Here is a 46,638-nt window from a genome sequence, read left to right as displayed (position 1 = left end):
CGCCATCGGCTCGAGTTCGCTTCAACCCGTCCTGCGGCGGCAAAGCCTCCTCGACGGGTCTCCAGCGCTTGTCGCCGATAGGCAGGCGCCTTGCGCTTTTCTTATTCAACAAGTCATTGAACATTTCGTGAAGCGGTGTGTTATAGATTGACGGTCTTTAATGCTTCCTTTATATTTTAAATTGTTTAGTTTTTAAATAGTTAATAAGGGTAAACTGTTTATGTAAATGGAATAAGAACAGTTTGGAAGAGGAGGCTTTGAATGAAACTAACGAGACTATCCATCCGACGCCCAAAAATGACGATTGTTGGAATGATTTTATTTATTCTACTGGGCGTAGTTTCACTTACAAACTTGCCGCTTCAATTATTCCCGGAGATAGATCCTCCTGTGGGGGCAGTGGTCTCCAGCTATCCTGGAGCCAGTCCGGAAGAAGTAGAAGAAAAAGTGACCAAACCATTGGAAGAGGAATTGTCTACACTTCCCGGGCTTAATCGAATGACGTCTACCTCGGAAGAAGGAATGACTTTAATATTACTGGAATTTTCTTGGGATTCCACGTTAGATGAAGTTGAGCAAGATATAATCACATCCATGAACGTAGCCCAGATAGAGGATGAAGCCAATGACCCTAGTTTTTTAAAGTTTGACCCATCCATGATGGGGATGACTCAAATGGCAATCACCTCAAATAATCAAGAGATTCAAGATTTTCAAGGGGATGTAGAAGATTTTCAGGGAGAGCTGGAACGAATCGATGGCATCGCTAATGTGGATCAAACAGGTGGGGTCACGGAGCGATATGAAGTTAATTTACATCCGGATGAACTTGAAACATATAATTTGAGTCAAGAAGATATTGTGAATGCCATCCAGTCTCATGAAATAGCATTACCAGGCGGTACGGTGGAAACGGACGACCATTCGCTGTCCACACGTGTTCTTCACACTATTAGTAATGAAGAAGAATTAAATGAACTTGTAGTTGGAGCTAATCCTTCAAATGGGAATGACATTTCTCTGTCTGATGTCGCTGAGGTGGAGCTTGCCCCTCCAGAACAAACGGCTATCACTCGTGCAAATCAAAAGCCTGCTTTGCAACTAACAGCTATGAAAGAAACGGATGCGAATGCAGCCTCTGTTTCTTCAACGTTTAATGAAACACTGGATGAACTCTTAAATAAAGAAGAGTACGAAGACTTATCTGTTACTACATTCTATGATGAGGGAGAGTATATTCAGCAATCGATTGACAGTGTTACCATGGCTCTGGTGTTAGGTGGAGTATTTGCTATGGTCGTCCTGTTTTTCTTTCTGAGAAACTTAAAAACTCCTCTCATCATTGGAATCGCTATCCCCTTTTCTGTCATTGTAACTTTCGGATTTTTATATTTTACGGATGTCAGCCTGAATTTGATGACATTGGGCGGATTAGCATTAGGAATTGGAATGCTGGTGGATAACGCTATAGTTGTTATTGAGAATATATATCGACATTTATCCATGGGGTACAAGCCCAAAGAAGCCGCAGCCGAAGGGACGAAAGAAGTAGGCGGCGCTATAACGGCGTCCACCCTTACTACAGTCTCCGTTTTCCTGCCTATTGTATTCATTAGTGGCATAGTAGGTAACATATTTACAGAATTCGCTCTTGCCGTTGCTTTTAGTTTAATTGCTTCCTTGTTTGTTGCGTTAACGGTTGTTCCGATGTTGGCTAGCCGTATTTTAACACTACCTACGGAAAATAAGGAAAAGGACAGACAAAGTTCCACCTTCATGAAAGGGTTGGATCGCTCTATTAAATGGGTGCTTGGCCATCGCGCTGTTACTCTTCTTGTTACCATATCGCTGCTAGCTATTGGAGGAGCTGGTATCGCAGTCACCGGGGTCAACTTTTTGCCGGCTACCGATGAAGGTTTCTTCACGATTGATGTGGAAATGGAAAATGGAACAAAATTGGAAAACACGACCGGCGTTATTGAGGATATTGAAAATATTCTTGATGATGAATCTCTCGTCCAAGATTATATGGCAGTAATTGGATCTTCAGAGGATACAACAGCCATGGGCGGTCCATCTGGATCCAATGAAGCTCAGCTTTTCGTTACTATGATCGATATGGAACAAAGAGATGCGAGTACTTTAGAGTTTGTGGAAGATATAGAAGATGAGATCACAGGAGTAGAGCGAAATGCAGATATTTCTCTCTCCACACAAGCAGCTGTTGGGGGAGGCGAAGCTAACACCGTAGTATTTACAATGAGTGACAGTGACCTTGAGCATTTGAACGAAGCAGTGAAAGAAGTACAGAGTGATTTAGAAGACGAAAATGTAGTCCGGGACGTAGAAACTTCCCGCGAAGAGAACGTTCCTGAAATGCAAGTCAGAATTGACGATGAGGCCGCGAGAAACAACGGTTTAGTTCCAGCTGAAATCGCGCAAACTGTTAACAATGTAACAAGAGGACAAACAGCTACCTCGATTCAAACAGATAATAATGAGACGTATGACGTCGTTGTGAAATATGCAGACGATAGTTTTAGCACAGTTGAAGATTTAAGAAATTTGTCTATCCAAAATGCGAATGGAGAATATATCACGTTAGATGATGTAGCTGTAGTGGAAGAAGGGGAAGGTCCCGCTGTCATTAACCGGTTGGATCAAGAGCCTAGCGTAGAATTTACAGTCTCGTATAGCACGGATACCAATTTAAATGACATGTCTCAGTTGATAGAACAAATAATAGAAGACGCTGATTTAGAAGACAGTACGACCTACTCCTTTACCGGAGAACAGGAACTCCTTCAGGATGCAATCAATAGCCTCGTATTTGCTTTTCTTCTGGCGTTGTTGTTTATATATCTTGTGATGGCTGGTCAATTTGAATCATTCAAATATCCATTTGTGGTTATGTTTAGTGTTCCGTTAGTTGTCATAGGTGTAATGATTGCATTAACAGTGACACAAACACCTCTAAGTGTGACAGTATTCATCGGGTTGATTGTGCTTGCTGGAATTGTGGTAAATAATGCCATCGTACTTGTCGATTATATAAACCAAATGAAAGAGAAAGGAATGCCGTCAAGAGAGGCGATTGTGGAAGGAGTGCGGCAGCGTACACGACCGATTCTCATGACAGCTATCACAACCATACTCGGTGTACTGCCACTTTCACTTGGTATTGGGGAAGGTACAGAAATACAACAACCGATGGGTATCGCGGTAATCGGTGGTTTGATAAGCAGCACATTTTTGACACTATTCGTGGTACCTGTGTTGTATAGTTTCCTGGATAAAGAGACGCGTACAATGAATAAACGATTTGTCACACCGGATGGCCAAGTTATTTATCCTCATGAGATAGAAAAAACTTCAGACAAAGAACTTGAGAAAAAAGAAGAAAAAGTGGAAATTTCAAGAGAGGAGAAAGAGGAAGAGAGAAAAGAAGAAACCAACAAAGAGAGTGATAGAGAAGAAACACAAGACAAAGAAGAAAAACAAGATAAGTCTATCCAGGATTTATCAAAAGATGAGATTATTAGCCTTTTAGAGCGCATAGTCGATCACTCAAAAAGTGGAGAAAATGACAGGGGTAAGCGGGATGATAAGAAATAAAAAAGTCAGCGGCAGGGGTTAGTTGACATTGTTCCATCCCGTCCAGTAATATGAAGGTAACTTAAATAATCACCACTAGGGGCGCCTCAAAGGCTGAGAAGGTATCATCGTACCTGTCCCTCAGAACCTGATATGGTTAGTACCATCGTAGGGAAGTGGGCGTAGACCATACGAAAATATCATTGTTTTTCGCATATATTAGTCGCCGCTCTCTTCTTAGAGAGCGGTATTTTATTGTTTAAATCTTGTTCGCTTGTGGAGAACTTTTGTGAGGGTTAGCTACGTCTAGCCCCAGGCGCCATCGGCTCGAGACGCTTCAACACGCACTTTGTCGGCAAGCCTCTTCGGCGGTCTCCAGCACTTGTCACCGATAAGCGGACGCTTTTCGCTTTCGTTAAGATAGAAAAAGTATAAATGGAGGGGTAGAAGATGAAAGAGGTACCTATGGCATTATCCATTGCGGGAACGGACCCAACAGGAGGGGCTGGGATACACGCAGATTTAAAAACATTTCAAGAGTGTGACACGTATGGAATGGCTGTTGTCACATCGGTTGTTTCACAAAATACAGAAGGAGTGCGCGATGTTTGGCATGTACCTGTGGAGTTGATTAAGAGTCAATTGAATGCAGTGTTTGAAGATACGAGACCGCAAGCAGTGAAAACGGGAATGTTGGCTACTCCAGAAATAATCAATAGTGTCGCCGATAGGATAGAAGCAGAAAAAGTTCCTCTAGTCGTAGATCCTGTCATGGTAGCAACTAGCGGCGATTCACTTATGGAAGAAGAAACCGAGAAGTTAATGAGGACACGATTGCTCCCGTTGGCAACCATTATTACCCCGAATAAAGATGAAGCAGAAAAGTTAATAGGCCAATCCATCTCTAGTTTAACAGAAGCAAAAGAAGCTGCCAGACATCTTGTAGAGGAACTAGGGGCCGGGTCTGCTCTTGTAAAAGGTGGACATTTTTCGGGAGACGCTACCGATATCCTATATGCAGGAAATGAATTTTATTACTTCTCTGCTCCGCGGACAGAGACAAACCATACGCACGGCACTGGCTGTACTTTGTCAGCAGCAATAGCCGCAAAATTAGCAAGAGGATATAACATTGCAGACGCCGTAGATGAGAGTAAACAATTTATCACAGAAGCGATCTCTCAACCGCTAGGAATTGGGAAAGGAAATGGACCGGTGAATCATTTTGCTTCCCGCCTCACGAGAGATGAATTGTTTGTAGAAAGGAGGATGTATCATGGAAAGTAAGGAAGTCAGCGCGTTTTTAGAGGCAGTGAGGGAACGTGCTCCATTGATTCACAATATAACAAACACGGTTGTCTCAAATTTTAACGCTAACGGACTGCTTGCGTTAGGTGCCTCTCCTGTTATGGCAAACGCTGTGGAAGAAGCAGCTGATATGGCTTTAAACAGCGACGCACTTGTTCTTAATATCGGTACGTTAGAAGCATCACAAGTAGAAGCAATGCATCTCGCTGGGAAGGCTGCAAATGAAAAGGGGATTCCCGTTGTCTTGGACCCGGTCGGAGCCGGTGCCACTTCGTATCGCACACAAACAGTGCATGAACTTCTAAAGGATATAAAAATAAGTATTTTACGTGGAAATGCAGCTGAGATAGCAGCTGTAGCAGGCCTCCAAAGCCAAATTAAAGGAGTCGATTCGGCTGTAGATAACAAAGACACAGTCCGAATTGCTTTAGAAGCGTTCCAAGCCTTGCAAGTTCCAGTTGCGGTGACAGGGCCGAAAGATGCGATAACAGATGGCGACACCATTTATACGGTAGAGAACGGTCATTCCATGCTGACCCGAATCACGGGTAGTGGTTGTTTATCGAGTGCTATTATTGCAGCATTCTTGACAGTGTCCCCAAATACGTTAGAAGGGGCAGCAGCGGCCTTAGGTTTTTACGGCGTGTCTGCAGAAAGAGCCGAAGGATATGCTTCGATGCAAGGGCCTGGCACATTCCAGGTGGAATTATTGAATGCTCTCTATCATGTAGGAGAGATGGAGATGAAACAGCAAATTAATATTTATAAAGAAGTGAGAACGGAGGGGGAGTAACATGAAAAGAGAAACCCTGTCTCTTTATTTTATTATGGGAAGTAACAATACAAGTGAAGACCCCCTCATAGTATTGGAACAAGCAATTATGGGAGGGGTGACTTGTTTCCAATACCGTGAAAAAGGAAGCGGCGCTTTGACTGGGATAGAAAAGGAAAAGCTCGGTCGTGAACTTATGTCCGTTTGTCGAAAGTACCAAGTGCCGTTCATTGTAAATGACGACGTGGACCTGGCTATCAAATTGAAAGCAGATGGTGTCCATACCGGCCAGGATGACCAGCCATTAGAAGAAGTGAAAAAAATGATCCCTTCTTCAATGATAACGGGTGTTTCTGCAAAAACGTTAGACGAAGCACGAGAAGCAGAAAAGCAGGGAGCAGACTATATTGGAGTTGGACCTATGTTTGCAACGAAAACAAAAGAAGATGCGGAAGCCCCTGTGGGACCAAGCACTATTCAACAGTTGAGGCGTCAAAAAATAACCCTCCCTATAGTAGGTATTGGAGGAATAGAGGTTGGGAATGCACAGCAAGTGATAGATGCCGGAGCAGATGGAATTTCCCTCATCTCAGCTATTAGTCAAGCAAAGGATCCCGAGCAAGCGGCCCGCTTATTAAGAGAGAGCATATCGTTTTAAGTTTTAAATGAGAGGGTAGATTTTTTGTAGCATTGTTCTTAACCAAAACAGGGCAGTAGGAGAAATATGTATATGTCTACTGGGTTTTCTTACATTGCACAAAAATCTATTGGAGAGATGTGAATGACAGTCGATGCCTTCCTCTTAGTTACTATCTATTTATTAGTACAACTTCTGGCTAACAGGCTCATCTCTTCTTCGAAAATCGGTCGATTTAAATGGCTTTCTTTTTCAGGTGGAGTAGCAGTCTCGTATGTTTTTGTTTACATCCTTCCCTCCATGCACCGAGAACAGGAGGATTTTCCAGGAGATATGGGGTTAACGATGGAATCAGAAATGTATGTTCTCGGTCTTGGTGGGTTACTTATTTTTTACGGGGTTCACAAAGCTGCCGAACGGGCTTCCCGCAATCACTCACAAGGCGAAGGCCAATTTTTTTGGATTCAAATGATTTTTTTCACGATGTACAATATGCTCGTTTCTTATATTGTGTTTGCTTCTAGCATTGAGGGAGCAAGAGCGCTGTTTTATGGTACAGCAGTTGGTTTACACTTTATGGCGGTATCTCATGATCTATGGAGAGAAGATAGTAAAAGGTATGAATCAGTTGGCAGGTTCATGCTGGCCGCCGGGATTTTCGGAGGCTGGCTTATCGGCGTATTTGCGCCCTTACCAGAACAGGTGCTGGCTATTGTTTTTGCTTTTATCTCAGGAGCTATGATTTTAAATGTGTTAAAAAAAGAGCTTCCTTCTGAGGAAAATGCTCATTTTAAAACGTTTCTATTAGGGTCATTAGGATATACATTCTTAACACTTTCGTTAAAATACTTCTTCGATTGGTAAATGTAAGATACGGGTTGCTCCATGAAAGGGGAGTGACCTTTTTTATGTTTACGTCATCCACTTTTTTAGTTAGTTGTTTAAATTACAACAATAGAAGTCTAGTGTTGACAACATTAGTTCCGTAACGAACTAGAGAAAAACTAACCATGATGTTTTAACTATCATTCAAAATATTCCATTTATTAGATATAATGAAATAACAATGAATATAGTAATAGAGGAAGGAGGTTCAAGAGTTATTCAGTGGTAAGAAAAAACAATAGTTGCTGATGAAAGGGAGGGACAGCCGGTGCCTGCTATCGTGTTAGCCATTATAGGACTGGTAGTGTTCGCGCTTGGGTACCGTTATTATTCTAAGTTTATTGCAGAACGAATTTATCGTTTGGATCCTAACTTTCGAACACCCGCTCATCAATTTCGAGACGGAGTAGATTTTGTGCCGACCAATAAGTGGGTATTATGGGGCCATCATTTTACTTCTGTTGCGGGGGCAGCCCCTATTGTAGGGCCGGCTGTCGCTGTTTACTGGGGATGGCTGCCTGCTTTTTTATGGGTGGTACTAGGTACTGTATTTGCTGCCGGTGTTCATGACTTCGGAACGCTTGTTTTATCAGTTCGTAACAAAGGACAGTCCATTGGAACATTGGCCGAAAGAATTATCGGCCGGCGTGCGAAACTGTTATTTTTATTTATTATCCTAATCCTTGTTTTAATGGTAAATGCTGTATTTGCTTGGGTGATATCCAATCTGTTTGTCACCTTTCCGGCTAGTGTATTAGCTGTCTTTATTCAAATTCCATTAGCGATTTGGATTGGTTATTCTGTTAATAAAAAAGGAAAAAGCATGCTGTTTCCTTCGTTGGCTGCTCTCTTCGTTATGTATGCAGCAGCTGTAATTGCCAGTCAAATACCTGCTCTTCAAATTGACTTAGTTACTTATTTTGGAGGAGAAGGGGCAGTGGGGCCTCTTGGGCTAGGTGCTGTTTCCTGGGCTTTTCTTGTGTGGATAGCTATTTTAATGATTTATGTTTATATCGCTTCTATTTTACCAGTATGGAAATTGCTCCAGCCTCGTGATTATATTAACTCTCATCAATTGGTAGTCGGTTTAGCTATTCTTTATCTAGGCCTTCTATTTACTTGGCCTGCGCCAGAAGTGACGGCTCCTGCGACGCGAGACGTTTCTGATGTATCTTGGTTCCCATTACTATTTATCACCATTGCGTGCGGAGCCATTTCTGGCTTTCATGGTCTAGTGTCCTCGGGTACGTCGTCGAAACAATTAAATAAAGAAACAGATGCTCGCTTTGTAGGATATTTCGGGGCAATCGGTGAAGGGACCTTGGCCTTGATTACTATATTAGCGGTGACTACGTTTTTTGCTACACAAAGTGATTTTCTTGCAGCTTATGAGAGCTATACTGTTGCAAACGCAGACGGATTAACTCATTTTATCGGTGGAGCCGGACTGCTTGCCACATCACTTGGGATTCCAGCAGCTACTGCCGAAACTATTGTGGCGGTAATTGTTGTCAGTTTTGCGGCGACTACTTTGGATACTTCGGTGCGCTTAATGAGATATATCATTTCAGAACTTGGTCAAGAATACAAGGCACCGATGTTAACTAAAAAGCATGTGGCTACTTCTATTGCCGTTGGAGCGAGTACTCTCTTAGTGCTCACCCCCGGGGATGATCGTGGCTTTGGCTCGGGAGGCTATTTGCTTTGGCCTTTATTCGGTACATCCAACCAACTGCTCGCTGGCATTAGCTTACTCTTAATCTCTATTTGGCTGCGAAGAAAAGGCCGTGCAATTTTGTACACGTTGATACCAATGATTTTCCTATTGTTTATGACGCTGTGGGCTATGGCAAGTCAGGTGTTCTTTGAATGGTCGGGGTACGGAGAAGGAGATACCCAGCTGCTTCTATTCGTCCTAGGAGCGATTATTTTAGGGTTTACCATTTGGATTCTCTTGGAAGCCATTGCTTTATTCCGAAAAGAATCACCCAACCAAAAACCGTTTGATGAATAGTAAAGGAAATGTATCAAAAGGTATCAATATAGTTGAAAAACATTTCGCTTTCACCACGGGCACAAGTGCGACATCAGTTCAAGCTGCACTATGTTTGCTTTCACTGTGTCTTCTTAGCCGCAGGGCAACGCTTCAGCTTCCTCGTAAGCAAAACCCACTCACTGCGGGATCTTACTGCCACAGGATGTGGTGGCTTCTACGTTGCACATAGGACGTGTGCGATTTTAGTAGAAGCTCCTCTGTTGCTTTTCCCGCAGGAGTCTTCATGTTTTTCAACTCATATCTTAATAAATTAAAAATATCAATATTTTTGATACAGCCCCTTCCGTTCTATTACCCTCTTAGCAGACTTCTTTTCGCCAATTGTGAATAGGAGATGTATAGATATGAAGAAACTTAGCGTTAAAAAATTATTGGAGTTTTATGATGAAGTTCTAAGTCTGCCGCATAAATCTGAAATGAAAAGAGAAATAAGAGATGAGGATGATGTGTTTCTCCTGCTATGTTTTTCGGAGTTGCTCGGCATACCTAATCCGGTTTCCTATTATACACTTGAATTGTATCCAGAAATGATAGAACGGTTTCATGAATGGCATCTCCGTATGGGAATGGAAAAATCTCCATTAACAGGCATTCGCTGTTGTTAAAGAAAGGAGGGAGATTGATGTTTGAACAAAAAATCGTCTTCTTTGGAGGTAAAGGCGGAGTGGGGAAATCAACTATCTCATCTGCTTATTCCCTTGCTGCGGCGGAATGCGGCAAAAAAGTACTGCTTGTTTCTACAGATCCTGCTCATAACCTAGGTGATATTTTTGATATTGCCTTGGGTGATAGAAAGAAAAAAATACACCATAACCTTTGGGCCACTGAGATACAGCCTGAAGAAGAATCGAGCCGTTATATTCAGCAGGTGAAAGATAATTTAAAAGGGCTTGTAAAGTCCCATTTGGCGGAAGAGGTACATCGGCAAATTGATCTTGCAGCCATTTCGCCCGGCGCGGAAGAAGCGGCTTTATTCGATCGCCTTGTCCAGATTGTATTAGAAGAAAAAGAATACGATATGATTGTGTTTGACACCGCTCCGACCGGGCATACCGTTCGTCTGCTCTCACTTCCGGAGATGATGGAGGCATGGGTGGACGGGATGCTGCAGCGCAGGCAGTCGATTAATGAAAATTTTTCCCAATGGTTAAACGATGGAGAACCTGTGGATGATCCTATTTACCGAGTTTTGATGAATAGGAAAGAGCGCTTTTCTCAAGCACGACGTCTTCTTATAGATAAAAAGAAAACAGCCTACATGTATGTCTTAACGCCGGAAAAACTTCCTATTACAGAAACAAAACGTGCACTAACTTTGCTTTCACACGCTGGGTTACAAGTGAGTAACTTATTCATTAATAAATGTCTGCCTGAAGAAGCGGGAGATACATCGTTTCTACAAAAGAGAAGGCGGCAAGAGAAAGTCTACATGGAAGAGATAAACGATACCTTTCCTGAGCAATCTAAGCACTTCATCCCCCTGCTTGAAGAGGATATTTCTTCGTCAGAGGCGCTACATACCGTGAAAGATAGACTTGTGGTTTCCACGTAACATTAAAAAGCTGTCTAAAGAGGTGTGCCACCTTCTTTGGACAGCTTTTGTCTGTGTTAGATGTCAAGAAGTTCACGAATGTCTTCTTCCGAAAGGGAAGTTAGATTCGTCTCACCGGATTGAATCACCTGGTCAAAGAGAGCTTTCTTTTTGTTTTGCAAAGCTTGTATTTTTTCTTCAATCGTCCCTTGAGATATAAGTTTTATCACTTGAACGACTCGCTTTTGACCAATGCGATGAGCACGGTCGGCTGCTTGATGCTCAACGGCTGGATTCCACCACAAATCAAATAAAACGACGGTATCTGCTCCGGTTAGATTGAGCCCAGTACCACCTGCTTTTAATGAAATGAGAAAGGCATCTTTGTCTCCGTTATTAAATTGGTCAGCCATCTTGACTCTTTCTTCAGAAGGAGTACGACCATCAAGATAATAATAGGACCAGCCTTCTCGGTCAAATGCTTGCGCGATCATTGATAGCATCGTTGTGAATTGAGAAAATATGAGAACACGTTGACCATTTGCTTTCGCTTCTTTCATAAAGTGAAGAAGTTCATCCAACTTACCTGAACCGCCTTCATAGTTCTCTAGGAACATACCGGGATGGCAGCAAAGCTGGCGTAGTCGGGTTAGGTTAGCTAAAATATTCATGCGATTCTCTTGGAAAGAACCGCTGTTCAACTGAGCTTTCGTCTCTTGTTTAATACGATTTAAATAGGCAACGTAAGTTTCCCGCTGCTCTTTTGAAAGCTCGCAATGCCGGTTTGTTTCAATTTTATCGGGAAGCTCTTTTAATACTTCTTTTTTCGTGCGACGTAAAATAAAAGGAGACACCCTGTTACGAACCTGATGAGGAGATATGTCTTTAAACGTCTTCACATCAGGGAAAAGCCCAGGCATGATAATAGCAAACAGAGACCACAGTTCATCGATTTTATTTTCAATCGGGGTGCCGCTAATTGCGAACACTCTCCTTGCTTGTATCATCTTCACGGCACGAAACGTTTTTGAAGTAAAATTTTTCAAAGCTTGTGCTTCGTCTAAAATGAGACCATGGAAAGTAAGGTCTTCATATAAATCAGTGTCCCGGCGAAGCAGAGGATAAGAAGTAATGATAATATCAACCTCTTCCAAGTTCTCGAGTTGCTTTCTTCGTTCTGCTTTTGGCCCATAAACGAGACGGATATTTAAGGAAGGAGCGAACATTTCTACTTCCTTTTTCCAATTAAATGTAAGAGAAGAGGGAGCGACAACTAGGAATGGGGACCAAGTTGGGTGTTCTTCTCGCTCTGAACAGATATAACTCAACGTTTGGATTGTTTTACCGAGCCCCATATCATCCGCTAAAATTCCGCCAAACCCGTATAATGAGAGAGCTTTCATCCATTTAAAACCTCTCTCTTGGTAATCACGGAGAATACCGTCTAGATGGGCAGGGACGTTTGCTTTGAGCATCTCTGGGGAATTCACGGCCTGTAACAGCTTGTTTACACTCTCTGCTTTATTCCATTGTCTCCCTTGGTTCAGATAATGATCAGCTTGGAATGTTTTGTAGGAAGGCAAGCGTAAAGAGCCATCCTGCCAGTCCGATGCGTCAGCACCTGATTCTTCCATTAATTGACGTAACCCTGAGAGCATCTCATCGTTTAAGGCAACATAGTTTCCTTCTTGTGTCTTAAAGTAAGTTTTCTTTTCTTTTAAAGAAGCCATCAAGGCTTGTAATTCTTCTTCTTTAATATCATCAGTACGAAAAGAAATGTCTAGCCATCCCTGTGTTTCATCAAGTGTAGATTCTATCGCATAAGCTTCTGGTTGAATAAGCATCTTCTCAACTTCATTACTCATAAAAACATCGGCTTCCTCATGCATAAGGGGTAACACTTCTGTAAGGAAGTAAAATGCCGTATCTGAATCTGCCAAAGTGAGCGAATCCCCGTTCCAATGGAATCCCGCCGTTTCAATAAGGTGAAGAAGTTTTTCTTCTTTTTTCGTATCACGGGCAATAATGGTAGTGTCATCGGAATAATGTCTATCTTCTGTGATAGCATGAAAAGAGTGAGGACCATATACGAAGATAGGGTCAGCGTAAAGGACATTATCTCTTTTATCTAAGTAAACCTTTGCTTCTACAGGGTATTCCGCGATAAGACGATCAACCTGCTCCTCGACGGTTATCCGTCCTTTCGTTTTTAACAGAGACAGCTTAGAGTACACCTGCTCAATCTCGCCTTTATCTAGCTGAATTCGTCCTTTTGGCGTATCCATTAACATCTGATACAGGAGCTTGGTAGAATCATTTTCATCCTCAGGCATTTCGAACAAACGATCATTCCACACATAAAAAGGTGTCAAGCTGATCGGGCGAGGTGGATAATCGTAAGACGAATAGGATAAATAATAATTCTCTCTCTCTTTAGCTAAGTGAAAAGTCCCTGGCCACTGACTTTTTATCATGAGAGGAACTGGTTGATTACCGATCGTTTGTGTAATATAAACATTGGCGCAGTGAGTGAGAGCCCGAATGAGAGGCTCAGCAGCAATGGGAGGAATGGTAATATCAGATGAGGGCATTGAGTCACCCCTCAACAAGAGATTCGTTTGCTTTCCCGCCCATTGTTCGTTGATAAATGCCTGCTCGAGTAAACGGAGTGCCTCTTCATCAGAAGGCGTAAAATAGTGATACGTCGGATCAAAAGTGAACGTCTTAGTTATGGGAAGCATGGAACGTTCCCGTAAGGATTGAAACAAGGCTCCTGCATCTTTCACAATATAACGTTTTCCTGTCCCGATCCTTAACTGAACAGAGAGAAAAAGTTCCTGCAGGTTGTCATAATCTTTATGAAAAGTTATATGATACTCGGCTTGTAAGGCTTCTCCGTCCATGTCATTTGAGTCGTGCATGCGGCCGGTAAAATGGTCCATAAATAATTGCTTCATTTTTTCAGCCTGCACGTTGTCAAGTCTCCTTCGTTTCTTACGACTAGTTGTTCTATTTTCGTGTGAAGGGGGAGTGTCGACAGGCGAGAGTGTTAGCAAAACAGCAGCAATATGTTTACAAATGTCCATTATATCCTGGTGAGCAGGACAACTGCACGTATACTTTTGCATGTCTCCATCTTCATGAAATAAGAGATCAACCTCGTAGAGAGATGTACCGCTGACCATCGCTGTGATTTTTGTATGTGAACCAGCCACATTTTTATTTATGTTCTTCACTCGACCCTCACTCCAATAAGAGAGAGCACGAGAATATATTGTCTTACCTGCTAGCTTGCGTATCTTATCTTTCGTAGGAAAGCGCAAAACCTTCCCTCCTTTGCCTATATGCATAACTTCCATTTTAACATAAAGAGTGACTTATGATCAGAGGGGGCACCTCTTGACAAAGCGCTCGTTTTGTTTTTCTGACTCCCTGAGAAGAATGAAGGGTGTTTCCATTGTTCATACATTATTCAAAAACTCCAATAAGGGTTGAAATCAATAGAAATCAGGAGAATAATAGAGAAAAATAGATATGACGAACGCTTACATAAAGTTTGGTTAAAATGAAAAGGTGTGGTAGAATCCATTTGTTCACAACGGTCGGTTTTCGTAGAAAGACGAAAACCAATATTTGTAAACAAAAGAGCAGGAACTGGACGGTACGTATCCTGTTCACATACTAAACTACTCATTGTTTATTCCTTTAGATGAAATGATACGTTTCATTCACGCCAACAAGAAAGCTTTAGATTTATATCAGCGGCTAATCATTTTCCGAATACCCACACGGTAAAAATGATCTATTGCTGTAAAACGTATCAATTTGTTTGAGAACAAGCCGTACGTCCTGTGCAAGTCACAGCGCTTTGTGCTTTCTTTTTATAAAATGAGTCAGCGGAAGCTCATTGAATGAAATGGGTCTTACTTTCAATACTAATGAGAATAACGGAGGAAATAGAAAGAAGGGGAAAAAAAGAAAGTGAACATCGCAAAATTAAAAAATGAATGGTTTGGTAACGTTCGCGGAGATATATTAGCTGGTATCGTTGTCGCATTGGCACTTATTCCAGAGGCAATTGCTTTCTCCATTATTGCTGGGGTGGATCCTATGGTCGGTCTATACGCTTCTTTTTGTATAGCGGTTGTTATAGCTTTTGTAGGCGGACGTCCCGGGATGATTTCTGCAGCAACCGGTGCAATGGCATTGTTAATGGTGACACTCGTGGCAGAACATGGACTGGAGTATTTATTAGCAGCCACCATTTTGACAGGTATTATACAAATTGTCATTGGGTTTAGTAAATTATCAGTCCTTATGAAATTCATCCCGCGTTCCGTTATGGTTGGTTTTGTTAACGCATTGGCGATACTCATATTTATGGCTCAAATTGAACATTTCCAAGGTGAAAGTTGGATTATGTACGCTCTTGTAGCGTTAACGTTGTTTATTATTTACCTATTTCCTAAAGTATCAAAAGCTGTACCATCGACCCTTGTTGCTATCATTATTGTCAGTGCTCTTGCAATCTTTATGAGTTTTGACGTACGGACAGTAGGAGATATGGGAGCTTTGCCAGATACGCTTCCTATTTTCTTGATTCCAGATATCCCGCTGACATGGGAAACTTTAACGATTATTTTCCCGTATGCCTTAGCTCTTTCTATTGTCGGTCTCTTGGAATCTTTATTGACTGCTTCGATTGTCGATGACATGACAGACACAGATAGTGACAAAGATAAAGAATGCCGAGGTCAAGGGTATGCCAACGTCGTTTCTGGATTTTTTGGAGGAATGGCAGGCTGTGCAATGATTGGACAATCGGTGATAAATGTGAAATCAGGAGGGGCCGGTCGATTATCTGCTTTGGTTGCTGGCGTTTTCTTGATATTTCTTATTCTCGTTCTCGGTAATCTCGTAGTACAGATTCCAATGGCCGCGCTAGCCGGCGTGATGATTATGGTGTCGATCAGCACGTTCGACTGGAATTCCATTAAAATGATGCCGAGAATACCAAAAACAGATACCACCGTCATGCTCGTAACAGTAGCAACAGTAGTGATCACACACGATTTATCAAAAGGGGTTTTTGCCGGTGTTATATTAAGTGCTATCTTCTTTGCCGCGAAAATATCAAAAGTGAAGATAACGTCCAGCATGATTGGAACTCAAAAGGTATATCAAGTGAACGGTCAACTGTTCTTTGCTTCGGTTACGGATTTCACAAAAGGATTTGATTTTAACGAAGATGTCGAGCAAGTAAAGATTGACTTATCAGCTGCTCACGTCTGGGATGATTCTGCTGTGGAAGCGATTGAAAAAGTAAAAAGCAAATTTGAACAGAAGCACATTAAAGTGAAGCTGACCGGCTTAAATCAAGAAAGTTCAAACCTGATGAACAAACTAGATGGATTATCCGGTCATTAATAAAAAAGTGCGTCCATTGAATGGGACGCACTTGATCTTTCTTCACATTTAAAACACTATAAGAGGACAATACCAAATCTAAAGGGGAGGTGTGAAAAGAATGTATAAAAAAGTGTTACTTGCTGCAGATGGTTCAGAACATTCTTATCGTTCCGCAGAGCATGCTATTGCACTTGTGGAAGGAAAAGAAGAGGGGCACATAGACATCATTTACGTCGTAGACGGCTCAAAGTCAAAATCCGATGTTCTTCAATATGGGAATTCGGAGTTAATTCAACATAAGCGTAAAGAGAAGTTATCCGCGATCGAGAAGAAATTACAAGCGCACAACGTAACTTACGAACTCCATATTGAGCATGGAGAACCTGGCCCATCCATTGTTAAATTTGCAAACAACGGGGAGTATGACTGTGTCGTTTTAGGTAGCAGGGGTCTCAATCAACTGCAAACAATGGTGCTCGGAAGCGTCAGTCACAAGGTTGCAAAACGAGTGAATTGCCCTGTGATGATTGTTAAGTAGTCTCATATTATTCTCGGACCTCTTGGTAAAGAAAAAGACTGATTCCATGGTATGCCTGCCATGGAGTCAGTCTTTTTTGTTTACGCTTGTGGGTAACTTTCTTTAAGGCAGCGGGTTTCTTTGCTGTCCCTTTAGCAAGTAATCAACAAAGCTACCTGCAATCATTCCTAAAAAGAAGTCCTGGATGTCCCACGTGTCACCGGCCAACCCATACAATACACCGATTCCTCCGAAAATGATCGTATAACGCACTCTCATGATCGTATTAAAGTATGGAAAAGATGCTTGCAAACTTTCTAAAAAGAACGGTGAAAAGTAAACAGCCACAATGATGACTACGATGATAATAAATAAGGCTTCCATAATCGTCGCCTCCTACTAATAGGATAGCCAAACAATATAAGCTGATACCTTTCTTTTTTCCGTTTTATTACAAGTTTAAACAGAGGCCGTGATTGGTTTTATCATCATCTTTAACAATAAAGCGATAATTACAGCAAGAGTCATGGTGCTAACTAACCCGAGACTTGTGCTGCCAGTAAGCCCTAAGATGATATATCCTGCAAGCGCACTTCCCGCAGTGATGAGGGCGTAGGGAAGTTGAGTCATGACGTGATCAATATGGTGACTTCCTGCACCTGTGGATGACAGAATAGTTGTATCAGAAATTGGAGAACAGTGATCCCCTAAAATGGAGCCCGCCAAAACAGCCGCAAGCATAGGTAACATCATTGTTATGTCGAGCGTTGCAGCAATTTCTCCAGCAATAGGAAGCAAAATGGAAAAAGTCCCCCACGACGTGCCAGTTGAAAAGGCCATAAATCCAGCGAGCAAAAATAAAAGTCCAGGAAGCAGGAACAAAGGAATCGAGCCGTCTATATAATTGGCTAAATACATCCCGGTTCCTAATTCATCTATGATCGCTACGATGAGCCAAGCAAAAATGAGTATATAAATTGCCGGTAACATTGTCCCTATCCCTAATCTTGTAGTCTCCCACATGGAAGCCATAGTAGGACGTTTCGCAAGCGTAAGAAAAACAGATACGATAAGACCTGCAATTCCACCATATAACAAGGAACTAGCGACATCAGTTTCAGCGAATACGGATAAGGGAGTTACCGTGTCAGCCGCTGCTGCACCAGTGACAATCATACTAACTACAGTAGTTAAAATGAGAACAAGTATAGGGACGATTAAATCTCTTAGTTTTCCTTGAGATTCATCTACTTTCGTTACTTCTGTTTCTATCATCCCTGATCGAGATGGGTCTATGACGTGATGCTCTTTAACTGCTCGTTCTTCATGGATCCGCATAGGGCCGAAATCTAATTTCCAGACAATAACAAGGAAAACGAACAACAGAGCGGTCAGCGCGTAAAAGTTCATCGGTATCATGTATATGAACGCCTGTAACCCCCCGTATTCTGTCACAGAGTGACTATCCAAGACATCTGCAATAACTGTAATAATATAAGCCCCCCAACTTGATAATGGGGCGATCACACAAATCGGCGCAGCGGCGGTATCGACAATATAAGCAAGCTTCGCGCGCGAGACATGATGTCTGTCTGTCAACGGACGACTTACTTGTCCTACTGTTAAGCTATTGAAGTAATCATCGATAAACACAAGGATACCTAGAAACAACGTAATTAACTGAGCACCGACACGTGTTTTTACACGTTGAAGCGCCCATTCTCCAAAGGCATGACTGCCCCCAGAGAAACTGATCATTGCAGCCATCACTCCGAGAAGCAATAAAAATAATATAATGTAAAATTCCCAGTTATTGATCGCTCCGTCAGTGACAAAAATCCCGGCAAAATTACTCCATATAATGGAGAGGGCACCAGGAATTGACCACTCACTCAGTATGAAAGCTCCGATAATAATACCTGCACCGAGAGAGAGGAGTACCTTTCTCGTGGCAATAATCATTGCCAAAGCAATTAGCGGAGGCAGGAGCGAAAGGATGGACGGGTTATCCATAAACCTTCTCCTTTCTGCCACGTGGGCTCATTGACTTTGTACTGGCTTGGAAGTATACACTCGTATAACGAGGGGTTATCCTCAATTATTAGAAAAAACTGCCTTAGCTAGATGCCAGGCAGTCGAAAGTCGTCCAGTTGCCACGAAAATTATATCAATGTCTTTACATGGAGGCAACTTTATTTTTCATAGTTAGTCTTACCGTGAGTTCAGCTGAAGAGGATAAATATAGAGAGCTGTTTAGATGCGGTACATAGAGGTGTTACGACTTTCAAAAACAGGTATATTTTTACGTGTTTCTGATGTTAAGTCAAAGTCCAACTCTGCTACCACTGTTTCTTCTCTATCGGCTGAAGCTTTCTTAATGGTGTTTCCTAGCGGATCAATAACCATAGAACAACCAGCAAACTCCGTTCCATTATAAGAGCCGGCACGATTACAGCCAACAACATAAGTCTGATTTTCGATGGCCCGTGCTCTTAGCAAAGCCTCCCAATGGGAAGCGCGGGAAGCTGGCCATTCTGCTGGTATCACTATGACATTTGCTCCCTCAGCAGCTAAGGGACGAAAGAGTTCTGGAAAGCGTAGATCATAGCAGATACCAACCATAGCCTTCAAGTTTTGACTTTCTACCATCACGGGGTGCTTCTCCCCGGCAGTCAAGTACGAGGGCTCATCTAACATAGGAACGAGATGAATTTTATCGTATATTTCAGCAGTTTCCCCATCGCTGGTAATTACAGGAGCCCGGTTCACTACACCCTTTGAAGTTTTTACCGCATAGGAACCGCCAAATAGAAGAATTTTATAAGTCCCAGCTAGCTCTTGTAAAAAAGTGAGTATTTTATCATTGTTTTCATCTTCAGCGAGCTCAGACAGCTCATCTAATGTGTAAGCCGTAGTCCACAGCTCGGGTAAAACGACAGCATCCACTGCATGCTCTTGAACGGTTTCTTTAATCCATTGTTCTACTTTTTTACAATTTTCCTCCGGCTTTCCCGGAATAATATCCATTTGGTAAATAGCTAATTTCATGAATGGCACCTCCGCACACGTTCTATAGAAATCGTAACACGAGAAGGAATAATATGCTCTTACTTTAAGAAAGAATTCTCATAGAATGTCAATTCGGGGTATTTATCCTGAGCGGTGCGCATTTGGAATTCATTATCAAATAAAGCCACGATCCGTCCATCCCGGTCGAGAGTCAGGTTTTTTTGTCTTTTTTTAAATTGCTCCAGCTCTGAATTCTCTCCATCTACCCAGCGTGCGATGGAGAAAGGAAGTCGTTCTAGTCGTATGTCTGCATGATATTCATTTTTTAGACGGTACTCCAATACTTCAAATTGAAGGACACCGACTACCCCAATGATTTGTTGTTCTGGATAGCGATTAAAGGTATGGAAGAGCTGCACGGCACCTTCCTCTGTTAATTGCTGTAGACCCTTCTCAAAGGATTTATGCTTCATCGCGTCTTTTACGGAAATTACTGCAAAATGTTCAGGTGAAAAATGAGGCATTTCCGCGAATTGAAAATTGCTTTTTTCTACCAATGTATCTCCGATTCGAAAAGTACCGGGATCATAAAGCCCGATGATATCTCCGGCATACGCCTCTTGTATAATGTTTCTGTCTTGAGCAAGAAATTGGGTAGGCTGTGCCAAACGCATTGATTTACCTATACGAACATGATTCACATGCATCGCTTGCGAATATTTTCCTGAAGTGATTCGTAAGAAAGCAATACGGTCTCTATGCTTAGGATTCATGTTTGCTTGAATCTTAAAAACAAAACCAGAAAATTCCTGACGATCAGGGTGGATATAGCCTTCATCGCTTTCTCTTCCTACAGGGGCAGGTGCTAGCCGCAAGAAATGTTCAAGGAAATTCTGCACACCGAAATTGGAAATTGCACTGCCAAAAAATACGGGGGTTAATTCCCCATTTATAATTCTATCTTCATCATACGGGTCACCTGCAACATCGAGAAGTTCGATTTCCTCGCGAAATTGTTCCAACAAAGAAGGTTCAATAAGCTCATCTAAAATCGGGTCTTCCGGCCCGGTGGTTTCTTTTATTTCTACATGGGAAGGGTTGGTTGGATTGTATATTTCTAATCTGTTCGTTTGCCGGTCAAAAATACCATGGAAGTCCATTCCCATTCCTATCGGCCAATTCATGGGGTAAGAGCGTATCCCAAGAAGGTTTTCCATTTCTTCCATTAATTCAAAAGGATCTCTTCCTTGTCTGTCCAGCTTATTAATAAATGTAAAAATAGGGATTCCGCGCATGCTGCAAACTTTAAAGAGCTTTTCCGTTTGTGCTTCTACTCCCTTCGCTGCGTCAATCAACATGGTGGCAGAGTCAGCGGCGGTAAGGGTACGGTACGTATCTTCACTAAAATCTTCGTGTCCTGGGGTATCCAAAATATTGATGTGATGATCGTTATATTGGAACTCCATCACAGAACTTGTTACGGAAATTCCGCGCTGCTTCTCAATCTCCATCCAATCACTGGTAGCATGCTTGCTGCTTTTTTTCCCTTTAATAGAGCCTGCCTCCCTAATAGCCCCTCCGAAGTAAAGAAGCTTTTCCGTTAGAGTAGTTTTACCAGCATCAGGGTGGGAGATAATAGCAAACGTTTTTCGTGAATTTATTTCTTCCGTTAGGTTATTACCCATCTAGCATTTCCTTTCTTGTGACAAATAAGATTCTGTGGCTCACGTTTTATTATTCTATCATAGATGTGAATACAGAGAGAACATGGGGATGAGCAGTATAATAATCGAGAAGGAAAGACACCTTTCTAGAGAATGATCAACTGTTAGAAGGGGGTTTTTTTCCAATGTATAGTTAACAGGTAAAAACCTGCCGACTTCCGGCAGGTTTTCATTAAGGGAAAAGTGGGTAGGGTAATAAACAGTGATCGTCTCCTGTGATAGAAAGTCCTTTCAAGAGGGCTGCCGGATGGATTAAGTATAAACAGGATGCTGATTGAGCGCTTGCTCCAGGGTTAAATATTTGGGTACATGTTTAAACGTGATTCCTAAATGAACGATAGTTTGAGATAACTCTGGACGCATGCCGGAAATGCTTGGTTCAATACCTAATAGTTGGAGGGCATCAATAAGCTGAATTAAGTGTTGGGCAAACCATGTATTAATCGTGTTAATTCCAGATAGATCAATAATAATATGGGATAGCTCTAGTTCGGTTGTGCGCTCTAATGTACGCTGTTGAAGAAACTCGGATCGTTCATCATCCATATCTCCAATGAGAGGCAAGACCGCTGTACCTTGTTTAATTGGTACAACAGGGACTGAAATTTCTTGCATTTGTTTTTTTGCATGCTCTAAATCAACAATATGTTTATTTAAAAACGTATGACTAAAAGCATGGGCCGCGTGATCGAGTACATTTTCAAAAGTGCCGTAGACGATGAAGGAGTCATGCAAGGATAGACCATAATCCAGGCATTTTTTCTCGATAACTTTTGTGAGCACTTCACGGAAATGGGGTAGAACACGAAGAGCTCCGGATAAGCTCACCTGGTGTTTTAGACAGAATTGAGCTGCATTTTCTCCCCATGTCCGGATGCTAGCTTTTATTTCTTCCGATTCTGGGTTATGTTGAATCATACCTTCCCCTAATTTTAAGAAGAAATCTTCGCCTATTTGTGTGTCCTTTTCAAATAAATAACGAGTGTCATGACTTTGTATTTGTTCCATTTCCTGCCGCAAGATGTTTTTATTAGTAAGTATTTCCTCGCCAACTTGTTTAAAGACTTGTTCTCGACCACTCATCTTTCTCATTCCTTTCTTCCTAGAAATAAAAGTGAATCCTTTCCCATATCCATTAGAGCTTACCCGTTTTTTGGATTATCAAAACCTATTGTTCCATAGTAAATGAACAAAAGCTGAAAGAAAACCAAAATCAAATATGGAACAACTATATAAAATTGTCAAACATTACAGAATTTACCAATAAACGATTGTATTATTGATATACTTAAATTGGTTGAGCTTATAATGACAATTTGCTCATGGTCACTTTTAAAAAGGGAGGATTTCGAATGAGTAAAAAATTACTGTATTCTGTACTGACGGGGATTGTGGCTATAGGTGTCTTGGCGGCTTGCGGAGAAGTAGAAGAAGATCCGGCGACAGATAACGCTCCTATGGAAGAAGAAGTCGAAATGGAAGAAATGGAGTAATTAAAACAGAGGCTGACATTTTTGTATTTTGCATACCCTCTCCCTTCGCTGGGTGGGGGTTTTTCTGTTTAAGGAATAGTATACTATTCATACATTCCACCAATGATGGAAAGCCTTTACTTTCTCAGCTTCCTTTTAATTTAAATAGAAATTCCATTTTGAGATATCGCCTTATAAAATGGGTTCACGTGAGGCTTAAGGACAAGGGAATTCTTCTATCAGTTGTTAGTAATGCAATCTTATTTCACTTATTTTACATTATTATTATATGAATAATGACAAAATACCTATTGTGTGAAGAAGTTATGTAGGTATAAAGATGTTTTCATGCCTGAGAAAGAGACAATGAAATAGTTAGACGATGTTTGCCCAAAATAAACAGGGCCTATGGAAGGAAAGAAATATTATTCACATAATACCAATAAATTCCCCCTCCCTTTTTTCCGTGCACGGATATGGGATAATGATTATCGGAGGTGGGAAACATGAAAAAAATACTATTAGCACTTACCGTTTTACTAGCATTCCCGGCAGCAGTAAATGCTCAGGATTACTATACCGTACAGAAAGGAGATTCATTTTGGAAGGTAGCCAAAATATTCAATCTTTCCATTGATGAATTAAAATCGGTGAATCCATCCCTTGAAAACATTCAATGGATTAAGATAGGGGAGCAACTTGAACTTCCGGGTCAAGTAGAGAAAGATACTCCTAATGGCGATCTGGAAGGAAATGAGAAAGAAGAAGCAGCGACACCAGAACAAGAAAGTGATGACCAAGACAAACAGCAAGCAAATCAAGACAGGGACCAAGCATCAAACGAACAGAATGTTACGCAAGAGGAAGAAGCACAAGAGCAGGAATCTGTAAGTGAAGAAGAAACAAACGATACGCAAGAGACAGTCACAGAAAGTGAATTCGAACAAGAGGTTATCCGTCTGACAAACGTAGAAAGAGAACAGCGCGGTTTAGAACCTTTAGAAGCATACAGTGAACTTTCCGATGTGGCACGAGACAAATCAAAAGATATGAGAGACAATGGTTACTTCTCTCATGACAGCCCGACTTATGGCAGCCCATTTGATATGATGGATACTTACGGAATTGAATACCGTGGTGCGGGTGAGAATATTGCTGCGGGACAGCGAACGCCAGAAGAAGTCGTACAAGGCTGGATGGACTCTCAAGGACACCGTGAAAATATCTTAAATGGATCATTTACTCATATCGGTGTTGGCCATGTCGAAGGTGGAAGCTATGGTCACTACTGGACTCAAATGTTTGTAACAAAGTAAGGGAGAGATAGAGCCGGATGGGGGTAACCCTACCCGGCTTTTTTAATTAGAAAAAAGCAAGGAAGTGGAAAAACTGTTACATCGGTAAGACGTAGAAAAAAATCGCTAAGAAATGTAAAATCGATCCCCCAAGAACGAAAATATGCCAAACAGCATGATGGTAGGGGAAATGACGCCAAACATAAAAGATAGTACCAAACGTATACATTAATCCCCCACTGACAAGTAGTGTGACACCTCCTGATGGGAGAGACGCGGTTAGTGGTTGCCAGGCAATAACGATCACCCAACCCATGAGTACGTAAAACAGGGTTGATAGAACTCTGAATTTCTTAACGAAAAATGCTTTGAAAATAACGCCAACCAGAGCCATCATCCACACCACAACAAAGAGAACCCAACTTAATGTTCCTTCTAATACATGGAATAGGAAAGGCGTATACGTTCCAGCTATAAATAAGTAAATGGATGCATGGTCACATATTTCAAATATATTTTTTAGTTTCCCGTCTTTTAAGCTGTGTAAGAGAGTGGAGGATGTATAAAGAAGAAGCATCGAGCCGCCGTACACTGACATGCTGAGCGTGTGAAGGGAGGTGGCTTGTAAATGTGAAATAGTAAGGAGTAGTATTAAACCGACAATACTAAGAATCACGCCGACCGCATGCGTGGCGGCGTTAACCATTTCTTCTTTCCGTGTAAATGCATGAGCCGCATCCATGGTGGTTCCCTGCCTTTCCTGACTGGAAATAAATCTTTAACCTATTTTAACATAGTTGTCATTTTAATCATTCCTCGAGGTTTGTAAGAGTTCTTAGAATAAATAAACACTACTACAAGACGGAAACTTTCTTCGCTGTGGTGGTGTCAGAGGCCAACATGGAGAGAAAGAGTTATTTGCGAAGCGAATAGAGGCAATATTATATGTGAAGGAAGTCATGAACAAGAAGTACGCTGCTAAATGCGCAGACGTCTATTGTGGATCTTTTGCTAAAAACACAAGCGCCCAGTGCAAGTCAGGGCGCTTGTGCTTTTCTTATTTAGCAAATGTGTGGTCACCAATTATATTCGTTGTTTCTCTCGTTGCAATCCAGTGATTCGTTGCCTTTTCAGGGTTGTAGAAAAAGATAGAGCCATGTCCTTGTCCCTCAAAAGCAAGTGCTTCCTTTACAGCTTGTTTTGACTCTTCATCGGCAGGCTGGTTAATGGTTCCATTCATGACGGGACTGAAGGCAGGATTACCGGTAGGGGAAACTTCATATATAACCCCCGGAATGCTATCTGGAAATTCAGGATGTGCTACTCGGTTTAAAACAACAGTAGCTACTGCTACTTTTCCGGAGTATGGTTCTCCTTTAGCTTCAGCACTAACAATTCGGGAAAGCAGGTCTTCATCCTCAGGAGAGATACTAGCTGGAATATTCAGCTGTTCCCCTGTGTATAGGATAGAGCTTTCTTTCTCATTGGCTTCTTTCAATTCAATCACAGAAACACCGTGCTCTACCCCAATGCTCCAAAGCGTCTCTCCCTCTTTTACTGTATGGACATTTGCTGCCTCTGCTGCCGTGCTGCATGCAAATATTGCAGCACATACGAGGCCGATTACTTTTGACTTTTTAAACACTTGACTATTCCTCCTTAAAGAAAAGATTTACATCGTAAGATTAGCAACAGTGGGATGTAAATTCTTTAGGAAATCGTATCCATTCGTTATTAGAGGAGGGGGAAATCTATGTTATCACTAGTGAAAGGCTCTTTCTTTAAAAAGAAGTAACGTTTATGACAGCGTTGTAATATTACCGGTAATCTTCCAAGGGTGCCGGCTTTTTACAAAAAAACCAGCCACGATATGCATCGTAGCTGGTTTGATTCTCTATTATTTTGAGCAATAGATGTGAGGGGAAGAGAGGTGTCATTTACTCCATAGTGCTATAGTTATCTGGGTTATCCGCAGGAATTGGTTCTGTACCATCCATGTGGCCGAAGAATGTTGATTGTTCTTCGCCATCCACTAAAATTTTCGTTTGGTCATAACCAAATTGCTGCATGATTAAAGCGATTTGATCTGTAATAAATGCTTCTCCGGTTGACCCAACATTCGTATCAAGAAAGGACTCGGAAAATGATACTTCTGCCGTTCCGTCTTGCCCTTCCACTGACTGAACCTCTACATCTCCATCAAAGAAAGACACCAATCCTTCTTGTTCAGGGCCGGCAATCCAAGCTTCTAACGCTGCTTTTGGTAGTGCTTCTTCGCTTGCTGCTTCTAATTCTCTCTCTTCTTTATATGTTTCTAATAGCTGCTCGTCAGGGAAATATAATGTTACAGTTTCTGTCACTGTACCTTCTGCATTTTCAGATGCACTCTCTTCGGATGTGTCAGAAGAAGGGTTTTCATTGACTTCTTCCGCATTTTCTTCCTCAGTGTCAGTACCAGCTTGTTCGTCTGAACTGTCCTCCTCTTCGTTCGCAGGTTCCTCTGCATCTTCATTAGAGGTGTCCTCATTTTCTTCTGCCGCTTCATTTTCCTCTGTTTCAGTCACGTCACTCTCGCCGGCTGTTGAATCACTGTTTTGCTCTTCGGAGTTACCTCCTTGACCGCAAGCCGCTAGTATTCCCATGCTTAATAAAATAGCAAACATGAAATGTAAATGTTTCATTATTTTCTCCTCTCTTTTCTTGCAAAATTTTTCAATTACATACACTTAGACGTTATGTATTGAGTGGCAGTTACAGAAAGTGTAGAAAAAACAGGAAGAGAAGTCAAAGGGCTTTTTTCCTCCTACTTTTTCAATCATGCTTTGTCCTCATCATTTTCGTGATGATGAAGGTCTTCTAAACTTTCAAGCTCATCATGGATAGATAAGAGTGTGAATAACAGGATCACGTCCTCTGAGAAACGATGCTGGTGTTTTTTAGGAGTGATATCTTCTTCCACCTCATCTCGTCTATGCCAAAATAGTTCATCTAGTTCGTCGATAAGATGATAATGAGAGACAGGAATGTGAAAGTGTTGCCCTTCTAGAATGACAGCGATAGAAAGAGCAGTTTCCTGCACGATGTTTCTCTCATTCTCTTTCAAGTCAAGATTATTAGCGTCTATGCTATACAGCTGACTAAAATGATAAATGAGTTTTTCTAAGAGATGTAACTGTCTCTGTTCAAAAGTGAAAAAGCGTTTATCTTTTTCATTTCTACGTTTATGATACCGCATTTCCTCTTTCTGATAATAGGACAATTGTATGGACTTTTCCAAGTCTTTCTGAAGATTTCTGAACAGGTACTGACTATTTTTTTTATCTGAACCTTGTTCTAGCAGTTCATCGGTTCTTTGTTTTAACACATTTGCTGTATTAGTAAAGAGTGTTTCATTTCTCTCTGCAATCAAGGTTGAGAAACGAGGGGGTAAAATTGTTAAATTTACAAGCGTTGAGACACTTAACCCGATGGTTGTCGTTCCTACCCGTTCAAGAAAAGAATAAAAGTAATGTCCCTCGGAAACAGGTATCATCGCGACAGCTGTCAATGTGGCGACGAGTGTACCATCTTGTAATTTTAATTTGGTGCAAGCAAAGATAGTAAACACAGCCGCTAGTGTGTAAGACATCGGACTTGGGCCGAATACGTAAGCAAATCCCATGGCGAGGGCTGCTCCAATAATAGATGCAGGAAGACGTTGTGCTCCCTTTCTAATCGAAGAAGCAGCGGTCGGTTCTAACGTAACAATGGCCGTGATCACTGCGAATGCTTCCATCATTCCAAAAAGCCGGCAAATGACAGCTGTGAGGAAGACGGCAATGCCTGTTTTTAAAACTCTTCCTCCAATGAATTGAATGTTCCATTTCTTCTTCTTTGTAATCATAACCCATACCTTCCCAAGCACACTCTCTTAGCTCTATCTTATCATAATATTTTCCTATAAAATGATGCGGTATACTCTATGTTGAGATGGTTTCTATTTCTATGAATAATCGTGGTATAATGAGCTTGAAAGTACTGGCAGGTGAAAATAATGAAACGGATGTCTAACAAAAAATTACTTGCTTTTATTGTTACATTAGTGGTGCTATATGGGATTTTATACTGGGTATACGCTTTGTTCCTATAATAGAGAACGGCACAAATGAGTTAGGAAAGCTCGCAGCGATGGGTGCAGAGCTTTCCTCTTTTGTTATGTGCGCCTATCTTTAAAGACTGTCTCGATGCCTATGTAACAAAGTAAGCGCTGTAGCGACAGATGAATGGGAGTGTTGTAGATGCATGATGAATTTGAAAGGTTGTATGAGACGTATCATCACTCTCTTTTTCAATATTTGTTCTATATGGTGAGAAATAGAGAAGCAGCGGAAGAATTAGTACAAGAAGTTTATATTAAAGTATTTCATTCATGGGAATCTTTCGAAGGAAAAAGTAGTGAAAAAACGTGGCTGTATTCTATTGCCAGACATGTAGGGATAGATTGGGTAAGGAAACAGAATCGCAAAAAAAGAAAATGGCTTGGTATATTAGCTCCATTGTCAAAAGAAGAGATGCCCGACCCGGCGCCTCTTCCGGAAGAAATTGTGACGGCAAGAGATGAAGTGAGAGAAATATACGAAGCGATGGGACATTGTACTTCTGATCAGTACCAAGTCTTAATTTTACGGTATATTGAATCGCTTTCTATCAGAGAAACTGCTGAAGTTCTCGGGTGGTCTGAAAGTAAAGTTAAGACCACACAACACCGAGCCCTAAGAAAGATAAAAGACATACTTTCGCTCCATCAAGAAGAGGCAGAAAGGAGGATAAGTTTGTGAAACGGTTACGTGGCCACTCGGAAGAGGAAATAAAAAAGACTTTGGAACAAATGCCTCCAGTCTTCGACAAACGAACAAAAGGCGAAATTTATCAGAACATTATGGAGAGAACAGGAAAAACTCGTCGATTAAAACGGCCACCGAGAAAACTTCTGCCGACAATAGCAGGAGTAGTGGCGGCCTTCATGTTTATCATTTTAGTTAACGCAGGATTAGTGTCTCTCCAATCATCTTCTTCTGATTTCTCGTCTTCAGAGAACGTAAAGCAAGAAGTTGGGAGTGAGATCTCTCTTGAAGACAATGTTAGTAAGCGTGACGAAGGTGCCGATACAGAAGAAATCGTACCAGATTCAAATGGTCAATCCTCTCACCAGAATCAATGGGAGCCACCTGCAGCAGTAGAGGAAGAAGATAAAGAATTAGTAGAAAAAAAAGAGACACAGAAGGATAAAGAAGAAAAAATTGTTAACGAACCTACTGTAGAGGTAGCTCAACATAGTGAGTTGTCTTATGCAGGAGCGCTTACCGACTCTGATTTAAAAGATAGTGAGCAAGCTGTAACTATACCCCTGTTAGCGGGAAACACATCTGTTGTCGTCCCTTTGACTTTCACAGTTAGTAAGGACATGGAGTGGTTGGATGCATTCCAGGCTCTAAACAATGAATTTTCAGGCGAACATATTGGTTTAGGTTCTTCTGCTCTAAAAGGCATGGACTGGGCGTACCAGGAAAATGAACAAGTGTTGGAAGTCTATGTTGACAAGAAAGTAACCGAAAAAGCAAGAAGTGATGCTATTTTACGAAGTTTGGCATCGTCTCTCTCTCGTATAGGAAACGCTAAACTAAATATAATATCTGGAACAGGTACCGAAAAGCTAGAGATCCGTAGCCTGAGAGAGAACTTGAAAGGTAATGAAAACAAAGAGGGTTATTATGTTTACACGACGAAAGAGAATATATCCTTTTTAGTAAGCGGTATTGCAGCCGATCTTCCACTAGGAGAAAGTGCAGAGAATAACAGCTTCTTCTACGTTTTAGAACAAATGCAAACTATAGATGCAAAGGATGGTATATCTCCTTCTATTCCGGGTGCGGTTACTGTGGAAAGAGTGGAGGAGAATGGTGACATTGCCAAGATAATATTTTCTGACGAAAGCAACATACCAGAAGATGAGCAGGGACAAATCATGATTGAAGCGATTTTGTTAACAGCTGCAGATTTTAATTTTACGCATGTAGAATTTGAAGGTGGCAACTTACAAGACATGAAGGGGTATAATTTTGAGGAGCCAGTGAAAATCCCAGTGGCTCCCAATCAAATGACTGCAATTACCATTGAAGCAGGCGATTGATAATTCCTATTATCACTAGAATAATAAATCCCCAACCGATAATACGAATGAACGAAGAGGCCGAAAAACGTTTCATTTTCCAGCGGGAAGAACGAAAAGTGGCTTCGCCATGCCCAGCTGTCGAAGGATATGCATAAAAAGGGAGAGCATTTGTGAGAAAAAGAGGTGCTAGAGCCAGTCCTGATATTAAGCCAAATATATGGGCTGTAATGTTAATACCGGGATTTAGAAATGTCATCACAACACCAAGAATAAGGATGACAAGAATTAGCTGGGCGTTCGCGGCATCAATTAAATCTTTTCTTTTCCAAATCATGTACAAGTAAATGCCAAACAGGCCAAAAATAGCACCGGAAGCACCTAAATGTGTATAACCAGGCCCCGTCAGTATGAATGTAGCGATGTTGGCCAGGATACCAGCGGACAAGTAGGCAATAAGGAACTTAAACTTGCCGAGCATTTTCTCCAGGGCGGGTCCAAATAACACGAGAGAGAAGGAGTTAAATAAAACATGTCCTGCTCCGATGTGAAGAAAGATGGGGGTCACCAGTCGCCAAAATTCACCCGTGGCTACAGCATAATTATTTCCCACCCCCAATTGGAAGATGAACCCGCCAAGCGGAATCAAACCATTCGTCCAATTAGATACATTCATCCACAAAAATAAAAGGAAATGAATAGCCACAATCCCAGTGATCAATGGATAGTTTTTTCTGAAAGAGTAAAACGTTTCGTTACGGATGAACATGATCTATCTTCCCCCGATTTTTTTCGATAACATTTCCATACGTGTTTTATCTTAGCATATGGTTCTCTGCCTAAGCGAATGACACCTTTTAAAGAATAGGAGAAGAGACAATGATTTACGGTATTGGATTAGATATAGTAGAACTATCAAGAATCAAACGTCTTCTAGAGGAGAATAGACGCTTTGAAAAAAGAATATTGACTTCGCCGGAACAGAAGCTTCTTGAAAGATTACGAGGAAATCGGCGGATAGAATACGTGGCTGGCCGGTTCGCTGCGAAGGAGGCTTTTGTGAAAGCTGCTGGTACAGGGATCTCTGTACATTATGGCTTCCAAGATATTTCAATCCTAAACAATGATCTAGGCAAACCAATCCTTACCCACCCCGCCCGTGACATTGTGGCTCATCTGTCTATAACGCATAGCAAAGATTATGCTGCAGCTCAAGTGGTACTTGAAAAGCAAGATAGTAGATAAAGTTATATCTGGAGAGTTTGTCTCATAGAAATATATTGCGGTTAGGAGGGACCTGCCATGCAAGTGGTAACTGGTGAAGAAATGAAAGAGGTGGATCGCTATGCTATTGAAAGTCTCGGATTAAAGGAAGAACTATTAATGGAAAATGCCGGCCGTGCGGTTGCTGAAGTAATTATGGAAGACCACTCCTTGCAGGAGAAAGCAGCCATTCTTATAGGGAAAGGTAATAATGGCGGTGATGGGTTCGTTGTTGCCCGAGTGCTAATCGATCATGGCATGGATGTGGATGTTTGGTTACTTGCTGATCCGAATGAGTTCGAAGGGGCAGCTTGTTACCATAAGGAAATCTATGAAAATCTCGGCCGCGAATGGAAAGAATGGGATGCTTCTCTTTGTGAAATGGATGACTATGATGTCGTTATAGACGCCATGCTAGGGACAGGTGTAAGGGGACCTTTGCGTCCTCCATACAAGGAAGCTGTATTAGCTGTGAACAAGGGATCTGCTGATGTGATTTCCATCGATATTCCCAGCGGCGTACCATCAGAAAGCGGAAAAATACCTGAAACGGTTATTTATGCAGATACCACCGTTGTCATCCAAGCACCAAAATGCAGTGCCTATTTGTATCCAGCAACAGACTGTTATGGCGCGATAAGGACCGTTGATATTGGGTTACGTAAAGTGATAGAAAATAACGTGCCAATACGAAGGAAAGTGTGGACGAAAAATGATGTCTGCCATTCTCTTCCCCACAGGATCCCTAATGCCCATAAAGGGACTCATGGAAAAGGCTTACTGATCGGGGGATCGAAGTCCATGCCAGGGGCAGTGACTTTAGCTGCTTCAGCTTGTTTGAATAGCGGGGCGGGATTATTGACAACAGCTGCTCCTTCTTCCGTCATGCCTGTAGTACATTCACAATTGCCGGAAACGATGGGAATGCCTCTTCCAGAACAAGGTGGAGCCATCGCTGGTGATTTAATGGGAATGGATTTTAATACAAATCCCTATCAGGCGGTAGCTGCAGGCCCGGGACTTGGCAGGGAGAAAACGATTAAGCCGTTGGTACGGCGGCTTCTTACAGAAGTAAATGCCCCACTTTTATTAGACGCTGATGCCCTCTACTTTTTGCCGGAGCTTGAACAAGAGGTGAAAGCGAGAAATGCTCCATTGATCATAACCCCTCATCCAGGCGAGATGAGCAGACTAACGGGGGAGAAAACAGAGAAAATAAATAATCAACGTTTTACGTTGTCTCGTGAATTTGCCATGGAAAAAGGGTGTTACCTTGTATTGAAAGGCCCTCATACTATAGTGACAACACCAGACGGAGATCAATTTATCAATACGAGCGGCAATGAAGCATTAGCGAGAGGGGGGACAGGAGACGTATTAACTGGGCTTATTCTTGGTCTCCTTCTACAAGGAAAAGAAACAAGTGCATCAGTTATGAATGCCGTCTATTTGCATGGTCTCACGGCTGATATAGCAGTTAAGAAATCCAGGCAAACTTATGCCATGACTGCTTCTGACTTTATTCACCTATTACCGCTTGCATTTCGTTCCATAATTTCTTCTTTCTAAGGTTCCCTCCTTTGTCGTTATTTTAGGGACAAAGGAGAAATGATAACGTGCGCAAATTACTGCTATTCGTTGTCCTGTTGTTATTATCGGTTTTGGTGTTGGCAGCGTGCGGAGAAAAATCCCAAGAAGAAGTTGTACGAGAGTTGGATAAAAAATTACAGGATATGGACGGATATAAAGGAAAAGCTGCCATGACCCTAGAAACAGGCGAAGAGCCAAGAACTTACAACGTTGAAGTCTGGCACATGCAAAACGAAAAGAATAAATACTACAAAGTAGACTTGAAGAATGAAAACGAAGAGCAGAACCAAATGATTATACGGAATGATGAAGGGGTGTTTGTGTTAACACCGGCATTGAACAAAAGCTTCCGCTTTCAAAGTGATTGGCCAAATAATAACAGTCAAGTGTATCTTTATGAGTCGCTTATTTCCGATATTTTGATGGATGCGGAAAGGACGTTTTCGGTCCATGAAGGTGCTTACGTATTTGAAACAAAAACCAACTATCAAAATAAAAATTTGAGCCATCAAGAAATCGTTCTAGATGCAAAATCATTAACGCCCAATACAGTGAAAATTTATGATAGCGACTTTAAGCTGCTTGTTTCTGTTGAATTCACTGAATTTGATGAAGATGCCACGTTTGATGACAATGACTTTGATACGGAGAAAAACATGTCTGCGGCAAATGTGGATATGCCAACGAGTGCCGCGGATCAAGAAAATAAGCAGGCTGAAGAAAAATCGAACTCTTTTGAAGTAAGTTATCCAACCTTTGAACCTCAAGGGACGACCCTCACCGATACCGAAGAAAGCGATACAGAAAACGGTAAAAAAGTCGTACTTTCTTATACAGGAGAGCAGCCTTTTACTCTTATCCAGCAATCAGCTCAAGTGCTTGAGGCATCAGCCAATGTGAACGTGGGAACAGGAGAGCCGGTTGACCTTGGCTTCACGGTTGGGGCTTGGACAGAAGATTCATTAACATGGAACTATGATGGAGTGGAGTATTTCTTAGCTTCAACAGAACTAACAAAAGAGGAAATGACAGCCATCGCACGTTCCATGGATAACGCTTTAGAGACACAAGCTGTGAAATGAAATACTAATTTTGGTTAGTTCAAGCCGGGCAGGTGCTTCCTTGCCTGGCTGTTATTTTTCAAAGTTTGACACTCTAATGCTTTTCTAAAAAGAGAAGAAAGTATTGCATTCATGGAGTGATATCTAGCTCCAGCGCCTAGACGCTCTGGAAGCCCATAGTAGAATGGTCTTTTGCTAAAAACATACACATCCTGTGTATAACGCAAAAGTCAGCACGTCCTGTGCAAGCCAGGGTGCTTGCGCTTTTCTTAAAACAAAGAGGTTCTAATTCCCCGTTGACATTTCGAGTGAACCCGAGAATAATCAAATTATACATTTTTACTTGCGTTGTTAGGAAATAGTACGATGAGTGATGACAAAATAGATAAGTCAAGGAGTTAAAGTTTATTTTTCTAACATAGAGCGAGCGACAGCATAGGAGAAGATAGAATGGCCTTTAAACAAGCTTCGCGAAGAGATACATGGGCAGAGGTTCGTCTTGATTGTATTAAGTATAATATACGTATGACGTTGCAACAGTTTCATTCAGATGTCAGTCTTATGGCTATGGTGAAAGCTGACGGCTATGGGCATGGGGCAGTGGAGACAGCGAAAGCAGCCATTGAAGCGGGAGCTGAGTTTCTTGGAGTCGCTTTGTTAGATGAAGCGCTAGAATTGCGGGACGAGGGGATAGAGGCACCTATCCTAGTATTAGGGAGAACAAACCCGGAAGACGCTCTCATCGCGGCACAAAAAGACATTAGGCTAACGGCATTCCAAAAGGAGTGGCTGGAAGAAGCGGAATCCTATATTAAAGGAACTGCCCGTCTGAACGTTCACATTAAAGTAGATACTGGAATGGGAAGGTTCGGGATGGCAGAAGAGGAGGAAATTGAAGAGTTCATGGGTGTTTTACGTCATTGCTGCTCTCTTCACCCAGAAGGACTTTACACACATTTTGCCACCGCGGATAGTAAAAAGACGGAGTTCTTTGAACGACAGTATTCTTGTTTTCTAGACAACATTCGCTTAGTCAAAGACCATATAGGGGAAGTGGAATATATTCACTGTGGTAACAGTGCCGCAAGTCTTCGCTTTCCAGAAAGATGCTTTAATATGGTGCGCATTGGTATATCAATGTATGGTTTGCCGCCTTCTAAGGAAATTATTGATGACATTCCCTTTACGTTGCAGCCTGCTTTTTCTCTTCACAGCCGAATCGTTCAAATTAAAGAAGTACCTCAAGGTCAAAATATCGGTTATGGCCAAGCTTATATCACTACAGAAAAGGAATGGATTGCAACAATTCCTATTGGTTATGCAGACGGTTGGTATAGACAGCATGCTTCTAAAGGTGCCGAAGTGTTGGTAGACGGTGTCCGCGTACCGATTGTCGGCCGCATATGTATGGATCAGTTAATGGTTCGACTTCCAGAGTACAGGCCCGTCGGCACAAAGGTTACGATGGTCGGAAGCCAAAATCAAGAGACTATTTCAGCTGTCGAAGTAGCTGAAAGACTTGATACCATCCCTTATGAAATACCGTGCATGATAAGTAAAAGAGTACCGAGAATTTATGTATCTTAGTCTCATTCAAATTCTTTTAAAGGATCTTTGCAAATCGAACAATGAAATGCTATCATGAGGATAAATGAAATCGAGAAGTTAGGCGTATGCTGGAGGTGTGTGGATTGTCTCAGAATTGCAAGAAACAAATTACAGTCAGCCTTCCTGAATACCTGCTCCGCGAATTGGATGGCTTAGTCGCAAAGGACAATGTGAATCGCAATGAGTTTATCCATCAGGCTACCGAGGTTTACTTGAAAGAACGGCAGAAAAAGAAAAATCGCGAATCCATGCAGCAGGGCTACTTGGAAATGGCTCATATTAATCTGCATATCGCCTCAGAATCCTTCCTGGCTGAGGAAGAAGCGGAAACCTCGCTAGATAATCGGCTTGTGAGCGGAGTATGATGGATATACAGGAATTACCCCTATTTTACTTTTAGAAAACGTGAATAAAGACGCATGTCAAAAGTTGTTGCTTGTTACGGAGGCAGCAACTTTTTTATGGTAAAAAACTTTAAAAACGAATAGAATACTAGTTTAGGCTATAATTTATTTGCGCCAAATCACGAGACATGAAATAATAGAGTCAATTAAACACTTTTTTTGTGCACCAAATTGATGGAACGCAAAAATATATCATTCAATTCATGGAGGAATTGTATATGCAGCCATCCATTGTAGAAATGATTTATACACAAAAGCAAGATATAATATCTGATTGGTTAAGCGAAATTAATAACGTAATGCCTAGCGGTCTTGCCAAAAAAATACCCAATGAAGCGAGCGATGAAACTAATAAAAAATTTGTTGAATTAATCATCGAGTCGTTGGAATTAACAGAAGAAGCAGCAACAGAGAAACTAAATGAATTTGCTCAACATCTTATCTATTTGGGATGGCCGTTAAGTTATTTTACTCAAGGGATGCAGGCTTTTCGGCGTGTACTTCTTGAAACAATGTCTTCCATGGAAAGTATTTCTTCTAAAAAAGTATTCGAGACATTCTATGAAATTGAAACCTGGGTGGATAGCATCATTAATCAAATTGCAGATGAATATTCAGGGTCATGGGAAAGCACGATCCATCTTCAACGGATGGCTTTAAAAGAGCTTTCTGCACCTCTTATTCCTGTGTTTGAGAAAGTGAGTGTCATGCCGCTTGTAGGTACAATAGACACCGAACGGGCTAAATTAATTATGGAAAATGTTCTAGATGGTATAATTGAACATCGGTCTCAAGTCGTTTTAATCGACATAACCGGTGTGCCTGTGGTAGATACAATGGTAGCACATCACCTTATACAGACAGCAGAAGCAATCCGGCTTGTTGGAGCAGAGTGTATATTGGTAGGTATTCGACCGGAAATAGCTCAAACGATTGTTAATTTGGGAATCGATCTTAGCAAGTTTCGGACAAAGAGTTCGCTTCGAAGAGGTGTTGAGACAGGCCTTGAATTAACACAACGTAAAATCATCAAAATAGAAAATGACGATGAAAGAATAGATTCAAGATAGATCGGAGGCGGATGTTCCATGCGAATCCCCATTTTAAAGCTACACAAATATTTGTTAATATCCGTTCAAGTAGAATTAGATGATCAGACTGCCCTTCAATTCCAGGAAGACCTGCTTAATAAAATTCACCAAGAAGGATCAATTGGTGTTGTAATTGACCTCACCTCCGTAGAAATGATTGATTCTTACATTGCTAAAGTGTTGGGAGACGTTGTTGAAATGTCTAACTTAATGGGAGCAAAAGTGGTACTTACCGGCATTCAACCTGCAGTGGCTATCACGTTGATTGATATGGGGATTATGCTGAATGAAGTGCCTACAGCTCTTGATCTCGAACAAGGCCTCGAGAAACTTCAACAGGAATTGGAGGGGTAGTGATGAGTATCCAATCCAATGTTGAAGTTCATACGGAGTGGGGCATCGTTTCGGCCCGCCAGGCAGGACGAAACTTAGCAAAAGATGCGGGGTTTGGTAATGTCGATCAAGCAAGAATTGCAACCGCTATTTCTGAACTGGCGAGAAATATATACTTATATGCTGAAAAAGGCGAAATTGTTATTCAGTATGTAGAAGATACTGAATCGCCTGTTTCAAAACGAGGTATAAAAATCATAGCGAAAGATAAGGGGCCAGGTATTTCTAATATCCGTGATGTGATGGAAGATGGTTTCACCACTTCTGGAGGACTAGGAGCAGGGCTCCCGGGTGTTAAACGCTTAATGGACGAGTTTGACATCCATTCTACTGCAGGGGAAGGTACGGAGATTACAGCGATTAAATGGCTCCGTTAAAGGGGGATGAAACTTGACTGACTCATTTAGCTGTATACAGAACCAATATAAAGAAATATTAAAGCAATATTTGGAAGACAAAAATGAAATAGGGCTGTATCAAGCACAACAGTTCAGTAAAAAAGTACTTGAACATCAAATTTCCCCTGAAGAGACGTTGAGCTTTCACCTGGATGCCATTGAAGAATTCTTTCCTGATATTCCCCATTCGTTACGTGATTCATTTGATTTTCTGTTGGAAGTGATGATGGGGTACGGGATGGCGTATAGAGCTCACCAGAGTCTTAGAGATAAACAGAAAGAGCTCGAAGCTGAAATTAACGTCGCAGCCAGCATGCAGCAAACATTTCTTCCGGAGGAAATACCACAAGTTGATTCTCTTGATATCGGTGTGATTAGCGTTCCTGCGTCCAAAATGAGCGGGGATTATTATCACTTTATTAGGGATGAAAATGACTGTATTGGTGTAGCGATAGCAGACATTATTGGAAAAGGCATCCCGGCAGCTCTGTGTATGTCGATGATTAAATATGCGATGGACAGCCTGCCGGAACAGCGTTTACAGCCAGGGGCTCTTCTCGAAAACTTAAATCGTGTAGTAGAGCAAAACGTGGCCTCCAATATGTTTATTACGATGATGTACGGTTCGTACGATCCTCATGTCCATCATTTTTATTACTCTGGAGCCGGCCATGAACCCGGCTTTTATTATAGCCAAAAGGAAGACACGTTTGAGGAATTATATGCTAAGGGACTCGTATTGGGGATTAAGCGTCATACGAAGTTTCGTGAATATCACAAACAAGTGGAGCCCGGAGATTTTGTGGTATTGTTATCTGATGGCGTGACGGAGTGCCGTACAGAAGAAGGGTTTATTGAACGAGAAGAGCTGATAGAGTTGATTCGAAAATATAAAGAGTTGCCTGCGCAAGAAATCGTTGAAAAAGTTTTTTATGAATTAGAGAGATTGCAGGATTTCCAGCTGAGGGATGATTTTTCATTAATTATTTTGCGTAGAAAGGTTTAACCTTCTCTCGATTCGGGAAAATTCGGTACGAGACATAAAAAAGGGTAAGTTAAAGCGAGCCTGTTGGCAGTTGAAAATGGCAGGCCGCTTTTTTGCACTTTCATGTTAGGCTGGAATACATGTACAATCCCAAAACTCATAAGGGGGACATAAAGATGGATCTCGATATTCGTAAAGAAAATAAAAAAGATTTTTCCATTCTGTACGTTGGTGGAGAAATTGACGCATATACAGCACCACAGTTAAAAGAAGAGCTTCTCCCCATGACTGAAAACGAGGGTGACAAGATATTAGTAGATCTAAAAGGTGTCGATTATATTGATAGTACGGGTCTTGGTATCTTCATTGGAGCTCTCAAGTCGGCTAAGAGCCATAACAGTACGATTGAACTGACTGGCTTAAACAGCCGGGTAAAAAGATTATTCTCTATAACCGGGTTAGATGAAGTGATCAACATCGACAATGAGAAAAGGGAGGAAGCCAAGTAATGGGAAACGAAGCCCTGGACTACATTGAAATGAAAGTGCCGGCCAAAGCAGAATACGTGGGGGTCGTAAGGTTGGCTGTATCCGGGATAGCGAACCGGGTGGGCTACTCTTACGATGATATAGAAGATCTCAAAATTGCGGTCGCGGAAGCTTGTACCAATGTTGTAAACCATGCCTATCAAGAAGGTGGCATGATAGGGATTGGTTGCAATGTGTATAAAGACAAAATTGAGATTGTAGTATCTGATAAAGGCCAAAGCTTTAACTTAAGTGACGTGAAAAGAAAGCTTGGCCCCATTGATGGAACAAAACCGGTAGAGGAGCTGAAAGAAGGGGGGCTCGGACTCTTTCTTATTGATTCTTTAATGGATCACGTGGAGATTAACGGGGAAGCCGGTGTTGCGATTGTAATGACGAAGTTCCTGAAAAGAGATGAGGTGGAACATCATGTCGATGAAATCTCAGCATCAACAAACGCGCAAAAACAGTGATGACGGGAAAGTGTATGATTGGATATACGAATTTCAAGAAGACCCTACTGAAGAAATTCAAACGAAGCTAGTTCAGCATTATGAACCGCTCGTTCAGTCACTTGCGCGTAAATTCTCCCGTGGTCAAGACCATGATGATGATTTATATCAGGTAGGGATGATAGGTCTGTTGGCGGCTTTAAGAAGGTTTGATGACTCGTTTAACCGAAGCTTCGAGTCATTTGCTGTCCCGACCATCGTTGGGGAAATTAAAAGATTTATTCGAGATAAAACGTGGAGTGTTCACGTTCCTAGAAGGATAAAAGAACTGGGACCTCGAATAAAGAAGGCAGTAGAAGATCTAACAAATGAACTGCAGCGCTCCCCGCAAGTGGAAGAGATAGCTGAACACTTAGAAGTCAGTGAAGAAGAAGTGTTAGAGACGATGGAAATGGGGAAAAGCTATCAAGCCCTTTCTGTGGATCGCTCTATCGAAGCTGACCAAGAAGGCAGTGCTGTTACCCTGCTAGACTTAGTGGGGTCTACGGAAGAAGGCTATGAAAAAACAGATCAACACCTACTGTTGGAGAAAGCATTTTCTGTATTGACTGACCGAGAAAAGGAAATATTACAATTCACCTATTTTGAGAATTTAAGCCAAAAAGAAACCGGAGAAAAACTTGGGATTTCACAGATGCACGTGTCTCGTCTACAGCGCCGTGCCCTGCAGAAGCTACGTGAATCGATTAGGATAGAGCCATCGGAGTGTTTATAAATGATTGAAACTAAAACGCATGCTAACGTGGCCGTTGCTGTTTACCAACAAGGCAAAAACGGAAGCAGCTGGTGTGGTGACGGGTACATTACTATTGAAACCGATAGCTATTTTTTGTGCGCTCTGGCAGATGGCCTGGGAAGCGGGGAGAATGCCGCCAGGTCTTCTGAACTCGCCATGGAAGCTGTGAAAAAGAATCAGGATGAAAGTGTGCCTGTGATGCTGGAAGCATGCAATAAAGCTCTAGCAGAAGAGCGTGGGGTAGTCATTACAATATTAAAAGCATACTTTGATTCAAATACTCTTGCATACGGGAATGTGGGAAATATAGCTACTTATTTGTTTCCGCCAGGAGAAGAGATGAAGCGCCCTATTCCTACCACAGGCTACCTATCGGGCCGCAAGTATAAATACAGAATGGAATACTATCCCTTCCAGTCAGGCTTTCATTTTGTTATGCATTCTGATGGCATTCAGATACCGCGTTCAGATCAACAATGGATGAACCGCATCATATCTCCGCATACCTCGATCAAACAATTAGAAAAGCACGCGAAACAAGATGATGATGTAACAGTTTTAATAGGACAAGTAACATAGAGAGCCCGTGTGGCTCTTTTTTCTTTTGAAGGGACGAAAAATTTCTAGGTTTGAGTGACACCTAAAAACAGAAGAAATGTTTTTCTCAAGCCTGAGATGGCGAACAACGACGGAGGGGTAAAACAAAGGTTTATTGAAATGAGATTTGGCAGGTACAAGTTATCGTTGGTCGTCGAGGAAAAGGATAAAAATGGAGAAGAAGGGAACATGGTATAGTTGTAGAATAAAATTGACATATTGAGAGAAGAAGGAGCGAAAGACAATGGACACGCTGGAAATTCAATCAGATCACACCTTAATATCTAAGATTTCCAAAGAGAGCAACGTAGGGAAAAATCACGTCAAAAACATTATTGAAATGTTGGAAGATGGCAATACGGTCCCTTTTATTGCTCGCTACCGAAAGGAAAATAGCGGAGGGGCCGATGAAGTCCAAATCCGCACAGTACAAGAGGCCTATGAATACGGTAAACAACTTAATCAGCGGAAACAAGAAGTTTTTCGATTAATTGAAGAGCAGGGGAAGTTAACGAAAGAATTATCTGTTTCCATTAAGAATGCGACTAAATTGCAGGAAGTAGAAGATCTGTACCGGCCATACAGGCAAAAACGCAGAACGAGAGCTACAAAAGCGAAGGAAAAAGGGTTGGAACCGCTGGCTGAATTTATTTTCTCGCAGCCGATTGAGGCAAACATAGGGGCAGAAGCCAAGAAATATATTAATGAAGACCAAGAAGTGGCTTCTGAAGATGATGCTATTCAAGGGGCTCTAGATATTATTGCAGAACAGATTGCAGATGAACCCACCATTCGCCAAAACATTCGGACGATGACCTATCAGTCGGGAGCAATCACTTCTATGGCCAAGAAGGATGCGGAAGACCCGCAACAAGTATATGAAATGTACTATGAGTACGAGGAAGCTCTGCGGCAAATACCGTCTCATCGTGTACTTGCAATGAACCGCGGTGAAAAAGAAAATGTATTAAAAATCAGCATCGAAACCAAGGAGGACAAAATACATTCCTTCTTAGAGAAGCAGATTATTGAAAGGTACGAGTCGCCATCTGTGCCATTCTTGAAATCAGCCTATGAAGATGGGTATAAAAGATTGATTGCGCCGGCTGTGGAGAGGGAACTACGTAAAGAATTAACGGAAAAAGCAGAAGCGCAGGCCATTACTATTTTTTCAGAAAACCTTAAAAACCTTCTTCTTCAACCTCCGGTCAGGGGGAAAATAGTGTTAGGGTTAGACCCAGCTTACCGAACCGGTTGTAAAATGGCTGTTGTAGACGAGGCAGGCAAATTACTTCACATTAATGTGATGTATCCTGTCCCGCCTAGAAATGAAGTGGATAAATCCACTAAGTTAGTGAAAGACACGGTAGCAATGTACAATGTAGACATTATCGTTATTGGTAACGGGACGGCATCAAGAGAGACAGAGAGTTTCATAGCGGACGTTATTCCTGAACTCGAGCGCGATGTGTCCTACTTGATCGTGAATGAAGCCGGGGCAAGTGTGTATTCTGCTTCTCCGCTAGGGCGTGAAGAATTTCCTGATTTAGAAGTAGAAGAGCGCAGTGCAGCTTCTATTGCACGGCGTTTTCAAGACCCACTGGCAGAGCTCGTAAAAATTGATCCTAAATCAGTCGGAGTCGGACAATATCAGCATGATGTATCACAAGCAAAGTTAAATGAGTCGTTGAAGTTCGTGGTAGAAACTGCCGTTAACCAAGTAGGAGTTGATGTAAATAGTGCTTCATCCAGTTTGTTACAATATGTTTCTGGTCTTTCTAAATCAGTTGCAAACAACATAGTTCGCACAAGAAATGAAAACGGAGCCTATCGAAATCGTAAGGAATTGCAAGATGTACCTAGGCTAGGCTCGAAAACATACGAACAAGCAGTTGGTTTTCTAAGAATTCAAGGAGGGGAAGAACCGTTAGATCGAACGGCGATTCACCCTGAAAGCTATAACACAGCATATCAGTTGCTTTCATGGATAGGGGCAGAGGCAGCAGAGGCAGGCACACCTCACATAAAGGAAAAATTGGATAACCTTAATATAGAACAGACTGCACAGCAATTAGGCGTTGGGAGCCTCACTCTAACCGACATCGTTGAAGATTTAAAGAAACCAAATAGAGATCCGCGGGATGAACTACCCCTTCCTTTACTTAAAAAGGGTGTAGTGGCGATGGAGGACTTAGAGAGAGGAATGGAGCTTCAAGGTACGGTCCGAAATGTAGTCGATTTTGGAGCCTTTGTAGATATAGGGGTGAAGCAGGATGGTCTCGTCCACGTATCAAAGCTCGCCACCCGCTATATTAAACACCCAATGGAAGTAGTATCAGTAGGAGATATCGTGACAGTCTGGGTAGAAGAAGTAAGCGTGGAGAAAGGACGTATTTCCCTTACAATGGTGGAGCCAGAAAGACAAAAGAGTTGATATGGTAAGAAGTGGTTAATCAGCGGGAGTATTCACCGCTGATTAACATATTGCCTTGAAGTATTCTTATCCCTTTGTTTATACTGATAATCGAACCAACATTGATTTAGTACCCGGATTTCTTGGCGATTTTTTTCTAAGAAGGCCCTTTCAAGTTGTCTCATAAACCAGCCGGGCATGGAACACAACCTCCTACTAAATAGTATATTAGAACTTTGCAGACAGTCAGCTACATACATTATATGTTGAACGGTTTGTCTGAGTTGCCAAAAAGGGTGAATGACAGAATGACAAATGAAGAATTAACAGAGCTCACCCGCGAGCTTTCTGACAAATGGTTTTCAAAACCATTTGAACATAACGCTGTCTTTAACCATCGATTAAGGACGACGGGAGGAAGATATATGCTGTCTTCTCATGCCATCGAGGTGAATCCGAAACACTACGAACATTTTGGCAGAGAAGAATTAATCTCTATACTTAAACATGAGCTATGTCATTACCATTTACATAGAGAAGGAAAAGGATATAAACATTCAGATCGAGAATTTAAATCACTTCTTCGGAAAGTGGGAGGAGCGCGTCACTGTCAAACGCTGCCGGATGCTAATCATAATAGAAAAGTTCATTATTATGAATGTAAACAGTGTGGCGCAAAATTTAAACGCTACCGTAGAATGGATACCAAGAAGTACGTCTGTGGTTACTGTCGAGGCAGCTTGAAAAAAAACGAATAAAACCCTTGACCATTATTTAATACATGTGTTAAATTATAAAAGTCGCTCGAGAGAGAGCCAGCACATAAAAGAGGAAACAAAAACAAAAACATAAAAAAGTGATTGACAATGGTTGTTGCATTTGATACACTATAAATTGTCGCTGAGAGAAAAGATTACTTAAAACCATATTCCACAGTAGCTCAGTGGTAGAGCAATCGGCTGTTAACCGATCGGTCGCAGGTTCGAATCCTGCCTGTGGAGCCATATTGGAGAAGTACCCAAGTGGCTGAAGGGGCTCCCCTGCTAAGGGAGTAGGTCGTGTAAGCGGCGCGAGGGTTCAAATCCCTCCTTCTCCGCCATTCAGATAGTGAACATAAGGCCCGTTGGTCAAGTGGTTAAGACACCGCCCTTTCACGGCGGTAACAGGGGTTCGAATCCCCTACGGGTCACCAACAACGGAGGGTTAGCTCAGCTGGGAGAGCATCTGCCTTACAAGCAGGGGGTCGGCGGTTCGATCCCGTCACCCTCCACCACTTATTATTAAGCAGATCGTTCCCTTGACGAAGTTGTAAAGAAGAAGCAAGAAGGTCGAGGAAACGAAAGAGAGAAGGAAGGAGCGTACACCGGTACGTGACCTGACTGAACGATAGAAGTTGACGAAGAGATTCGCAGCGAATTTATTTCTTTGATCAGATTGTAAAGAAGAAGCAAGAAGGTCGAGGAAACGAAAGAGAGAAGGAAGGAGCGTACACCGGTACGTGACCTGACTGAACGATAGAAGTTGACGAAGAGATTCGCAGCGAATTTATTTCTTTGATCAGATTGTAAAGAAGAAGCAAGAAGGTCGAGGAAACGAAAGAGAGAAGGAAGGAGCGTACACCGGTACGTGACCTGACTGAACGAGAGAAGTTGACGAAGAGATTCGCAGCTTATTCTTTACAAGAGGGGCCTGTGGTGTAGCGGTTAACATGCCTGCCTGTCACGCAGGAGATCGCGGGTTCGATTCCCGTCAGGCCCGCCATTATTACAAATACATAAATAGCGATAAAAATCGCTATTGATCTTGTGAGAGACAAGCTTTACAATGAAAGTTAGCTTGAATCATATCAAAACAAGACATTGGGCCATAGCCAAGCGGTAAGGCATCGGACTTTGACTCCGTGATGCGCTGGTTCGAATCCAGCTGGCCCAGCCATAAACATGCGGGTGTGGCGGAATTGGCAGACGCGCTAGACTTAGGATCTAGTGTCTTTGACGTGGGGGTTCGACTCCCTTCACCCGCACCATTTATACCATATAAGTTAATGAAACTACTATAAAAGAAATAGTCGCGGTCGTGGCGGAATGGCAGACGCGCTAGGTTGAGGGCCTAGTGGGAGTTAATCCCGTGGAGGTTCAAGTCCTCTCGACCGCACCAAATATATGCGCCCGTAGCTCAATTGGATAGAGCGTCTGACTACGGATCAGAAGGTTAGGGGTTCGACTCCTCTCGGGCGCGCCATTCGCGGGAAGTAGCTCAGCTTGGCAGAGCACTTGGTTTGGGACCAAGGGGTCGCAGGTTCGAATCCTGTCTTCCCGACCATTTATGCGGGTGTAGTTTAGTGGTAAAACCTCAGCCTTCCAAGCTGATGTCGTGGGTTCGATTCCCATCACCCGCTCCATTTCATTTTATAAAATTTCATAACGGAAGCTATGTGCTTTTTTTATGGGGAAAACTAATGACATGGGCCTGTAGCTCAGCTGGTTAGAGCGCACGCCTGATAAGCGTGAGGTCGGTGGTTCGAGTCCACTCAGGCCCACCATAAACTTCCTTTAAAAAGTATTGACATTTATATTAGGAAGTTATATAATGTTTTTTGTCGCTCGAGAGAGTCCGACTGGTTGTCCTTTGAAAATTGAATGAAAGTCAAGCGTCTGTTAATTTCTTTATAAAAGAAACAAAGCGAGCAATCGCTTTACAGCT

The 46,638-nt window shown here is 41.9% G+C and carries 41 protein-coding genes, 12 tRNA genes and 1 riboswitch; of the genes, 41 read left to right on the top strand and 12 right to left on the bottom strand.

Annotation, left to right across the window (positions count from 1 at the left end; translation table 11 throughout):
* The first annotated feature begins 261 nt into the window (after window positions 1-261).
* The 8 genes from BM095_RS10060 (at window position 262) to BM095_RS10025 (ending at window position 10,804) form a co-directional block, all read left to right on the top strand.
* A complete protein-coding gene (locus tag BM095_RS10060) occupies window positions 262-3,615 on the top strand; it encodes an efflux RND transporter permease subunit (RefSeq protein ID WP_091661137.1) in 3,354 nt (1,117 codons plus the stop codon).
* Window positions 3,616-3,682: 67 nt separating this feature from the next.
* Window positions 3,683-3,786: riboswitch (TPP riboswitch) on the top strand.
* Window positions 3,787-4,044: 258 nt separating this feature from the next.
* Window positions 4,045-4,881, top strand: coding sequence for a bifunctional hydroxymethylpyrimidine kinase/phosphomethylpyrimidine kinase (gene thiD / locus BM095_RS10055; protein WP_091661134.1), 837 nt, complete (start codon window positions 4,045-4,047; stop codon window positions 4,879-4,881).
* Window positions 4,871-5,695, top strand: a complete 825-nt coding sequence (gene thiM / locus BM095_RS10050) for a hydroxyethylthiazole kinase (protein WP_091661131.1) — start codon at window positions 4,871-4,873, stop codon at window positions 5,693-5,695. The genes thiD and thiM overlap by 11 nt, the downstream gene beginning before the upstream one ends.
* Window position 5,696: 1 nt before the next feature.
* On the top strand, window positions 5,697-6,332 hold the full coding sequence (thiE, locus tag BM095_RS10045; protein ID WP_091661128.1) for a thiamine phosphate synthase: 636 nt from the start codon (window positions 5,697-5,699) through the stop codon (window positions 6,330-6,332).
* 123 nt (window positions 6,333-6,455) lie between these two features.
* Window positions 6,456-7,175 carry a hypothetical protein gene (locus BM095_RS10040; RefSeq protein WP_091661125.1) on the top strand — a complete coding sequence of 240 codons (720 nt, stop codon included), beginning with the start codon at window positions 6,456-6,458 and terminating at the stop codon, window positions 7,173-7,175.
* Between the two features lie 289 nt (window positions 7,176-7,464).
* Window positions 7,465-9,210: a carbon starvation CstA family protein gene (locus tag BM095_RS10035; protein WP_091661123.1), complete on the top strand. Its 1,746-nt coding sequence runs from the start codon at window positions 7,465-7,467 to the stop codon at window positions 9,208-9,210.
* A gap of 386 nt (window positions 9,211-9,596) precedes the next feature.
* Entirely contained in the window at window positions 9,597-9,857 is a 261-nt protein-coding gene (locus tag BM095_RS10030; protein WP_091661119.1) for a cory-CC-star protein, read from the top strand.
* Window positions 9,858-9,874: 17 nt separating this feature from the next.
* The gene (locus BM095_RS10025) at window positions 9,875-10,804 is read left to right on the top strand and encodes an ArsA family ATPase (protein ID WP_091661117.1); all 930 of its coding nucleotides are present in this window, start codon (window positions 9,875-9,877) and stop codon (window positions 10,802-10,804) included.
* A gap of 56 nt (window positions 10,805-10,860) precedes the next feature.
* Here BM095_RS10025 and BM095_RS10020 read toward each other — a convergent pair whose 3' ends face one another.
* On the bottom strand, window positions 10,861-14,019 hold the full coding sequence (locus tag BM095_RS10020) for a DEAD/DEAH box helicase (RefSeq protein ID WP_177194780.1): 3,159 nt from the start codon (window positions 14,017-14,019) through the stop codon (window positions 10,861-10,863).
* A 745-nt stretch (window positions 14,020-14,764) separates the two neighbouring features.
* Between BM095_RS10020 and BM095_RS10015 the strand changes: the two genes are divergently transcribed.
* Together BM095_RS10015 and BM095_RS10010 are read left to right on the top strand one after the other, a co-directional pair.
* Window positions 14,765-16,210 carry a SulP family inorganic anion transporter gene (locus BM095_RS10015; RefSeq protein WP_091661110.1) on the top strand — a complete coding sequence of 482 codons (1,446 nt, stop codon included), beginning with the start codon at window positions 14,765-14,767 and terminating at the stop codon, window positions 16,208-16,210.
* A gap of 100 nt (window positions 16,211-16,310) precedes the next feature.
* Entirely contained in the window at window positions 16,311-16,730 is a 420-nt protein-coding gene (locus BM095_RS10010) for a universal stress protein (RefSeq protein WP_091661108.1), read from the top strand.
* A 102-nt stretch (window positions 16,731-16,832) separates the two neighbouring features.
* Here BM095_RS10010 and BM095_RS10005 read toward each other — a convergent pair whose 3' ends face one another.
* The 5 genes from BM095_RS10005 to BM095_RS09985 all read right to left on the bottom strand — a co-directional run bounded on the left by BM095_RS10005 (window position 16,833) and on the right by BM095_RS09985 (window position 22,534).
* Complete coding sequence (locus tag BM095_RS10005; protein WP_091661105.1) at window positions 16,833-17,093, bottom strand: hypothetical protein; 261 nt, start codon at window positions 17,091-17,093, stop codon at window positions 16,833-16,835.
* A gap of 75 nt (window positions 17,094-17,168) precedes the next feature.
* Entirely contained in the window at window positions 17,169-18,722 is a 1,554-nt protein-coding gene (locus BM095_RS10000) for a Na+/H+ antiporter NhaC family protein (protein WP_091661103.1), read from the bottom strand.
* 240 nt (window positions 18,723-18,962) lie between these two features.
* Window positions 18,963-19,757 (bottom strand): carbon-nitrogen family hydrolase, encoded by a 795-nt coding sequence (locus BM095_RS09995; protein ID WP_091661100.1) that lies wholly within the window; start codon window positions 19,755-19,757, stop codon window positions 18,963-18,965.
* A 59-nt stretch (window positions 19,758-19,816) separates the two neighbouring features.
* Window positions 19,817-21,403: a peptide chain release factor 3 gene (locus tag BM095_RS09990; RefSeq protein ID WP_091661097.1), complete on the bottom strand. Its 1,587-nt coding sequence runs from the start codon at window positions 21,401-21,403 to the stop codon at window positions 19,817-19,819.
* Window positions 21,404-21,694: 291 nt separating this feature from the next.
* Complete coding sequence (locus BM095_RS09985; RefSeq protein ID WP_091661095.1) at window positions 21,695-22,534, bottom strand: STAS domain-containing protein; 840 nt, start codon at window positions 22,532-22,534, stop codon at window positions 21,695-21,697.
* A gap of 260 nt (window positions 22,535-22,794) precedes the next feature.
* Here BM095_RS09985 and BM095_RS16590 point away from each other — a divergent pair, with 260 nt between their 5' ends.
* Together BM095_RS16590 and BM095_RS09980 are read left to right on the top strand one after the other, a co-directional pair.
* Complete coding sequence (locus tag BM095_RS16590) at window positions 22,795-22,935, top strand: hypothetical protein (protein WP_177194779.1); 141 nt, start codon at window positions 22,795-22,797, stop codon at window positions 22,933-22,935.
* 485 nt (window positions 22,936-23,420) lie between these two features.
* Entirely contained in the window at window positions 23,421-24,230 is an 810-nt protein-coding gene (locus tag BM095_RS09980) for a CAP domain-containing protein (protein ID WP_245757868.1), read from the top strand.
* A gap of 76 nt (window positions 24,231-24,306) precedes the next feature.
* On the opposite strand, the gene trhA is transcribed toward BM095_RS09980, so the two are convergent.
* The 4 genes from trhA to BM095_RS09960 form a co-directional block, all read right to left on the bottom strand.
* Complete coding sequence (gene trhA, locus BM095_RS09975) at window positions 24,307-24,951, bottom strand: PAQR family membrane homeostasis protein TrhA (RefSeq protein ID WP_091661092.1); 645 nt, start codon at window positions 24,949-24,951, stop codon at window positions 24,307-24,309.
* Window positions 24,952-25,266: 315 nt separating this feature from the next.
* A complete protein-coding gene (locus BM095_RS09970; RefSeq protein ID WP_091661090.1) occupies window positions 25,267-25,854 on the bottom strand; it encodes a cell wall hydrolase in 588 nt (195 codons plus the stop codon).
* Between the two features lie 292 nt (window positions 25,855-26,146).
* Window positions 26,147-26,890, bottom strand: a complete 744-nt coding sequence (locus BM095_RS09965) for a GerMN domain-containing protein (protein ID WP_091661087.1) — start codon at window positions 26,888-26,890, stop codon at window positions 26,147-26,149.
* A 134-nt stretch (window positions 26,891-27,024) separates the two neighbouring features.
* On the bottom strand, window positions 27,025-28,092 hold the full coding sequence (locus BM095_RS09960; RefSeq protein ID WP_091661084.1) for an FUSC family protein: 1,068 nt from the start codon (window positions 28,090-28,092) through the stop codon (window positions 27,025-27,027).
* 394 nt (window positions 28,093-28,486) lie between these two features.
* Here BM095_RS09960 and BM095_RS09955 point away from each other — a divergent pair, with 394 nt between their 5' ends.
* Together BM095_RS09955 and BM095_RS09950 are read left to right on the top strand one after the other, a co-directional pair.
* Window positions 28,487-29,026 carry an RNA polymerase sigma factor SigX gene (locus BM095_RS09955; protein ID WP_091661081.1) on the top strand — a complete coding sequence of 180 codons (540 nt, stop codon included), beginning with the start codon at window positions 28,487-28,489 and terminating at the stop codon, window positions 29,024-29,026.
* Complete coding sequence (locus BM095_RS09950; protein WP_091661079.1) at window positions 29,023-30,378, top strand: hypothetical protein; 1,356 nt, start codon at window positions 29,023-29,025, stop codon at window positions 30,376-30,378. Before BM095_RS09955 ends, BM095_RS09950 begins: the two co-directional genes overlap by 4 nt.
* On the opposite strand, the gene BM095_RS09945 is transcribed toward BM095_RS09950, so the two are convergent.
* A complete protein-coding gene (locus BM095_RS09945; protein ID WP_091661076.1) occupies window positions 30,356-31,126 on the bottom strand; it encodes a rhomboid family intramembrane serine protease in 771 nt (256 codons plus the stop codon). The two genes, BM095_RS09950 and BM095_RS09945, sit on opposite strands and share 23 nt — an antisense overlap.
* Window positions 31,127-31,236: 110 nt before the next feature.
* On the opposite strand from BM095_RS09945, the gene acpS reads away from it, so the two are divergent.
* The 14 genes from acpS (at window position 31,237) to BM095_RS09875 (ending at window position 43,956) form a co-directional block, all read left to right on the top strand.
* Complete coding sequence (gene acpS, locus BM095_RS09940; RefSeq protein WP_091661074.1) at window positions 31,237-31,602, top strand: holo-ACP synthase; 366 nt, start codon at window positions 31,237-31,239, stop codon at window positions 31,600-31,602.
* A 57-nt stretch (window positions 31,603-31,659) separates the two neighbouring features.
* Entirely contained in the window at window positions 31,660-33,189 is a 1,530-nt protein-coding gene (locus BM095_RS09935; protein ID WP_091661071.1) for an NAD(P)H-hydrate dehydratase, read from the top strand.
* A gap of 47 nt (window positions 33,190-33,236) precedes the next feature.
* A complete protein-coding gene (locus tag BM095_RS09930) occupies window positions 33,237-34,292 on the top strand; it encodes a LolA family protein (RefSeq protein WP_091661068.1) in 1,056 nt (351 codons plus the stop codon).
* 429 nt (window positions 34,293-34,721) lie between these two features.
* Window positions 34,722-35,858: an alanine racemase gene (alr, locus tag BM095_RS09925; protein ID WP_091661066.1), complete on the top strand. Its 1,137-nt coding sequence runs from the start codon at window positions 34,722-34,724 to the stop codon at window positions 35,856-35,858.
* A gap of 104 nt (window positions 35,859-35,962) precedes the next feature.
* A complete protein-coding gene (locus BM095_RS09920; protein WP_091661063.1) occupies window positions 35,963-36,244 on the top strand; it encodes a CopG family ribbon-helix-helix protein in 282 nt (93 codons plus the stop codon).
* 257 nt (window positions 36,245-36,501) lie between these two features.
* Complete coding sequence (locus BM095_RS09915; protein ID WP_091661059.1) at window positions 36,502-37,353, top strand: STAS domain-containing protein; 852 nt, start codon at window positions 36,502-36,504, stop codon at window positions 37,351-37,353.
* A gap of 18 nt (window positions 37,354-37,371) precedes the next feature.
* Complete coding sequence (locus BM095_RS09910; RefSeq protein ID WP_091661056.1) at window positions 37,372-37,728, top strand: STAS domain-containing protein; 357 nt, start codon at window positions 37,372-37,374, stop codon at window positions 37,726-37,728.
* A gap of 2 nt (window positions 37,729-37,730) precedes the next feature.
* Complete coding sequence (locus BM095_RS09905) at window positions 37,731-38,144, top strand: anti-sigma regulatory factor (RefSeq protein WP_091661053.1); 414 nt, start codon at window positions 37,731-37,733, stop codon at window positions 38,142-38,144.
* Window positions 38,145-38,157: 13 nt separating this feature from the next.
* Window positions 38,158-39,171, top strand: a complete 1,014-nt coding sequence (locus tag BM095_RS09900) for a PP2C family protein-serine/threonine phosphatase (RefSeq protein WP_091661050.1) — start codon at window positions 38,158-38,160, stop codon at window positions 39,169-39,171.
* 155 nt (window positions 39,172-39,326) lie between these two features.
* Complete coding sequence (locus BM095_RS09895; RefSeq protein ID WP_091661047.1) at window positions 39,327-39,659, top strand: STAS domain-containing protein; 333 nt, start codon at window positions 39,327-39,329, stop codon at window positions 39,657-39,659.
* A complete protein-coding gene (rsbW, locus tag BM095_RS09890; RefSeq protein ID WP_091661043.1) occupies window positions 39,659-40,150 on the top strand; it encodes an anti-sigma B factor RsbW in 492 nt (163 codons plus the stop codon). Before BM095_RS09895 ends, rsbW begins: the two co-directional genes overlap by 1 nt.
* Window positions 40,113-40,904 (top strand): RNA polymerase sigma factor SigB, encoded by a 792-nt coding sequence (sigB, locus tag BM095_RS09885; RefSeq protein ID WP_091661762.1) that lies wholly within the window; start codon window positions 40,113-40,115, stop codon window positions 40,902-40,904. The genes rsbW and sigB overlap by 38 nt, the downstream gene beginning before the upstream one ends.
* On the top strand, window positions 40,905-41,504 hold the full coding sequence (locus BM095_RS09880) for a PP2C family serine/threonine-protein phosphatase (protein ID WP_091661040.1): 600 nt from the start codon (window positions 40,905-40,907) through the stop codon (window positions 41,502-41,504).
* Between the two features lie 262 nt (window positions 41,505-41,766).
* Window positions 41,767-43,956: a Tex family protein gene (locus BM095_RS09875; protein WP_091661037.1), complete on the top strand. Its 2,190-nt coding sequence runs from the start codon at window positions 41,767-41,769 to the stop codon at window positions 43,954-43,956.
* Between the two features lie 32 nt (window positions 43,957-43,988).
* Here BM095_RS09875 and cmpA read toward each other — a convergent pair whose 3' ends face one another.
* Window positions 43,989-44,135, bottom strand: coding sequence for a cortex morphogenetic protein CmpA (gene cmpA / locus BM095_RS09870; protein WP_091661035.1), 147 nt, complete (start codon window positions 44,133-44,135; stop codon window positions 43,989-43,991).
* Window positions 44,136-44,243: 108 nt separating this feature from the next.
* Between cmpA and BM095_RS09865 the strand changes: the two genes are divergently transcribed.
* The 13 genes from BM095_RS09865 to BM095_RS09805 all read left to right on the top strand — a co-directional run bounded on the left by BM095_RS09865 (window position 44,244) and on the right by BM095_RS09805 (window position 46,477).
* On the top strand, window positions 44,244-44,693 hold the full coding sequence (locus BM095_RS09865; protein WP_091661032.1) for a SprT family protein: 450 nt from the start codon (window positions 44,244-44,246) through the stop codon (window positions 44,691-44,693).
* A gap of 171 nt (window positions 44,694-44,864) precedes the next feature.
* A tRNA-Asn gene (locus BM095_RS09860) sits at window positions 44,865-44,939 on the top strand.
* Between the two features lie 4 nt (window positions 44,940-44,943).
* A tRNA-Ser gene (locus BM095_RS09855) sits at window positions 44,944-45,034 on the top strand.
* An 18-nt stretch (window positions 45,035-45,052) separates the two neighbouring features.
* Window positions 45,053-45,127 (top strand) — tRNA-Glu (locus BM095_RS09850).
* 5 nt (window positions 45,128-45,132) lie between these two features.
* Window positions 45,133-45,208 (top strand) — tRNA-Val (locus BM095_RS09845).
* Between the two features lie 412 nt (window positions 45,209-45,620).
* Window positions 45,621-45,696 (top strand) — tRNA-Asp (locus BM095_RS09840).
* Window positions 45,697-45,795: 99 nt separating this feature from the next.
* Window positions 45,796-45,870, top strand: a tRNA-Gln gene (locus BM095_RS09835).
* A gap of 7 nt (window positions 45,871-45,877) precedes the next feature.
* Window positions 45,878-45,961: transfer RNA gene (locus BM095_RS09830), tRNA-Leu, on the top strand.
* A 44-nt stretch (window positions 45,962-46,005) separates the two neighbouring features.
* Window positions 46,006-46,092 (top strand) — tRNA-Leu (locus BM095_RS09825).
* A gap of 7 nt (window positions 46,093-46,099) precedes the next feature.
* A tRNA-Arg gene (locus BM095_RS09820) sits at window positions 46,100-46,176 on the top strand.
* A 4-nt stretch (window positions 46,177-46,180) separates the two neighbouring features.
* Window positions 46,181-46,257: transfer RNA gene (locus BM095_RS09815), tRNA-Pro, on the top strand.
* 5 nt (window positions 46,258-46,262) lie between these two features.
* Window positions 46,263-46,336 (top strand) — tRNA-Gly (locus tag BM095_RS09810).
* 64 nt (window positions 46,337-46,400) lie between these two features.
* Window positions 46,401-46,477: transfer RNA gene (locus BM095_RS09805), tRNA-Ile, on the top strand.
* Window positions 46,478-46,638: the final 161 nt, after the last annotated feature.

The sequence above is a fragment of the Alteribacillus iranensis genome (genome assembly GCF_900113025.1).
In the GTDB taxonomy this organism is placed as follows: Bacteria; Bacillota; Bacilli; order Bacillales; family Marinococcaceae; genus Alteribacillus_A; species Alteribacillus_A iranensis.
The sequence above is the reverse complement of the archived record's forward strand: the minus strand, read 5'-3'. Positions and strand labels throughout refer to the sequence as shown.

Bases quoted from the DNA above. Each gene is read 5' to 3' on its own strand.
- BM095_RS10060 (WP_091661137.1), top strand. From the start codon at position 262: ATGAAACTAACGAGACTATCCATCCGACGCCCAAAAATGACGATTGTT.
- thiD (WP_091661134.1), top strand. From the start codon at position 4,045: ATGAAAGAGGTACCTATGGCATTATCCATTGCGGGAACGGACCCAACA.
- thiM (WP_091661131.1), top strand. From the start codon at position 4,871: ATGGAAAGTAAGGAAGTCAGCGCGTTTTTAGAGGCAGTGAGGGAACGT.
- thiE (WP_091661128.1), top strand. From the start codon at position 5,697: ATGAAAAGAGAAACCCTGTCTCTTTATTTTATTATGGGAAGTAACAAT.
- BM095_RS10040 (WP_091661125.1), top strand. From the start codon at position 6,456: ATGACAGTCGATGCCTTCCTCTTAGTTACTATCTATTTATTAGTACAA.
- BM095_RS10030 (WP_091661119.1), top strand. From the start codon at position 9,597: ATGAAGAAACTTAGCGTTAAAAAATTATTGGAGTTTTATGATGAAGTT.
- BM095_RS10025 (WP_091661117.1), top strand. From the start codon at position 9,875: ATGTTTGAACAAAAAATCGTCTTCTTTGGAGGTAAAGGCGGAGTGGGG.
- BM095_RS10010 (WP_091661108.1), top strand. From the start codon at position 16,311: ATGTATAAAAAAGTGTTACTTGCTGCAGATGGTTCAGAACATTCTTAT.
- BM095_RS10005 (WP_091661105.1), bottom strand. From the start codon at position 17,093: ATGGAAGCCTTATTTATTATCATCGTAGTCATCATTGTGGCTGTTTAC.
- BM095_RS10000 (WP_091661103.1), bottom strand. From the start codon at position 18,722: ATGGATAACCCGTCCATCCTTTCGCTCCTGCCTCCGCTAATTGCTTTG.
- BM095_RS09995 (WP_091661100.1), bottom strand. From the start codon at position 19,757: ATGAAATTAGCTATTTACCAAATGGATATTATTCCGGGAAAGCCGGAG.
- BM095_RS09990 (WP_091661097.1), bottom strand. From the start codon at position 21,403: ATGGGTAATAACCTAACGGAAGAAATAAATTCACGAAAAACGTTTGCT.
- BM095_RS09985 (WP_091661095.1), bottom strand. From the start codon at position 22,534: ATGAGAAAGATGAGTGGTCGAGAACAAGTCTTTAAACAAGTTGGCGAG.
- BM095_RS16590 (WP_177194779.1), top strand. From the start codon at position 22,795: ATGAGTAAAAAATTACTGTATTCTGTACTGACGGGGATTGTGGCTATA.
- BM095_RS09980 (WP_245757868.1), top strand. From the start codon at position 23,421: ATGAAAAAAATACTATTAGCACTTACCGTTTTACTAGCATTCCCGGCA.
- trhA (WP_091661092.1), bottom strand. From the start codon at position 24,951: ATGGATGCGGCTCATGCATTTACACGGAAAGAAGAAATGGTTAACGCC.
- BM095_RS09965 (WP_091661087.1), bottom strand. From the start codon at position 26,890: ATGAAACATTTACATTTCATGTTTGCTATTTTATTAAGCATGGGAATA.
- BM095_RS09960 (WP_091661084.1), bottom strand. From the start codon at position 28,092: ATGATTACAAAGAAGAAGAAATGGAACATTCAATTCATTGGAGGAAGA.
- BM095_RS09955 (WP_091661081.1), top strand. From the start codon at position 28,487: ATGCATGATGAATTTGAAAGGTTGTATGAGACGTATCATCACTCTCTT.
- BM095_RS09945 (WP_091661076.1), bottom strand. From the start codon at position 31,126: ATGTTCATCCGTAACGAAACGTTTTACTCTTTCAGAAAAAACTATCCA.
- acpS (WP_091661074.1), top strand. From the start codon at position 31,237: ATGATTTACGGTATTGGATTAGATATAGTAGAACTATCAAGAATCAAA.
- BM095_RS09935 (WP_091661071.1), top strand. From the start codon at position 31,660: ATGCAAGTGGTAACTGGTGAAGAAATGAAAGAGGTGGATCGCTATGCT.
- alr (WP_091661066.1), top strand. From the start codon at position 34,722: ATGGCCTTTAAACAAGCTTCGCGAAGAGATACATGGGCAGAGGTTCGT.
- BM095_RS09915 (WP_091661059.1), top strand. From the start codon at position 36,502: ATGCAGCCATCCATTGTAGAAATGATTTATACACAAAAGCAAGATATA.
- BM095_RS09910 (WP_091661056.1), top strand. From the start codon at position 37,372: ATGCGAATCCCCATTTTAAAGCTACACAAATATTTGTTAATATCCGTT.
- BM095_RS09905 (WP_091661053.1), top strand. From the start codon at position 37,731: ATGAGTATCCAATCCAATGTTGAAGTTCATACGGAGTGGGGCATCGTT.
- BM095_RS09895 (WP_091661047.1), top strand. From the start codon at position 39,327: ATGGATCTCGATATTCGTAAAGAAAATAAAAAAGATTTTTCCATTCTG.
- rsbW (WP_091661043.1), top strand. From the start codon at position 39,659: ATGGGAAACGAAGCCCTGGACTACATTGAAATGAAAGTGCCGGCCAAA.
- sigB (WP_091661762.1), top strand. From the start codon at position 40,113: ATGAAATCTCAGCATCAACAAACGCGCAAAAACAGTGATGACGGGAAA.
- BM095_RS09880 (WP_091661040.1), top strand. From the start codon at position 40,905: ATGATTGAAACTAAAACGCATGCTAACGTGGCCGTTGCTGTTTACCAA.
- BM095_RS09875 (WP_091661037.1), top strand. From the start codon at position 41,767: ATGGACACGCTGGAAATTCAATCAGATCACACCTTAATATCTAAGATT.
- cmpA (WP_091661035.1), bottom strand. From the start codon at position 44,135: ATGCCCGGCTGGTTTATGAGACAACTTGAAAGGGCCTTCTTAGAAAAA.
- BM095_RS09865 (WP_091661032.1), top strand. From the start codon at position 44,244: ATGACAAATGAAGAATTAACAGAGCTCACCCGCGAGCTTTCTGACAAA.